Source organism: Proteocatella sphenisci DSM 23131 (assembly GCF_000423525.1).
GTDB lineage: Bacteria > Bacillota > Clostridia > Peptostreptococcales > Filifactoraceae > Proteocatella > Proteocatella sphenisci.
On sequence record NZ_AUID01000002.1, the window covers coordinates 115,344 to 173,014 of the forward strand.

A 57,671-nucleotide genomic window follows, 5' to 3' on the forward strand; every position below is an offset into this window, starting at 1 on the left:
TATAAAGGTCAGATCTGGTCTCCCCATTACGCCCTTCTCTGAAATGAATTCTGCAAGTTCTTCTGAGCTAAGTTGCTTTCCCTTAAGATCAAGGGCTATGACATATTCATTGTCTTTAATTTTGGAAATTATATTCCTGCCTTCTTTTTCTCTTACAATTTCTTCTTCTTTTTGTGATGCGTTTTCACTTGTTTTTTCATCCGGAAGTTCTATGATTTCGAGCTTGCAATATCTTCCAAGCCTTTTAGTGTATTCTGCAATTGCATCTTTTAAGTATTTTTCTTTAAGTTTCCCTACTGTTACAAGTTTTATATTCATATAAATTCCTTTCTCGTACTTATTATATTATTATATCAAAAAAATCCACATTTCTCCCGATAATCACAAGAGAAATATGGATTCAATATTACAATACCACTGTGTTAACAAATATTTTTGTCTACCTCTGAAATATTGCTGAAGTCTGTCTCAAAATAGGATCCTTCTTCCAGAAGTATATGCCCAGATTCATAAAGTTTTCCTTCTACTGTAATTATAGCTCTGTCTGTATCATAATACTGGCCAAATGTATTAGTTATGCTCTGAATAATCATAGCTTCGTACTCTGATCCCGCATTCATTTCGTATCTGAAAGCATCGTTAAAGTCTATATGAAGTATTCCCTCATCATCAAGATCGATTTCTTTTATCTGAGTATTTTCACTCAGTACACTGCCTGTACCTTTTATTACATTTGCCTTGTACTGCTCAACTATTATATCTTTAACTTCTTTTTCGCTTTCTTTTTCAACCGCCACAGTCATAAAGTAGTATTTTCCATCATCAATATTCGGATAGTAAAGGTTGATGCTTTCCTTCACTTTTGGTATATCTTGTGTCTGATCATCTTGTGATGTATTGCATCCTGTAAGAGCTACAAGCATCACCATCAGTATGGCCATAATTTTTTTTATCATACGTTAACCTCCATGTTTTAATGATATATCTATTTATATTTTACCACATATAATAAGAAAGTGCCTCTATAAATATAGAGGCACAACATAATTTGTGATTAATAATAAATAATTAAGGAAGCATAACAGTATCTATAACATGGATTACCCCGTTTGAAGTAACTATGTCTGTCATTGTTATAGTTGCTCCATCGATCATAGCTTTTCCATCTTTTATTTCGATCATAGCATCTTTGCCATTAAGCATTTTTATTTTGTCCATTTTAACAACATCTGCTGCCATCTTATCTCCTGCTACTGCATGATATGTTAAAATATCAATAAGTGCAGCTTTGTTTTCAGGCATAAGAAGGTCTTCTACAGTGCCTTTTGGAAGTTTTGCAAATGCAGCACCTAAACCGACTGTAGGTGCAAATACTGTAAAAGGACCTTCTCCTTTGAGCGTATCTACAAGACCTGCTGCTTTAACTGCTGCTACAAGTGTTTTAAAGTCACCTGCAGCAACTGCTGTGTCAACTATATCCATTTTTGCTTCAGGAAGCATAACAGCGTCTATAACATGGATTACCCCGTTTGAAGTAACTATGTCTGTCATTGTTATAGTTGCTCCATCGATCATAGCTTTTCCATCTTTTATTTCGATCATAGCGTCTTTGCCATTAAGCATTTTTATTTTGTCCATTTTAACAACATCTGCTGCCATCTTATCTCCTGCTACTACATGATATGTTAAAATATCAATAAGTGCAGCTTTGTTTTCAGGCATAAGAAGATTTTCTACAGTGCCTTTTGGAAGTTTTGCAAATGCAGCGTCTGTAGGTGCAAATACTGTAAAAGGACCTTCTCCTTTGAGCGTATCTACAAGACCTGCTGCTTTAACTGCAGCTACAAGTGTATCAAAGCTGCCTGCAGCAACTGCTGTGTCAACTATATCCATTTTAGTCATATTCTTTAAAGTTGCTTTTCCATCAACGTATTCAATTCCTACTTCCCAGATATCCATCAAGGAACTCTCACTGATATACATTTTCCCATTTTTAAGATATGGCATATTTTTCAATGTCATATTCTTGTCATTTACCATAGCCTGATTTTGTCCTGCTTTGAACGTTACTGTCTTTCCCTCCATCATCATCACAGCAGCTTTTTGTGTATTGTCCCATTTTACGTCCGCCTTGATAAGCATTGCTACAGTCCTTAGAGGAAACATTTTTACTCCATTGTATGTTATCGCACCTTCTCCGTCATTGTTTCCTACCGCAAGTGAACTGAAACTAGAAAATATCATCATAAAAGCCATTACAATTCCTAATCTTTTTTTCATAGTTTTTCTCCTTTTCTATAAAAATATTTGGTTAAGTACATTCTACCCTATTTTAACTTGTCATAATCTATGTTGTATTATAAGAGATTATTTATTTTTATGAATTAAATTTGCATTTATGGGTATATTCTTAATAATTGTTTATTTTATAATTGTACTGGAGGATTTTATGAAAATATACACAAAGACAGGCGACAGAGGAGAAACATCTTTATATGATGGCACCAGAGTAAGAAAAGATTCTGTAAGAGTAGAAGCTTATGGAACGGTTGATGAGCTTAATTCTACAATCGGCCATGCCCGTAATTTTATAGAAGACAAAGATATCAGCGAGAGATTATTCAAAATACAGAAAAAATTATTTTTTGTTGCAGGCGAACTTGCTACTTCTGAAAATGGAGAATTTAAACTTTCCGTAACAGAAGAAGATATTTTTGCACTAGAAGGCTGGATTGACGAGATCCTTGCAAAAATAGACAAGGTCAATGCCTTTATTATACCTGGAAGTTCTGCTGCTTCATCTTCTCTTCATGTTGCAAGAACTGTATGCAGGAGAGCCGAAAGAAGAATTCTTGCGCTCGACTCCGAAATCGAAGTGAACCCGATTCTTGTAAAGTTTGTAAACAGACTATCTGACACACTTTATGCTTTTGCAAGATACCTTGAAACTGAACTTGTACTGGTTGACTTTGAAGAAATGTCCAAGGAAAAACTTTAAACTTAAAATAATTAAAAATCCTGAATTATTCAAGACCTGCAAAAATGTAGATCATAGAATAATTCAGGATTTTTTTGCTTCATATACTTTATTTTTTCCTTTATACGCTTATTGGTAATTCCATAGAAAATTCTACACCGTTGTCATGGTTTTTTACAAAAACTTGTCCTGCGTGAATCGAAACTATAGTCCTCACAATAGAAAGTCCTATTCCATGACCGCTCTGATTTCTGCTTCTTGCCTTATCCACCTTATAGAAAACGTCCCATATTTTATCAAGATCTTCGGGTTTAATATGACTTCCAGAGTTATAGACGGATATAGTTACTTTGTCTTGATCTCCAAAAGCCTTCATGATAACCTCGCCACCTTCATCGGCATATTTGACTGCATTGCTTACAAAATTCCCTACGGCTCTTTCAAGAAGTTTATAATCGGCATATATAAGCAGATCTTCCTGACACTGTATTTGAATAGTGATTTTTTTTAATTTTAGGGAGCTTTCAAATCGCTCGGCGATAGAAGTCAACATAACTTCTATTTTAATTTTTTTCATATGGGGTTTAGCGACAGCCTCTTCGAGCATGGAAATTTCAAGAATTTCATTTATCATGTTATTCATACGGTCACATTCCTCGGAAATCACCTTGAAATATTTTTCTCTTTTCTCTTCAGTATCCGCTACCCCAAATTGTAGGGCTTCTGAATAACCTTTGACAACGCCTATCGGGGTTTTCATTTCATGAGAAATGTTTCGCACAAGCTGTTTTCTCTGTTCTATGTCATTTCGGAGTTTGCCGATGCTTTCGCTCAGTTTTTCTGAAATATTATTAATACTGCTTCCAAGGTCTCCTATTTCGTCCTCAGTTCTTATCTCTATTCTTTCATCAAACTTTAAATTTGAAATATTGGTCGCAATACGGCTCATTTCTACTATTGGTGAAGATATTTTTTTGGAAAATACTGTAGTAAATATAAATCCGAGAAAAATCATAAATATCCCCACATAAAGATAAAACTCGTTAGAAATTGCAACACTTAGTTGTATTCCTTTTATCTGTTTTGACATGAGGATAATTTTATCCGGCTGTATCTGACTCGCAAACAACAGCGCAGAAGCTTGATTATCATTTTTTCCCATTACCTTGAATATATAGCCATCACCCCGTCTTATTCCACCGTTTCTGATGACTGATCTCATTTCATTATTAAGCACGTTATCTCGAATCCCCAGATTCCTCGGATATGAGGTACTGAGTACCTCATAGTTATTATTCATTATAATTATGCTTATATTGTCTGCCCTGTCTATGCTTTGAATTAAATCATCTATATCTACGCTACCTTTTTTAAGCTCCTCTTGGATTACTTCAGCGGTTTTTATAAATATGGCCTCATTTTTTTTTATATAGTATTTTTCAAGCAAAAGAGCATTTAAAAGTGAGCCTACGCCAACCACCATTATAATTAGGATTACAAAAACCACAAAAAGTTTCTGCCTTATATTCATCCTCATTTTATCACCTCAAAGCGATACCCACTTCCTCTAACAGTCTGGACGTAGTGCCCACATTCGAGAAGTTTTGCCCGAAGAGTCTTTACATGAGTATCTATGGTCCTTATATCTCCATCAAAATCATAGCCCCAGATGTTATTTAAAATTACATCCCTGCTGAGTACTATATTTTCGTTGTTGATAAAATAAATCAGAAGTTGTAATTCTTTGTTGCTAAGAGATATATCTTCTCCGCATGCTGTGACTCTGTGGGACTGCCTGTCAATCTCAATTTTACCTGCTGATAGACTAGACTCACGTTCTTTCCTGATTTTTCTGACCTGAGAATCCACTCTTGCAAGGAAGACCTGATAACTGAAAGGCTTTGTTATATAATCATCAGCGCCTTTAAGAAGAGAATGTATTTCACTTTCTTCGTCTCCTAGTGCCGTGAGCATTATGACAGGAACGTCAGAGTGCTTTCTTATTTCTGCGAGCACCTCCCAGCCATCGTATAGAGGCATCATCACGTCCAAAATAATAATGTCTATATCCGTGTTGCCAAAGAATAAATCAATTGCTTCCTCGCCATTGCATGCTTCGAGGACAACATATTCCTGTTTTCTCAAAATATCGCCAACTAAATCTCGAAAAATAAAATCGTCATCGGCTATCAATATTTTAATTATAATTTCCACCTCGCCCTCAGAATATTTATTCAAGTATATCATCATCAGGATTTAAAGTAAATTCTGCAATTCGTTATAATCTAAAAGAGAAGAGCCGAAGCTCTTCTCTTTCATAAATCGTTTATTTAAGCCTGTCTGCCAGTTCTTTGAGCTTCTCTTTCTGCTTTCATTGCTGCTTTTTCAGCATCTGTCATATTGGCAAATTTCGCTTTCATTTCAGCTCTTCGAGCTTCTCTTTCTGCTTTCATTGCTGCTTTTTCAGCATCTGTCATATTCGCAAATTTTGACTGCATCTCAGCTCTTTGGGCATCTCTTTCTGCTTTCATTGCTGCTTTTTCAGCATCTGTCATATTCGCAAAGCCTTCTGGTAACTCACGCACCATCCCTGGCCTTCTATCATTCATGCCTTTTTCAGGAGATTCTTGCGCAAAAGCACTTGTCATTCCAACGCTCGTAAGAAGCATTGCTGCCATTAGTGTTGCTCCTAATTTGTTTGCATTCTTTTTCATAATTATTTCCTTTCAATTCTCAGTAAGTTATTTTTCCCGGCAATTTCCATTGCCATAAACCCATTTTAAAATACTTATGTGAAATCTACGTGAAATAATTACTTTTTTCTATTATTATATTAATAGATCGGTTTTTTCTATAAAAAGATCCAGTATTTTCTTAAGTCCCTTTTCGTCTTCTTCATCGAATGTAGCTTTTTCAAAGCTGTCTATATCAAGAACTCCAAGAAGTTTTCCGTCTTTATATAGAGGAAGGACAATTTCTGAGTTGCTGGCGCTGTCACAGGCAATATGCCCTGGAAACTGGTGGACGTCTTCTACTATCTGCGTACTATTTTCAGATGCAGCGGTTCCACACACGCCTCTTCCTATAGCTATTCTGGTGCAGGCAACTTTACCATTGAAAGGGCCAAGCACAAGCTCATTATTTCGATTCAGGTAAAAACCGGCCCAATTTATATTACTTAGATTGTAATATAATAATGAAGATAGATTTCCCATGTTTGCAAGCATGTCTCTCTCGTCAAAAAAAAGTCCTTCTGCCATCTGATAAAGCTGTTCGTAAAGTTTTTCTTTGGGTTGATCTTTGAATATTTCAGAAAAATTAAAGCTCATAAAATTTTCTCCTTTTTCTCTATAATGTGTCAAAGTTAACGTGGCAGTATCCCCCTGGATTCTTGTCCAGATATGCCTGATGATACTCTTCTGCCTCATAAAAACACTTGAGTTTTTCGACTTCTGTAACTATAGGATTTTCATAATCAGCACCTTTACTTTCAACGATTTTATCAATAATTTCTTTTTCGTTTTCATCAAGGTAATATATACCACTTCTGTACTGTGTACCTATGTCATTTGACTGTCTGTTTCTTTGAGTAGGGTCTACTATTTTAAAAAATATCTCAACAATTTTCTCAAGACTGAGAATTGTTTTATCGTATACAATTTTTACTGTCTCTGTATGGCCAGTTGTTCCTGTACATACTTCTTCATAAGTTGGATTTTCTTTTGTTCCATTGGCATACCCGCTGATTGACTCTTTTACGCCGAGTATTCTGGAATAATACGCCTGTATTCCCCAGAAACAGCCTCCTGCTATATATATTTCTCTGAGGTTTTCTTTCTTGAATTCAATCTTCGTATTAGGGTTTTGGGGTAGTAAAGATTTCATGTTTGCCTCCTTAATATTAATTTAAAGAAACCCGCAGCTAAATGCTGCGAGTTAAGTATGTCTTATTTGATTTATCCAAAAAGGGTAAGAAGTACGCCGGCTGCAACTGCTGACCCTATTACTCCAGCCACGTTTGGTCCCATTGCATGCATAAGAAGGAAGTTTGATGGATTATATTCTCTTCCGACTTTGTTTGATACTCTGGCAGCCATAGGTACTGCTGAAACCCCTGCCGATCCTATAAGTGGATTTATCGGGTCTCCCTTTGAAAACTTGTTCATTAATTTTGCAATTATTACTCCTGCAGCTGTTCCGATTCCAAATGCAACAACTCCCAGAACTATTATTTTTATAGTTTCAAGCTTTAAGAACGTTTCAGCATTTGCAGTTGCTCCTACTGATACTCCAAGAAGTATGGTTACTATATTTATAAGTTCATTTGTTGAAGTCTTGCTTAAGCGGTCTGTTACACCACTTTCCTTAAACAAGTTTCCAAGCATAAGCATTCCAACAAGTGTAGCTGCTGGCGGAAGTATAAGTGAAACTATTATAGTTACTGCTATAGGGAAAATTATTTTCTCTTTTTTGCTTACTACGCGAAGCTGTTTCATAGTTATCTTTCGTTCGTCTTCGGTTGTAAGCAGTTTCATTATCGGCGGCTGTATAACTGGAACCAGCGCCATATATGAATACGCGGCAACTGCTATTGGTCCCAGCAGATGTGGCGCAAGTTTTGATGTAAGTAAGATGGCGGTTGGTCCATCGGCCCCCCCTATTATTCCTATTGATGCTGCTTCTTGAGCTGAAAATCCAAGAATTATGGCCCCAAAGAAAGTAAAGAATATTCCAAACTGAGCTGCAGCTCCAAGAAGAAGGCTCTTTGGACTGGCAATAAGTGGAGAAAAATCAGTCATTGCACCTACTCCAAGGAATATCAGTGGAGGGAATATACCAAGTTTTGCACCTTGTGAGAGATAATAAACCAGACCTCCAGGTGTTTGTGTTTTCATGCTTGCAATCATTTTACCCTGCTGTGCCAGCTCCATCTGTCTTGTAGCCTCAGCTATATTTTCAGGCTGATGAAGACTAAGTATAGTATTAGGCAGTCCCATTACGTCTGCTAATGGAAGGTTTGCCAAAAGCATACCAAATGCAATAGGAATGAGCAAGAGTGGCTCAAATCCTTTTGCAATAGCCAGGTAAAGTAATACACAAGCCACTACTATCATTATAGCTTCTCCACCCGTGATATTTGCGATACCAGTGGATGAAATAAAGTCTAATATCAACTGACTCATGTGTTCCTCCTATTTTCTGTTTAGCCTATAACAACTAATACGTCCGAAGTATTAACTGATGCACCCTTTGTAACGTGAACAGATTTTACTGTTCCATCACATGGAGCAGGAAGTTCATTTTCCATTTTCATTGCCTCAAGTATTACACATACCTGACCTGCCTTTACCGCGTCTCCTTCTTTAACCATTATGTCCAAAATAGTTCCTGGCATTGGCGATGTAACAGAGCCAGAGCCAGCTGCAACAGGAGCTGATCCTGTTTTTGGCGCAGACGGTGCAGGTGCCACTGTAGCTGGTGCTGCCGATTGCACTGCTGGTCTTTGAACTGCCGGTCTTGTCGCTTGAGAACCATCTTTTATTTCTTCTACTTCTACTTCATATGAATTTCCATTTACTTTAACATTGAATTTCTTAATCATTATATATTCCTCCAAGTATTTATAATCTACTGTTCAATTGTTCCAGCATTCCTGCGTTTGCCCACGAGCTCTTTTCATTTCTTGCTATGTTTTTGATTACAATCTTAGTTTCTCCAGAAGCGTAATACGAGCTTATAGCTGCAATCACTGCTGCAATCTCTTCATCTTTATTAATTATTGACCCACCAGAAATATCTGCAGGGTTCGCAGTATCTTCATTGTGGGATATTTTAACTTCTGATTCTTTGATTTTTTTAGGTCTGTCTGAAAGTGAAGCTGTCATAAATTTTATTGCAAACATTATTATGACAAGCACTATAACTACTATAGCCATAGAAAACAGCGTCACTATAAGCCCGCCTGTCATTTTCTCTGCGACAGACATCGAAGAAACATCAGAAGCCATCCGAGTTATTAATTCATTCATTATTATAATCTCCTGTTCTTACAGTGGAATATTTCCATGTTTTTTAGAAGGTCTCTGTTCTCTCTTTGTGCTTAGCATTTCCAGCGCATCGATAAGTCTGATTCTTGAGTGTGATGGCTCTATTATGTCATCTACATATCCTCTTTCAGCTGCCTTGTATGGTGTAGCAAACTCATCTTTATAATCCTGTATCATCTTGGCTCTTGTTTCTACAGGATTATCTGAGGCTTCTATTTCTTTACGGAATATTATGTTTGCAGCTCCATCTGGTCCCATTACAGCAATTTCTGCCGTTGGCCACGCGAATACCATATCAGCGCCAAGTTCTTTTGAACACATTGCTATATATGATCCGCCATAGGCTTTTCTAGTTATCAGTGTTATTTTTGGAACGGTAGCTTCACTGTAGGCATAGAGCATTTTTGCTCCATGTCTTATGATTCCGCCATACTCTTGTGATGTACCTGGAAGGAAACCTGGCACGTCTTCTATATTTATAACTGGTATATTGTATGAGTCACATGTTCTTATAAATCTTGCAGCCTTGTCTGAAGCATTTATATCCAGTGATCCGGCCATTACTTTTGGCTGATTTGCTATTATACCTACGCTCTGTCCATTTAATCTGGCATATCCTGTAACGATGTTCATAGCATAAAGTTCCTGATACTCCATAAAGTCGCCATTGTCCACGATTTCTCTGATTATGTTCTTTACATCATATGCCTTGCTTGGACTCTCTGGTATTATTTCATTAAGCAACTCAGAAAATCTGTTTGGATCGTCACTGCATTCGTATACTGGGGCTTTTTCAAGATTATTTGAAGGAAGGAATGAAAGCAGTCTTCTTACTTCCATTATTGCGGCTTCATCATCTGATGCTTTGTAATGCGCTACTCCTGATATAGAGTTATGAGTAAGCGCTCCCCCAAGTGCTTCTGAAGTAACATCTTCTCCTGTTACTGCCTTTATTACCTGTGGTCCCGTTATAAACATCTGGCTTGTCTTTTCAACCATAAAAATAAAGTCAGTTATTGCTGGTGAATACACTGCTCCACCGGCACAAGGCCCCATTATTACTGATATCTGAGGTATTACTCCTGATGATATTGTGTTTCTGTAAAATATTGCACCATATCCTTTGAGGGCGTCTACAGCTTCTTGTATTCTTGCTCCTCCTGAATCGTTCATACCTACACAAGGAGCTCCCATTTTCAGAGCAAGATCCATCACTTTACAGATTTTACCTGCATGCATTTCTCCAAGAGATCCTCCTACTACAGTGAAGTCCTGGGCATACGCATAAACGAGTCTGCCTTCAACTTTGCCGTATCCAGTAACTACGCCTTCTGCAGGGGCATCTGTGCTTGCCATGTCAAAATTAGTACATCTGTGCTTTACAAATGCATCCAGCTCTACAAATGTTTTCTCATCAAACAGCATTGTTATTCTTTCTCTCGCTGTCAGCTTTCCCGATGCGTGCTGTTTTTCAACTCTCTTTTTCCCGCCTGCTTCTTCAATTTTTGCTCTTTTTTCTAACAACTGTGTTAATTTTTCAGACATTTTTCCCTCCCGTTAAACTCTTTCACTTAGTTCTATTAATATTCCGTCTGTTGATTTGGGGTGACAGAATGCTATTTTTGCCCCACCTGCACCATATCGCGGTGTTTCATCTATCATTTTACAGCCTTTTGCTTTCATCTCTTCTATAGCTTCTTCTATATTATCTACTCTAAGGGCTATATGCTGTACGCCGCCTCTTCCGCCATTTTTTTCTATAAATTTGGCTATAGGTCCATCTTCGTGTGTAGACTCAAGAAATTCAAGTTCTGTATCTCCCACAGGGAAAAAAGCTACTCTGACTTTTTGTTCTTCAACTACTTCAGTTCCTTCGCACTTGATATTAAGTACATCTTCATAAAACTTTATAGTTTCATCAAGATTAGTAACTGCAATACCTATGTGATCTACTCTGTTTACGTTCATAATTCTCCCTTCAGCCCTCCATTGGCTATTTAACAAATATATTTTTATTGAGTTGATCTGCTTTTTCATAAGGATTTTCAAGTTCTTCTTGTAGAATACCTTTTTCAAATTCCTTATCAAGGATTTTTTCAAGCTTATTGTGAACAAGCTCTTTTATAAGAAGGACCATTCTTTCTTGTCTTTTGGCTGTTTTGGCATCGGTTTTTTCAAGAAATTCTCTGTGTAACTGGAGATTTTGTATAAGGTCTTCTACCCCTTCGCCAGTTTCTGCCACTGCCATTGAAACCGGAGGCCTGAATTCCCAGTCTTTTCTAAAGTCAATCATAGAATCAATTTCTCTGTAAGTCCTTTTTGCTCCGTCCTTGTCGGCTTTGTTTATTACAAATACATCTCCTATTTCCATAACTCCCGCCTTGATAGCTTGTATATCATCCCCAAGTCCAGGCACCATGACCATAAGTGTAGTATCTGCGGTTTTTACTATATCTACTTCGGACTGACCAACGCCTACAGTTTCTACAAATATGTAGTCGCAACCGTAGGCATCAAGTACAGTGATGGCACCTGAGGTCGCTTTGGAAAGCCCTCCCAGCGAACCTCTTGTACCCATAGATCTTATAAAAACATTAGGATTTACAGACAATTCATTCATTCTGATTCTGTCTCCAAGTATTGCACCTTTTGTAAATGGGCTGGTGGGGTCGATTGCTATGATTCCAACTTTGTAGCCTTTGTCCAGCATATACTTTGCCAGTTTATCTGTCAATGTGGATTTTCCTGCTCCCGGAGGTCCTGTAATTCCTATTATATGAGCTTTTCCGCCATGACGAAAAAGCTCTGTCATAGCCTCTGCATGTCCAGGTTTTTCATTTTCTACGAGAGTGATCATCCTGCTGCAGGCTACTTTGTCTCCACTTAATAATCTGTCTACAAGATCCATTTTACTGCTCCTATAATTCTCTTTTAAGATTTTTAGTTATAAATTCTATAGTTTCTCCTGTTGCAGTTCCTGGTGTAAATACTGCTGCTATCCCACTTTCTTTGAGCTCTGGAATATCTTCTTGGGGGATAACGCCTCCTGCTATTACAAGAGTTTCATCATATATGCCAGCGTTTTTCATAAGTTGAACTATCTTTGGCAAAAGATAGCCATGTGCTCCAGACAGTATGCTCATTGAAACTACATCTACATCTTCTTGTAATGCAGTTGCTACAATTTGCTCTGGAGTTTGTCTCAGTCCTGTATATATAACTTCCATTCCTGCATCTCTAAGCGCCCTTGCTATTACTTTTGCTCCTCTGTCATGTCCGTCTAATCCTGGCTTTGCCACTAAAACACGTATTGGTCTGCTCATTTTTTGTTTCCTCCACACATCTATATTATAACATCACTGATTGCTTATATTCACCAAAAATATCTCTCATTACCTGAGATATCTCTCCAAGTGTAGCGTATGCCTTAACCGCATCAACTATAAATGGCATTAGGTTTTCTTCTCCCTGACATGCTTTTTTTAGATCCGCAAGTGTCTGAGTTACTTTTTGGTTGTCTCTTTCTTCTTTGAGTGCAGCGATTTTACTTTTTTGTAATTCTCCAACGCTCATGTCAACTCTCAGCAATCCGGTTGGTGCAGGTTCTTCTATATTAAACTTGTTAACTCCTACAACTACTTCTTCTCCACTTTCTACCTTTTTCTGATATTCATATGCCGCATCCATAATCTCTTGCTGCATAAATCCTTTATCAATTGCGCTTGGTGATCCACCAAGATCATCTATTCTCTTTATTAATTCCATGGCCTGTTCTTCTATCTGTGAAGTTAAAGCCTCTACATAGAAAGAGCCCGCAAGTGGGTCTATAGTGTCTGCAACCCCTGATTCATGTGCAACTATCTGCTGAGTCCTAAGTGCTGTTCTTACTGCTCCTTCATTTGGGAGCGCAAGTGCCTCATCTTTTGAGTTTGTATGAAGAGACTGAGTTCCCCCAAGTACAGCCGCCATAGTCTGTATAGCAACCCTAACTATGTTGTTCTCAACTTGCTGAGCTGTAAGAGTAGATCCGCCTGTCTGAGTATGGAACTTTAACATCATTGATTTTTCTTTTTTAGCTCCAAATCTATCTTTCATGATTCTTGCCCAAAGCCTTCTTGCCGCTCTGTATTTTGAAACTTCTTCAAAAAGATTGTTGTGAGCGTTAAAAAAGAATGAAAGTCTTGGCGCAAAATCATCTACGTCAAGTCCTGCTTTTATGGCTGCTTCAACATAGGCTATACCGTTTGCCAGTGTAAATGCCACTTCTTGTACTGCTGTAGATCCAGCTTCTCTTATGTGATATCCGGATATACTTATTGTATTCCATAAAGGTACTTCTTTGGAGCAGTATTCAAATATGTTTGTTATTAGTCTCATTGATGGTGCCGTTGGGAATATGTATGTTCCTCTGGCTACGTATTCTTTAAGTATGTCGTTTTGTATGGTTCCTCTGAGCTTATCTGCAGATACTCCCTGCTTTTCTGCTACTGCTATATACATTGCCAGAAGCACTGACGCTGGTGCATTTATTGTCATTGAAGTAGATACTTTGTCAAGTGGAATGCCGTCAAAGAGTATTTCCATGTCTTTAAGTGAGTCAATTGCAACTCCAACCTTGCCAACCTCTCCTTGTGATATTTCATCACTCGAGTCATATCCCATCTGAGTAGGAAGGTCAAATGCTACAGAAAGTCCCGAAGATCCATTTTCTATAAGATATTTATATCTTTTATTTGATTCTTCTGCAGTTGAAAATCCTGCATACATTCTCATTGTCCAGAATTTCCCTCTGTACATTGTGTCTTGTACCCCTCTTGTAAAAGGATACTGTCCTGGCATTCCAAGGTCTTCACCATAATCAATATCTTCGATGTCAGCCGGAGTGTAGATTCTCTTTGCCTCTATTCCCGAGGTAAATTCAAACTTTTCTTTTCTTTCAGGAAATCTTGCAATAGATTTTGCCACTTTTTCTTCTTCCCATTTTTTTGTAGCTTCTTTTACTTCCTCGATCTTTGTTTTTTCAAACATGATAACTCCTCCATTTAGTAGACATTATATTTCTTCTTTTTCAAAGGTCTAATATACAATACATTTTATCAAATTATACTAAAAATTGCAACTTATCCGTCAAGAAAAATCGATTTTGCAAGTTTTTTTGTTCAGCCCTTCAAATATCATAAAAGTCAACTTTATTCGTTTCATATTATACCACGAATACATTGTATAATAAAAGATTCTTTACATTTGTGTTACTTGTATTTAATTGATTTGCTTTCTCTGATATAATGAAGCTTGGATGCAGACTAAAATTGGAAAAGGTGAAAATATGCAAAATAAAAAATCTACAATAAAAGATGTCGCTCAGGCTGCCAATATTTCTATAGGTACTGTAGACAGAGTAATGCACAACCGTGGAGGAGTTTCCAAAAAAACTGAAGAAAAAATAAAGCGTATCGCCGCAGAACTTAACTATAGCCCAAGTACCATTGCTCAGGCACTGGTATCACAGAAGAACAACACTAAAATCGCCGTTATATATCCTGATGCCGAGCCTCATTTCTGGAGTCAGGTCGAAAAGGGCATAAAGGATTTTGAAAAAGCATATTGTTTTTTTGGAGTGGAGCTCGTCATATACAAAACCTCCTGCTATGCAATTGATGAACAGATAAAAATTCTCGAAGAAATTAAGGACAGTGATATAAAAGCTGTGGTTACCATACCATACAATTCTTATAAAATTGATCCTGCCATAAATGCTCTAGTCAAAAAAGGTGTCATCGTAAACACATTCGTAAGTGATGCTCCCAACAGCAGACGCTCATCTTATACGGGACTTGATGATATATCTGCAGGTGTTCAGGCTGCCAACCTTATGGGACTCTTTCTTAAAGGTCAGGGGAAAATTGCTGTAGTCGGTGTTCACAGAGATGTCCTCTGCATTGAAAACCGTATCTTAGGCTTTATTTCAGCCATACACAAAGATTATCCCAGTATTGAACTTTTGAGAATATTCAACACCAGAATGCTCAGTGATGCTCATGAAAATCTTTATATAGATGAGATGATAGAACTTACAAATCATGTTTTAGATACCAATCCTGTGCTTAACGGAATATACGTAACTAACAGCATGACTGAACATGTTGCCAAAATAGTAAAAGAAAGAGGCAAGGGCTCTGATATAGTAATAATAGGCCATGAGCTTTCAAATGATATCAATTCCCTTATTGCTGAAGGCGTAATAGATGCTTCTATCTACCAAAATCAGCGAAAAGTTGTTTTTAATGCCCTAAAGACTACTTATAAACAGATCTCAAAACATCTCGAAGGTTTTGAACAGTATAATTATATTTTTCCAAATATAGTTACTAAAGATAATGTTAAATTTATAAAAGATATATACAATCACAAGGACGAAATTGATTAAAAGAAGGGTAATGACAATGAATAAAAAAATCATATCAATATTAATGGCCATGCTGGTCTTTACAAATGCCTCAGCTATGTCTGTATTTGCTGATGGCAAAAACACCGCGATCTCTTCAAAAGAAAATGCACTTATAACAAAAAAACAAGTTATTTCTATAGTCCCCCTGGATTCAAGGCCCTGTAATACTCAGTATCCTCAGCTTACGGGCGGAATAATGAATCAAGCCATATTGCTTCCCCCATCTGATATGCTCGATAATTATACTTCGCCTTCAGATTCAGAGTCTCTTTGGACCTGGATGCAAGAAAATGCAAAGCTCAGTGATCATATGATAATATTTACGAATCAGCTTTTTAATGGAGGCCTTATATCTTCAAGGAGTTATGTTAATTCTGACTCTATAAGCTATGATGTAAGTCGACTCGAAAAATTTGTACTTGATAATCCAGAGCTGAAAGTAACTGTTGTATCAATACTGCCAAGGCTTCTTCCAAGCCAGTTTGATATGTATTTTAAAAAATATCAGAAATCTCTGGCTTCATGGGGAAAACAACTCGACCTAAACTACACTATGCAAAAATCAGAACCGACGTTTCCCTCTGATGTGCCTGCAGAAATAGCTCAAAGATACAGAGACCTTTATACTTATCACGCCGATCTGACAACTGCCATCTCTGAAATGGCAGAAAAAGATATAATCAAAAACTACTATATAGGTCAAGATGACGGTGAACAATTTGCACCTTCAAACATAATCTATAGAAGTCTTTTGTCAGGATCTCATAAAAATGTCATAGTGCAAAAAGGCGCCGATGAGCTTACCATGATGATATGCGCATTGGAAAATCCTACGCCGCACGAGATAAATCTGGTATATACAAACCCCTCTCTTGTGAATACTTACCTTCCATATGAATCCGCTCCACTTAATGAAATTGTTAAGGAAAAGCTTTCAGTACTAGGAATAACAGTAAACCCAGAGGCAAAAGACACCCTTATAGTTCATAATGACCCGCTTCATCCTGAACAGGTTGCCGCGCTAATTCCTGATGTCAAAAGTGGTTATATAGCAGTTGCCGACGTTTCATATACTAACAGGGGAGATGCCAATCTCAAAGATCTTCTTTTTAAGAAGGATTCGCTCAGCACTATAGATGCATATTCCGGCTGGAATACAGCTGCAAACACAATAGGAACCGTTCTGTCTCAATATATTGCAACCGAATATCTAAAGCTCAACTACGACAAACTTGAGCCATCCACTGTAACAGAATCCTTAGATTCACTTATGAAGTTCAAATATGTAAGGCTTGCAGAGGATATAATATATCAGGGGACAATGGTAAATAACATGAGAACCATATTTACTGCCCGTGACATGAGAATGGCAAACGGAGATCTTTATTCAGATAGAAAATATGAAGCAGAGCAACTCCTCAACGAATACGCCTTTAAGTATGTTTTTGAACTTAATCAAATATTTCGAGGATCTAATTATATACACCTTGGAGAAAGAACAGTAGAAACAAAGTATAATTTTGTAAACTCAACTTTCACATATCCATGGCACAGAACATTTGAAGTACTTGTCAGCACAGTATTCTCAAAATAAATTGATTTTGAAAGGAATAGAAATGAAAAAAGCTAAAGTAATATCCATAATGATTTCAATCTTATTATTTACATCAACATCCTTCGCTTATGCAGAAGACGCTTTATTTAATGTTCCAAAAGATGAAATAATCACAGAGCTTAATACAGATCCCGAAACAGAAGAAACGCCGCCAATCGTGGAACCAGTTCCAGAAACTCCACTTCCAACAGATGGTGTAATGAAATATAAAGTCGTAAAACTGATACTTAGCAGTGACAGCGCATATGTAGATGGTAAGAAAATAAAGTTAGATACTCCGGCAGAATCTATTGATGGCAGGACCTTCCTTCCTCTAAGATTCCTATCTGAGAATCTGCTTGAGGTCAATCCAGCATTTGACAGTGCTAGCAAAACAGTCAAAATAATTAAAGATGGCAAGACCGTATCGCTTACAATTGGAAAAAAAGAAGCCTTTGTGAATGGAGAAAAAGTTCTTCTTGACGGTGCACCCATAGTGAAAAACGGTTCCACACTTCTTCCTCTTAGATTTTTTGTAGATAACTTTGACATGAGTATAAGCTATGACCCTGCAAAAAAAGAAGTCGCTATAAAAAAATCACTTAGGATCAACAATCTTCCAATAGCTGATTTTGAATTTGCAAATTCAACCTATATAGCAGGTCAAAAAATAGAATATACAGATAAAAGCTCAGATCCCGACAAAGATGCTATCGTTGCACATGAGTGGATGACAAGCCTTGATTCTGTAAAAAAATCAGCCGATATAAATGTACTACTTGCAAAAGCACCCGCTGGAGAATATGAAGTTAAATATCGTGTTCAGGATTCTCAGCTTGACTGGAGTAATTGGGTATCTAAAACTCTTGTAATTGAGAAAAATGAGCCCCCTGTAATTAATTCAGTTAGCGTTTCGACAGCTGCTCCAGGCCGTGGCGAGAGCTTTAACCTTACTTTTGATTATTCCAATGAAAAATGGGAGTCAATTGCAAAAGAAGAATGGTCCTACAGACATCAAACTCAAGGCCCTTCACAGGCAAAAAAAGAAAAACCATCGAGAATATTCACTACGGGCGATTACGTTGTAACACTCAAATTAACCGATGCTTATGGAAATGTTAGTGAAGCCTACGAAAAAATGCTGACAGTTTCAGACAAAATTGTTCAGACCCAGTTTGAATATATTTCTACATCTGACCCAGTAAATTCAGAGCTTGAAAATTATAACAACAATGATTATAACAAAGTGTTCCAAACTATGTCAGATGTTAAATATATAGATATTGCAGGAACTCTTATCATGAGTGATTCTCCCGAAAACGTCTACGATTACGGAATTCTATACCAGGAATCCACTGATTTAGATGGAAGAATACTCCTTTACCACGTAAATAAAATGCCATCTCCTCGTAATTCAGGAGCGGGAATACTGATTACAGTTGAAAATACAGATCAGGTTCCTGTAACATTCAGCCTTGAAAAAACTGGAATGAAAGGGCCTTCTACCGATCCACTTGCAGTAGGTACCAAAGTACTTGAAGCGCATTTCTCCCAAAATAACACTTATGGTGCATATGACATAAAACCAGGAGAAAAAGCTGCAGTATATGACTCAAGAGGCGTAATAAACTGGAAGCCAGATCATCTTGTATCTATGCTCAGCGAATACAAGACAACAGGAAAAGTTAAAATAACAATTTACAGCATTGGCCCTGGTACAGGAATGAATCATCTCGACCTTTTGACTTATCTTCCAAGAGACCAGCACCCAAGAGGTACATTTGATATAACTCACAGAAATCTAGCTGTGGATGTACCCGCAAACATAGCAACTTCTATAGTGCTTGGCGGAAAAGAATCAGAATGGATAACAGGAAATGATGGAATCACTAACGAGTCTGTTATAAACAGAGGAAATTACGGTGTAGAATACAGAGTAAGCATGACACCTGAGGAAGATACCCTGGTATTTTTAAACTCGCGAGGAGGCCCTTTTAAGGGTATTGTCGGTTGGATAGATGGAAACCCAAGATACGTCAACTCTTATTACATGACCTCTGCCGCCTATGTTGGCAAAATACAGGCCGGACAGACATCCACAATGCGCTACATGCTCCCTAATGGATCTTCGGCTCCAGTAATAATTGGATTCGTACCGCAGGCCCAGTGGAAAGCATAAAAAATAAAAATTAATTTTGAAATAAAAATATATAGCAAAAGAGTCAGGTGCGAATTTAAATGCACCTGACTCTTTTGGTTTTTCAGTAGCCTTATATAACTAGCGACAATACTGAGTACTCCCTAGTTATCGCAGTTTCCTTTTCCTTATTTAAAATTTTAAGTTTCACCTTACAACCGACTGTAACAGTTTCACTTTTCACCGTTTTTATAATCGCCTCATAAGAAACTTCCACGCCCTTGTTTTCATAGTATTTTGAAGACACGAGATCATTAAAGATTTTTGTGCCGCCTTCGTCCTTTTGGCCATCATAATTTCGCTTGATTTTTTCATCTACAGTTTCATATACTATACTGTGTTCTTGATTTACAAGCGTCAATGTGTCGCCAGAACCACTTACCTTAGTAACCTCGATGCTGTTCGCCATTTTTATGTCATTAATAATCTCTGCAGAAATATTGTCAGCAAACATTCCCATCTCAGATAGATCCTTGGTTTTGTTGATACTATTAAGCGTAGGAAACATAATTACAATTACAGTTATTGAAATTATGGAAAAAATGAGCATACCAACCATTATTTCAACAAGCGATATTCCTTTGTTATCTTGTGCTAATTTTTTTATTCGCATAAGCTCTCCTGTTAATTAGTTAGGTTTAAATGCCACAATTCCATTTTCATTATATACATTGTATTCAATCTCCACTTTTTCGCTTTCTGGAATAATTTCATCTATCTTAAAACTAATCTTACTGTCTTTACCCTTTACGTAGTCGCCTTCAATTACCTTATTAATCTGAGTCCGAAAAGCATTATCCGCCTCATAGGAGGTGCTTATAATATTAAGAGAACTGGTTATCATTGCGTAGGCTCCAGCCAGCAATACAGCCAGCATCAAAAGACTAACAATCCCCTCTATCAAAGTTTCGCCTCTGTTGTTATTTAGTTTTTTCAATTTTAACCAGCCTCCATTCTCCGAATTCGTCTTGGTTATTGATATCGATAATTTCGGCCCTGTCATAAATCTCTATGTTTTCACAGACGTAGGTAGAATTAACACTAATGCGCTTGTTGCCATACTCAACATTTGTGCGAACTACCGCCTCTATATTCATTTGGAGAACAGACGGCACTCTGAGAGCTCCTGGCACTTGTGCACTTTCTTCAGTACCTGCAATTTCTGGTATTTCCGGTATCTCTGGCGTAAAACTAAAGCTAGATACCAGAGATTTACTCTCTGCTGTAGGCAGAATTTTTGCCGTCACGGTGTACGTCGAAGTCTGAGGCAGTCCTGCAATAGTAATTTCCTTAGGCTCATTCCATTCTAAAGGATCAAAGTCCGTAGGATGAGCAGGGTTTTCACCCGTAAAACCTCCGTTAGCCGTGCTAATTACTATCTTTTTACCCAAATCACCCTTAATAGCCGAAGTCACTGTTTTTATTAGAGAGTCTGAATACAGGTCAGCCTTTGCAAGAGTTTGGCTGTCAGTAGATGCACCGGCGGCGGCTGAAGATGCTACCAGCACAGACACGCCTATGGTCATTACAAATAGCAAGGTGCAAAGAACGAATATTATTGAAGCCCCCGAATCTGATTTCAGAGTTTTATTTATGACGTTTTTTTGCATATCCGCCGCCTTTCTTTAATATTTTTTTGATTTTAGATTTTTAAGTTTTCATTTTCTAGTTTTACATTTTAACTATTCTGCAGTCGGGAATGTTTGTGGAGGTCTTATTCCCGTAATGAATGGGTAAGGGTATGGATTTACAGCCGCAGACCATTCATACCAGTTTATTATTTTAAAAGGTATGGAATCACTCGCAAATTCTTCACTAAATAATGAAGTAGATTTTGCTATACCAACAGTATCGGTCCCTGTCACAACGTTGTAGGAATCTCCAGATAAGAAATACGCATCGGTGATACTGTTTTTTATATTTTCTTTGACTTTATTAACTGCAACTATTGGGTATATTTTTGAATCTTCAGAAGGAGCTACGGCCAGATACAATACTTTATCTATTTCACCACTGTTAATCCCAGTTATCCCACCTATATTAGTTTTCTCTCCGCTAGCTTTAATTGGAGATTCCTCATTTATAGAAATAATGTAAACATTTTTTATGCTTCCGCTGTTAGTTCCTGATATTCCTCCTGCATTTTTAGTGATACCCGAAACCAAACCACCATTTATAACCGGTGTTTCCACTGCAACATTTTGGATTGTACCACTGTTTTCTGCTGCAATGGCTCCTATGTTTAGTATTCCATTCGTTCCAGTACCATTATAGATTGGATTTAATATTCTCAGATTTTCTACAGTTGATCCTTTTATAATGCTCTGGAATAAGCCTACATTCGAACTTTCGTTTCCAGTTATATCCAGACCTGAAATTGACCTTTTGTTGCCATCGTAACTCCCTGCAAATTCGCCGCGAACTACAGAATCTGATATTGTTGCGAAAGATTTTGAAGTAGTTACATAATTTGCAAAATCAAGATCAAGCTCTTGTATGAAATCCCTTCCAATTGTCCTGTTTTCAGTACTCCCACCCAATACTACTGCCTGTGTAAGTCTTGAAATATTATCCAGATGTCTTGGAGAACGTATATAATAAGCTTCTTTTACTAATTTGAGTGTTGATTTGTCAATATTTATATCATCGTACTTTATTTCTTTTGGAAACATTGAATCAAAGTAAATGTCTCTACCAGATGTAGCTCCATCATAAGTATTGCATCCAATCAGTCGATTTAGTTTGTTATCTTCTTGGTTTTTCAAATTTTGGGATGAATTTTTTGTATCTTCCGATAACATAGTGTGCACTCTTATTTTATTATAACCCAAGCCACCATTTGCCTCACTAAGCATATCCTCAGTTATATATATACGGCTTATCCCATCATCTCCACTTATAGGCTCAGCATCTAAATAAAATGTTTTGTCATTAATTAGAATTCTATATATTCCTTTCTTACCAATATCGACACAATAACCATCTTCAACCACAAGCTTATCAGTTAAAAGATTATCTTGAGCATTGCCATTAATATCGATGTTATAATAGCCAAGTTTGCCGTCATTATATTTTTCATAATAGATAAGTGTAGCATCATATTCTGAATCAATATATTCCCAAGGCGTTATATGAGGATTCTTGTAATTAACACCCGAATAATTAAACAATGTCAACTGTGGGTAGATGTAAAAACTATCCGGACTCGATGTAAATACTGGGTAATTTTTAGCATCTCCAACTTTATAGACACGGTAACTATCATCCAAAGCAGGGAAAAGGCTAAGATATTTCTCGCTTGTTAATTCTTTATTGTTTCTTAAATTTGCCCTGGACTCCCAAGTCTGGAAATTATCTTCAAGCTCTTTAAGCTTACTATATCCATTTACTTTGGCTTTTACATCCCATAGTTTCCCTACTATAGCAACCGGCCTATATTTATCAGCTGCAAGTGAGTATGAATTTTCAAGAATTGTATTGCTATAAGCCGGCAGTGCCATTATAGCTCCAGCAGCTGAGTTTAAAGCTGAAGTAACATTACCAGAAAGATAACCTACATTATAGCAATTTTTAATAGATGTTCCATCTGTTTCTCCGGCAATCCCTCCTATACGAATTGGCTGAGTACCCGAAAAACTTGTCTGCACTAATTCTCCAGAACTGTTTCTCTCTATATTTATTCTTCCCGTGTTATAACAGCTTATAATCTGAGAACCAGTAGCGGGATAACCTACTATTCCTGCGACCCAACCATTAACAAGTTTTATACTTCCAGAATTATAGCAACCTATTATATGCTCAGTTATATCTCCAGGAGATGGCTTATTGTATCCCTTCAGATATGACACCTGAGGTGTATTATCTCTTAAACCCACAGCCCCCGCAATTCCTCCGACAGCATACGGTGAACCCATATTAGTTTTATCTGCCGAATTGTACCATGCGTCTATTTTTGCAATATTCGTGCACGCTATTATTTTTGATTTCCCATACACAAAACCAACTATTCCGCCAATACGGTTCGTAGCCCATTCGCCATCATAACCTTTATCCTGATGGCATTCAATTGTAGTCTTTTGATCTTCTGTTATGCCTTTTATATTATTTGAATTTGTTCCTACTATACAATTTGTGATTTTAGAATCTGGACCAGCACTCTGCCCTGCAATTCCACCATGGTTGTGTCCATACCCATTAAGTTCATTGTCACTTTCTTTGGTATTTTCCTTTTCCTTCAAACTGTAACAAAATGTAGAACCAGTACTGCCGTTTTCGTCTGCAAATAAGCTATGTTTGTATTCGTTGTATACCTGAACATTATCAATTATCCCAAGGTTGGTATTTGTTACTATTCCTCCACCTCGGCCATTTTTATCATATCTGATCTGCGGATCTACAAATTCAATATTTTTTACAGTAGTTCCTTTTTTTACAGTTCCAAAAGCTCCTCCTGTGTTTAAAGCATATGGAGCAGTGGATCCCTGACTTTTAACATTCATAACAAGGTTATATATACGGTTTCTTTTTGATCTTTCATCTGATCCAGTTACTGGAATCGAATTTGGTTCATCGCCATAATATTTACCATCATTATAATATACTCCTGCGTCATAGTCACTTATGAGCTCTGAAATGATGTTGTTTGGAATTTTGGCTTTATTGTCGTTATAACCAGTTTCCCAGTTATAAATCGGCATGCCATCGATTACAGTTTTTCCGTCTGCTCCACCAAAATTTATATTTATAGTTTGTTTTAAATTATACTTAACTGGTTTTGATTCATATTTAGTAACAGTTGTAATTTTTATTACGTTAGTTCTATATTCTGTTTCGGAAATAAGTTCCCAGTATGAGCTATCTTTTTTAGCAACATTTTTTGATAATTTTTTAATTTCATATCTGTGAATTTCTGTTTCAACCTTAAAGTTTTCAGTAACTTCAGTAACCGTCTCCTTACCATTTGAATCAACTGTTATATCTGTAGATAAGATTTCACTAACGTTATAAGCAGGCACTATTTTATAATCAAAATCTCTTTTTCCATAATACGAAGTACTGTCATTGTAACTATCTTCAAATTTGAAAGTTGAAGGGCCTCTTACTGGACTGTCCTCTGAATTTCCATAAGGAAACTTAGTTGATATTTGATTTAGATAAATCTTATTTTGTCTTGAAGGTTTAACCTTGTAATAATTATTTTCATTATTTTTACTCGTGCTTGTAGATGTTTCATTGCCGGTTTCCTGTTTAACATTGAGTACTTGCCTCGGAGAACGAAGCTCCAGTGTTTTTTGAGGCAAAGGTGTACTTGCTATAAAAATCTGCTTTGCAAATAATGGATTAAAATATATATTTTCGCCAGTATCTATACCAGACAAAATGTTTGCAAAGCCATTAATTCCAGCATCCGAAGATGACGATACCTCTATTTTTACAGGATTTACCCCACCTTCAGTAAACTTTGTCGTATCAATTAATTCTTCTACTTCACTAGGCTTGAGTTTTATTACATTTCTATTATCATAGACTTCAGTGAATTTGTCTATTACCTTATTTTCATCACTATCAAACCTCAAATAATATTTTCCACTTGACATCAGTTCAACAAGATATCCTTCTTCTACAACGGTCAAGTCAGGGTTGTACTCAAGCGAATCTGCTCTTGTATTTTTGTCAATATAATAGAAATAACCAAATTTACCATTTGAATATTTTTCGTAATATTTAAGTGAATTTGTTAGAACTGGCCAGTCGAAATAGTGATTCATTCCTATAAGCTTTGGAAAAGGATATGCCTGCCCCTTTAAAACTACAGTCTCTTTTGTATTAACAATTGTAGCACTCTCCCATATTTCTGGGTCCAATTTCCCAGCCTCAATACCAATAGCCTTGGCTAATTCTCCAGATGTCATACCAACTCCTTGAGAAGCATCGGAAGCGTCATTATACCCATTACCTTTAAGATAATAAATATTAGTTTCATTATTTTTGTTTCCAGTTCCTATTGTTGGTCTAGCGTTTGGGCCCACCGCCGTAGTATAAGCATTACTAATCATGCCTTTGTTGGTTCCTACAATCCCTCCCACGCCATTAGTATTGCTTTTAGCTACAATAATTGGAGATGAATATATTCCTGCTTCACGATAAGTTGAGTTGAAATATACATTTTCAATAGTTCCGTTATTTTCCCCAACAACTCCACCCATTGATTTTCCAGATCCTGTGTCATTATTTTTAATTACAACATTTGAAAGCTGGCAATTTGATATTAAGCCTCCTTCGGAGACTGTACTTGCAATACCTCCTAAATACTGCTTCCCTTCAAAATATGACTCAAGAAGAATTACATTTTGAACCTTTCCGCTTATTTCAGAAAAAAGGCCTATATTTTTTGCTGAATTTTCGCCATAAACTCTGACATTTTTTATATATTTTTTATTTCCATCATAACTACCGCTAAACGGTCCATCAGAAAAATTAGAGCTGTTTCCATTTTTTTGTTTACCTTTAACAATTGACTCATTTTTAGATATTCTTGTCTTTGAATCCAAAACATATTCTTTTTTAACATAATTTACACTCGCTAATTCTCTCGCATATATCTTAGCTTTTTTGTCAATTGTAAGTTCGCTGTCTGATTTTTCATAAATTCCAAAATCTATATTTATCGGTTGCACAAAATTCTTATCATCGGCATTGTCTACATTGTCAAGCTGACGAGGAGAACGAACATTGTATCCTCCTTCAGCAACCGTTGGTGCAAAAAGCGGATTGAATGATGTTTTAAGTATCTCGGTGCTCCCCTTTATAAGCGTTATATCCATAACAGATGCCCCATTTGCTTGACTTTCTAGTATAGAATTATTTAGGAACAATCTCACATAAGGCTTTACTTTACCGTCTATCTCTTTAGTAAATCCCACGGGACTTAAATTTTGAGTGTGATTTATTATGTTGTCATTCCATTTCCAATCGCTACTTGTTAATGTGCGCACACCTACATTAACTTCATATCGGGCATTCGTCTTGAAATATTCCAGACAATAACCATCATTTATTACAGTTATGTCTTTCCCGTCTTTTTCTAATGATTCAGAAGTACGAATTGGCTCCTTAGTACTATTTGAGTATCCCCATGTGTTATCTGAATAAAGTTCATAATATGCTAAGCTTGCAACGCCACCATTTTCGTCTACAACTGGCCAATTTTTTGTAATATCAGAATCCTTGTACGGCAATTCAAAATTATATGGATATGGATATTCTACTAAAAACGATTTGTCTAAAGTATTTGTTATTCCTTTTGTGTTTTCCCAGCCACTCCACAATTCATTCTGATAAATAGTTTTAGTAGACTCCGGTGTTCCGATGTTTGACTCAAGAATATTGTAGGAATTGTCCGACGGAGCAGTTATAGGAGTTGGCCTTATCGCCTCTCCTGAAAGATATACTGCGTCCTTTACAGTCCCTGAATTTACACCTGCAATCGGCGCTATTTTTTCGCTGCCACTTGCTCCAAACTTAGGTGCAACAGCAAGATACATAACTCTATCCATATTAGCAGAGCTTTGACCTGCAATACCACCTGTGTGTGTATGATTTGAAACATCAGATATTGCTACTGCTTCTGATGATGCTGAAAGAACTACTACATCACTTATTTTACCGCTGCTGCTGCCAACAATTCCTCCAACATAATAGCCAGTTCCTTTTACCAGAGTCGCTCTATCCTCATTCTTATTTATTAGATTAAGTTTGGATAATACTCCACTGTTTTCTCCAATTATCCCACCTATACTGCTCCCTGAACCTTGAACCATAGGTTTGTCCGTGGTTATTAGATTGTTATTTTGCACAGTAATCATAGAAACCTGTCCGCTATTTGAACCAGCAAGTACACCTACATTATTGTGCCCTTTAACTGATGGATTCATAATACTGAGTCCTGTTATTACACCCTTTGGCCAGTCAAGTGGGGTTGACCCTTGTACTGCTCCAAATAAACCCACGTTATCAAATGACGCTATTTTGCTCACATCAATGATTAGATTGTTTATAGCGTAAGTTCCTTTATCATTTCTTCCAAAATATTTTCCCTTAAAAGGTGTGTCCTTAGTTCCAATCGGCAAGAAATTAGTAATTTTTGTTTCAGTACTGCTTCCCATATCAATATCATTCAGCTGACGGAAATCTCCACCCAGTTTGTATCTTACGTTATTAAGATGACGTGCTGATTTTATATAATCTGTAGTTTTAATTTCATGTGAAAAATGCGAATGCTGAATAGACAGAGACTTTGCGTCTATGCCCGTGCCCACTATTCCCGCTCTTATATTTTGTGGGTCTATTTTTAGCCCTATGCTACTGCTTTGATCTAGCATGTTGCCATTAACATAGTCCAAAACCCATATGACTTTAGAGTAACTTATTCCATCTTTATTGAATGCATTTTTTGTCAATATGACATTTGGTATTAGAGTGCTTTCAAGTTTTTTTATTGATAATGATTCTGTTTCATAATCCTCAAGTGCCTTAGTTTTTAAAACTTCTCCCTTATCAGAAAGTACTTGAAATTTAAATTCTTCATCTTCTGTCAGCAGTTTATCTGGTATCAACGCCTCGGCATAGAGTACATTTTCATATTCAACAACTTTACCATCAGAACTAATCGTATCAAGCGGAGTATTTTTTCCATCTCTTATATTTATAATTACACTTTCATTACTCGGTGGAAGCATTCCAGTTTCTTCTATTCCGCAATATCCCTGTCTTCTTTCATCAGCAAATGAGTATGGTCTCCCTCCGTTTACACTCATATATTTGGATATATTATCTGCTTCTGGTTTTTCATATGTAAAGTCCAGGCTTTCTTCTTCGCTGTAAAAAACTGACAGCACAAAGCCTGTGGTCTTATTGTATTCTATTAAAATAGCATTGTTTAGGACGCTTTTATCTTGGATAACGCTGTCCAGAAAATCATATACTTTTCCCGAATCAAGGCCCTGGGGCTTACTTATATAAACAATATTTGCTTTTTCACCTTCAGGCATGACTGTAGGTAAAATTGGTACTGAATTAACCTCAGCAGAAACTTTGCTTGCAAATTCCGAAGGTTTTACAAAGGTTGAATCTTTACCAAATTTTACGTCCGCCTCCGCAGAGGTCATCGAAAAATCTTCTAAAGTATTGTTTATCTTTTTTTCTGTTAACTGATCCTGAGCTGAAATATATATTGTTTTTGCTATATTCATTCTCTTGGTCTGGTTACCGCTTTCGATATAACCTATAAAGGTTGGTATTGCAAATGCTGCAAGCATAGCAATAATAGTAGTTGTCACCATTATTTCTATTAAAGTGAATCCCTTATCTTTATTTCTATGTTTACGCATATGTTTACCCCTCGATTAAATAATAAATTGCCCCAATACAAAAGTATTTTTATCTATTGTCTACTGCCTGTCTTTGATTTGATTTTACTATAATCCAAATATTCCCAGATATATCTTTATGATTTCATTGCCATAGAGTAGGGCTGCATAAACGCCTATACATATATAAGGCCCAAACGCTATATGCGCTCCTCGTTTGCTTTTTCCGCTCACAAGGAGATATACTGCATACAATCCTCCAATAAGTATTGCTATAAACATTGCAAGCAATGTGTTGGCCCAGCCGAGCATAAACCCGCATACGGCTATAAGCTTTACATCGCCTCCTCCAAAACTGTCTGCTACCAGCTGATTTAACAGAATCATGGGCAAGCTTGCTGCAAAAAAACCGATTATTCTGGATAAAACACTGATGTCGCTTTGGATGAAAGTCATGCATATAGCTAGAGGTATGAGCGTAATTACGAGTCCGTTTGGTATGGTCATAGTATCAAAGTCAATCATCGTTATAGCAATCAGAATTGCTGATACAATAAATATACACACTGATATCATCGTAAAACCTTTTGCCATAAATATACTCAATGCAATCAGTCCTGTAAATATCTCTACCAGTGGATACCTGATTGATATTTTGGATCTGCAGTTTCTACATTTTGCCCCAAGAACCAGGTAGCTCACTACAGGTATGAGATCGTAATTTTTGATTTGTTTGTTGCATTTAGGGCAATACGACCTACCTTTTGCGATTGATATCTCATTTGGAACTCTGTATATTATAACGTTTAAAAAACTCCCTATGCAGGCTCCGTACACAAATATTATAAAATACAGCAATACATTTATAAAAACCACCATTTTATTCTCCCGTGTTAAAAAATCTATTTAAATTCTGTATTAATCATATTTATCTTTATTTTCACGCTGTGAGTCTGCTCTCCTGGCGCATCACCTGTTGAGCTTGTAAATGAACTTGTAAAACCTTCTACAAGAAGATAAGGAACGCTGTTTATGTTGTCTATGAAACCGAACATGCTCTGCTTGCTTCCCTTAAGCATTAGATTGACCTCTGCTGATCTGGTATAAATTAGTTCTGCCGGTTCTACTGCCGCTGTTTCTACAGCTGTAGCTTCTCCTGCTGCAACTTCACCTTCTGCTGTTGGCGCTCCTGGAATTTTTTCCAAATCAATTTTATCGTATGGCGCACTTTCTATAGCAAGCGCTACAGGTTTTAGTTTATTTTCTATACAAAGTTTGGTAATAAGGTTGTCTACTCCCTCATCATTTAAAAAAGTGCTTATGTTTTTTGGATTTTTACCTATTTGCGCCATAAGTCTTTCAGTTTCAAGTTTTGAAGCTTCAAGGCTTGCTATAGTTGCTCTTACATCAACTTCTTTTATCTGAATTTCTTCGCTTTGAACCTTAAGTTCTGCCATTTTTTCATATGTTGGAATTATGATATATTTTCCACCAACAATTAAAACAAGCATTATAGCGAGCAGATACAGGAGACTTTTTTCTCTATCTGAAAGCTGCGTTTGTATCATTTTGGGTTTCTGTATTTTCTTAGTTTTGCCTTTATCCATTGATTTCACCCGCTTTCAAAGTTGCTACAGCAGTAAAGGAATAGCCCATACCTAAATTTGTCCCCGAGTTTACATCGGTCTGGATTGCTGAGGCGCTGTAGCCCTTATAGGTTACATTGCTGAACAGACCTATTTTGTAAAGATTAGTAACAAACTCAGAGCAATCAAGCTCACTTTTCGTAGTTCCCGTAAGGCTTATAGTCTTTTCTGTAGAATCATATGACATGGTCCCCAGTGAAACTTTGGTGCCTGCAATTGAAAATACGTTATCTATATCTCTTTTGTCTAAAACTTTATAGTTTTCCAGATCTTTTTCCGAAAGCTCTGCCTGTGTAATTATATTGTTCAGATGAACATTTTTTGCCTGAAGCATTTGTGCTTCATTTAATTTATTTACAGTGACAGGATCCTCCAGATAAGCTGTCGCCGTCTCTATCTGATTGTTAAGGTTTTTTATATTGACGCTCATAAAAACATACCCTGTGAGCGTCGCTGCCACAAGAAATGCAATAACAGACAGTTTAACAATCGAACCGCTGGATATTTTTTGCACTTGAGTAGCCTGTTTGTAGGCTTCGACCAGATTTATATCCTGCTTACCTTTGAAAATTCCTGCCAGCGGATGAAATAGAGCAGCATTTGTTTCTGCATCTTGATTTGGTGCAAGCAACATCTCTTCTATCCTCGTACCTGATTCATATCTTTGTGTATATGTTTTCAGTTTTTCAGTTTTTTCTTTTCCCAGCCCAATATAATAACTGGCTTTTATTTCATATGCAGATTTTTGGGACTTACTGAATTGAAGCATTGATGATAATTTTGAAAAAATCTCATTTATATATTCTTCGCTCTGCGGATTGCTCATAAGCCTGTTTCTATTTGAAAGTTTATATTTCCCGTTTTCAAAGAGAAAAGAAATAAGATTTTCTCCTGCTATTATATTTAAAATAAATGAACTGTTGCACAAATCTTTTTGTGAGTTAACAAATTTTGTAATGGCATTTGTGACAATGTCTATTCTTGATATCTTGACATCTATTTCCTTAAACATATTAAGGTAACTCTCAATAAGGCTTTTGGGCACTGCACACCCGAGCACCGAAGCGCCCTCTTTTCCACTTATTACATTTACGTCATAAATATATTCGTCTTTTACATCCTGCACTCCCAGTTCATACTTAAGGACTTCTTGTATCTGTTTCTTGTTAAGCGTTGGAAGTTCAAGCTTTTTTGCGAGTATTCCGCTGCTGTCGATAAGTACGGTCGCATCCTTGAGATATTCCTTGTGCTCTAAAAGATGCCTTTGTATCTCTTCTTTGTTTAATATCGTTCCGTTTATAATGCTTCCTCTGCTGAGTTTTACGTTTATATGGTTTTTTATGTTGAAATTTCCATCGTGCACAGCGCTGACGATTTGTATAGCATCATTGTTTATATAGATTATATTTTGCATATAGCTTCCCCTTATCCTATATTATTGTACATTGTGAGTATTGGTAACATTACAGACAGCATAATGCCCCCTACTATAACTGCCATGGAAACTATCATTATCGGTTCAATCAGTGTAAGCAGCCTTGTTGTTGCGGCATCGGCATCATGGTCAAAGGAATCTGCTATAGAGTTAAGCATCTCATCGAGTTTTCCGGTTTCTTCACCTATATATATTACCGCAGTAAGTTTTGGATCAAAACCTTCTACAGACTCTATGGCAAACGAAAGCGGGTTCCCTGCTTTAATCTTGGAAATCATCTCGGGGAATTGAGCTTCTATATACCTGTTTCCCGTGACTTTTGCACTAAAGTTTACTGCATCTAAAAGTACCAGACCGCTGCTGTAAAGCGAACTTAGCGTCCTTGAAAAGCGCGCCGTATATATTATGGAAAGCAGCTTTCCTATTTTTTTCATTTTTACCTTCTGGTGATCAATTGCCATCCTTACCTTATCGACCTTGTAAAGTCTTACAAACATTACCCCAAGTAAGAAAAATGCAAGTCCTATGAATATACCATAGTCTCGAAGCGCCTGGCTTATACCTATCATTATTCTGGTTATAAGCGGTATTTCTATTCCTTCAAAAAGTTCGAAAAACTGAGGAAGTATAACGGTAAATACTATTATTACTACGATGATTGTAACGACAAAAAGTACCGTAGGGTATGTCATCGCATTTTTTACCTTGGTGTTCAGCTTATGATTGCGCTCATAATAATCCGCCATTTTGAAGGCAGATCTGTCGAGTTTTCCGCTTTCTTCTCCTGATTTAAATATGTTTATAATCATCTCAGGAAAAGCTCCATCGCATCTTTCCATAGCGGTAGAAAGCGTATTACCCTTGTTTATGGTGATGCAGAGTTCCTCGTAGACTTTTTTTACCTTCTTGTTAACTTCACTGTCTCTGAGCATAGACATGGTCTTCATTATGGAAACCCCCGCTCCAAGCATGGTACCGACCTGCCTTGAAAACTCACACAGCTGAGGCGCTTTAAGTTTATATTTATTTTTATTGATTTCTTTAAGTATATTTATATTGTAGGCTGTAATCCCATCTTCTTTAAGCAGTTTGTAGGCTTCATTCTCGGTCTTTGCGCTGAGCTTTCCCTTTACCGCCTTGTTTTTCGAGTTAACTCCCGAATATTTATATTTTGGCATAATGCCTCCATTTGTATTATTACATATTGTATGATTGCTGTTTTTGATATTACAAAAAAAGTGACATGGGCGAATGTCGCTTTTTAGGTTATGCTTTTAGTTTAATTATGCTGTTTTAGCTACAATTGTCTCTCCACCTACATTAATTGTAACCGTATATCCAGATGCAGCTACATATACAAGTTTGTCAATTTTCCCATCTGCAGTAGCTGTATCAGTAATTGTAACTTTTGCTCCATTCAAATCCTTGCCTACCATCTTTTCGAATTTCGTAGCAAGTTTAGATTCCGGAGTTCCTGTTCCAATTGTATATAGAGTTTTTAGCGCTATCGTCTCCGAACCAGCTTTTGTCGCATCACCTGTCGCAGTTTCTTCTGTAACAACGGACTGCGCTGCAACATAAGCCGCTCTAGCATTTGCTATCTCAGACTTGCCTTTTGCATCCTCAACAAATCCTATCATAGTTGGTATCGATGCTGCTGCAAGTACTGCAAGGATTACAAGTACTACGATGATCTCTACAAGCGTGAAACCTTTTTTGTTTTTCTTTAAATTGTTTTTTAAGTTTTTCATTAGTCTATTCCCCTCTTTTTCCGTAAAATTAATAATTTCATTTACAATTCACAAGATAACTCGCCCTTTTATTTTGTGATATAGTCGTAAATACTTACGGCAACTGGCTGTCATGGCTTTCGCTTTAGACCCTATAGCTTTGCGTAACAGGTTTTCACCTGATTTGCGGGTTGCAGGCTCAATTGAGACCTGCTTTATATAATAAGCTTAGCTTACGTATATCGTTTTGATTTTAGCCTAACATCTGAAAGAATTCATTTTTGTCGCTGGCTTTTTTTAGTGCTTCGTCCATAGTTACTTTGTTTTGCTTTACCAGTTTTGCCAGGTCTGCATTTAGAGAACACATTCCTTCTTTGGCTCCTGTCTGGAGCGAAGAATTTATCTGATGGCATTTGTTTTCTCTTATCAGACTCAGTACAGCATCGGTGCCAACCATTATTTCAAATGCCGGGGTTCTACCGCTTCCGTCTGCAAGTGGCAGAAGTTGCTGGGTTACTACTCCCTTTAACACTGAGGAAAGCTGGGTCCTTATCTGGCTCTGGCTATGTGATGGAAACACATCTATTATGCGGTCTATAGTGCTTGCTGCACCTGTCGTATGAAGAGTAGACAGTACAAGATGTCCTGTTTCAGCTGCGGTTATGGCTGCTGATATGGTCTCAAGGTCTCTCATCTCTCCTACTAGTATGACGTCAGGGTCTTCTCTTAGGGCGCTCCTTAGCGCTCCTGCAAATGAATCCACATCAACTCCTACTTCTCTTTGGTGAACTATTGAATTCTTGTGTGTATGCAAATACTCTATCGGATCTTCGGCAGTCAGTATGTGGCATCTGCGGGTGCGATTTATATAGTCTATCATAGCTGCCAGCGTCGTTGATTTCCCGCTTCCTGTAGGGCCGGTCACGAGGATTAGTCCTCTCGGCTCTTCTGAAAGCTTTTGGATTACAGACGGGAGTCCCAGACTTTCAAAGGTTGGAATCTCATCGTTTAATATCCTTATAGCGCTGCACAGCTCCTTATTTTGATGATATACATTTACTCTTTGCCTCATGCCGTTTGGCAGAGTATAGCAAAAATCTATGTCTTGCGTATTATTTACTTTTTCCAATTGCTTTTCATCGAGCATGGATAGTATTATTTCTTCTATTTCAGGTTTTGTAAAGCTCAGGTCACTTACAATTATCTCTCCATTTGTTCTAAATACAGGTGGAAGCTTTGCTGTAAGATGAACGTCTGAGCATCTGCTTTTTCTGGCATACTCGATTATATCATTAATTTTTGACATATTTCCCCCTTTGATATTTAAGTTCTTTGTCTACATTCCCAGGGTAAGTGATGTTTGTCTGAGCAGTTCTTCTACAGTAGTTACGCCTTCAAGTATAAGATCTATTATGTCGTCTTTTATAAATTTAAGCTTGTTGTTGGTTCTTACATATTCATAGATTTCGTCTGACTGACTTTTGTTTGATATCATTTTTCTTATCTCATTGTCAATTTCAAGGATTTCGTGAACCGCTATCCTGCCTTTGTAGCCTGTGTCATTACAGTTGTGGCATCCTCGTCCTTCGTATAATGTTTTGGCTCCAGGAATAATGCTTTTTTCTATTTCTGTCGGCTCTTTTTCATATTTGCAATGCGGACATATTTTCTTCACAAGTCTTTGCGCAACTACTCCTGCAAGAGAGTTTGCTATCATATAACTCTCTATTCCCATGTCTATCAGCCTTACTATGGTGCTTACGGCGTCATTAGTATGGATAGTTGACATTACAAGGTGACCTGTAATTGCAGCACTTACTGCTATGGCCGCTGTCTGCTCATCTCTTGTTTCTCCTACGAGGATTACATCTGGATCCTGCCTTAAGAGTGACCTTAGTCCTGACTCAAAAGTAAGCCCAGCCAGATTGTTTACCTGTATCTGGTTTATTTTAGCCAAGTTTCGCTCAACGGGGTCTTCTATTGTACTTATATTAATAAGCTTGTCCGCCATTTTTTCAATAATCATATACAAGGTAGTGGTTTTCCCGCTCCCAGTAGGTCCTGTTATATATATTATGCCATAAGGTATTGCTAAAATTTTAGATATTTTTTTGTAATTTTCATCATTCATTCCAAACTGCCCTGGATAATCGAGTTTGGCAACTTGAGAAAGAAATCTTAGTACCAATTTTTCGCCATATACAGTTGGAATTGTAGATACCCTTATATTGACATCCTCTCCGCCTATTCTCAGTTTAAAGTGACCGTCTTGCGGAAGTCTTTTTTCTGCTATGTCAAGGTCTGATAGTATCTTGATTCTGGCAGTTATGGACCCAGCTATCCCTGATTCTAAGTCAAGGTAGTCGACAAGTTGTCCATCTACTCTCAGCCTTATAATGAGATGTTTTTCGAAAGGTTCAAAATGTATATCCGAAGCCCCTTCTGCATACCCCTTGAGAATAACCGAGTTTACCAAGTTTATGATAGGCATAAGCTCATCATTTCCGTGTATCTCAAAGTCCTCTACATTTTCTATCTCATTAACTCTGTTTACAACTGAGCTATTGGCAGCCTTGGCTGCCTTTCTTGCATCTATTTCCGAATACTTTCTATGTATATTTTCTATTATATCCGCTTTTTTTGCCATTACTATATTGCACTGATGATTTATTATTGACTTTACGTCTTCTATTGAATAAAAATCCAGTGGATCATTTACCGCAACCGTAACCTCGTAGGCATTTTTGCTTATGGCTATTATCTTGTATTTCAGGCACAGGGCTTTTGGAATAAGTTCTACCGCCTCTATATCAACTGGAAAATTATTAAAATTTATGATGGCAATGTCAAGTCTTTTTGAAAGTGATTTGAGCAGTTGATCTTCTGTAATCATATTTAACTCAAGAAGGATTTCACCAAGTCGTTTTGATTTATCACTTTTTTGTATATCTAATGCCTGCATTACCTGATGCTCTGATATGTAGCCTTGCTCAACCAAAATATCCCCAAGTCTTAATTTATTTTCCATTACAAGATCTCCAATTCTCAGTATATATTTTGTGTTTAATTCGTTAAAAAGTATTTATCTAATATTACTTGTTATAGTGCACAAAGTCAATGGTTTTTGTTTAGCTAAACAAAAAGATTTAGAAATAAAAAAGCCAGATATATAAGTATCTGACTTCTTTATTTCTATTTATTGATTCATCAATCCCAGTTTTTCTATAATATAGAACGAAAGGCTTATAAATACCGCTACCACACTCGCAAGTACCATACCTCTAAGCTGGACTGAGCCAAGGTTTATTGTAAGACCGCTAAGCCCTGCTGTAAATACTACAGATGAGAGTATGAGATTTTTTGACTGACTGTAATCTACTTTTGAATCAACAAGCAGTCTGATTCCCGAAGCTCCTATCATTCCATAAAGAAGAAAGGTTACTCCCCCTATTACGTTTCCAGGGATAGTCTGTATTATAGCTGCAAGTGGCCCAACAAATGCCATACAGATAGATAATATTGCGGCCCCAGCTATAACTCGTACACTGTATACTCCAGTAATTGCCATAACTCCAATGTTTTCTCCATAAGTCGTAGTTGGCACTCCTCCAACAAAGCCTGAAAGCATAGTTGAAAAGTTATCTGCAAATATACTTCTGTGAAGGCCTGGATCTTTTAGAAGATCTCTTCCTATTATATTACTTGTCACAACCTGGTGACTTATGTGTTCTGATGTAATTACAAGTAACACAGGCAGCATGGTAAGTCCTGCGTTAAAACTGAATTTTGGAAACTGAAACAGTGGCATTGTAAACAAGGCTGCTTCTCTTACAGGCGTAAAGTCTACCATTCCAAAAAACATAGCTGTTGCATAACCAGCTACTATAGAAATAAGTATAGGTATAATTGCAAAAAACTTTTTGAACATAACTGATCCAAACACTGCAACTCCAAGAGTCACAAGAAACACAGTCAAATCCTGTGTGCTTGAATTTTCAACCATTATATTAGCTCCTATAGCCCCACCTGCCACGGTAAGTCCAGCAAGTTCCAAACCTATAAGTGCTACTACTGGCCCCATCGCTGCGGGAGGAAGAACTATGTCTATCCACTTTATACCAAACTTATAAATTATATATGCAAGAATACATCCAAGCGCCCCTGTCGTAACAAATGCCCCCTGCGCGTATTCAAATCCCTGGTTTGCAATAATTATACTTGCAGGTCCAATAAATGCGAAACTGGATCCCAGATATGCAGGTGCCTTCCCCTTTGTTACAAATATAAACAGTAATGTACCTAATCCGTTCATCAGCAACACTATTCCCGGGTTTATTCCAAACAGAATTGGAACCAGCACTGATGCCCCAAACATTGCAAAAGTGTGCTGAAGACTCAGTGGCAATAACATACTAAACGGTACTTTTTCTTCAACTTGAATTATTCTTTTCGTTGACATATGTTCCTCCTTTTTTATTTATCTCAAATCATTTTAACGGAAATTAGCTCTAAATACAATACTTATTGTGAAATTTCAGCTATTTCACCTCATATCCCGAACCTTGCTCCAGGCACACTCTTGTTTTTGTTCGATTTTCCCCTTTTCCTTTTTTATAAATTGTAATTTGTAAATTAAAATACATAAATATGTTGACAATTTATATAAATTATATTACGATATTTACAAGAGGTGATATAATGAAAAAAACTATGTACAGTCTCATGCTTTCAAAAAATATAATCGATGAAATAGACAGGCTCGCCTGTATTAAAAATACAAACAGATCTAATCTTATAAATCATATAATCGCAGAGCACCTTTCGCTTTATACGCCAGAGATGCATATTAAAGAAGTCTTTGAGCTTATAACTGCATCCATGAGAGATATGAATCGCTTTGTAATCCAGGAGCTTTCTTCTGATTCTATGCTCTTTATAAAAAGCTCACTTGATTACAAATACAAGCCTACCGTAAAGTACACACTGGAGCTCTATAAAAGCATGGATGTTTGTATGGGCTCTTTGAAGATACAGTTTCGAACTCAAAGTGAAATCCTTACCGGGTATCTGGATACTTTTTTCGGATTCTGGATTGATCTTGAAAAAAAGCATATCCATTCTAAATTTAACAAGGGTATTATCTCGTACAAGGTGGATCAAAACCGCTTTGAAAGAGAGCTTATGATGCCTGAAGGCAAATGTGAAAACGAAGTTGTAAGCGAAGCCATAAGTTATTACATCGGCATGTATGACCACATTTTAAAACTATATATAAGAAATCCCGAAATGACATTGGTTGAACTTGAAGCATTATATCTGGATCAGCTTAATAATTCTATCCTTTTTATTTAGATAAGTAGTTAAAACTAAGGAGGAGTACAAATGAATACACAAAAATTTACACAAAAATCGACGCAAGCTATAATGAATGCCCAGGCTGAAGCCATCCAAAGAAACAACATGCAAGTTGAAGCAGAGCATCTTCTATTTTCTCTGCTGACACAAGAGGGTGGCCTCATCCCACGTCTTATTGAAAAGATGGGTCTCAATCTTGATTTTACGCTTAAGACTGCAGAAAATTTCATTGCAAAAATCCCTTCCGTATCAGGTCCTGGAAGAGAACAAGGAAAGGTGTATGTTTCTTCAACTGTTGAAAAAATTCTCTTAGAAGCAGAAAAACAGTCCAGTGCATTCAAAGATGAATATGTGTCTGTTGAACATATAATGCTGGCTTTTTTTGAGATCAAAAGTCAACAGATAAAAGAAATTTTTGAAAAGACTGGAATTGAAAAAATCAAGTTTCTCGAGGCCCTTAAATCGGTAAGGAGCAGCAGCAAAGTCGTAAGCGACAACCCCGAAGAAACGTATGAAGCGCTTTCCAAATATGGATATGATCTTGTGGAAAGAGCCAGAATGCAAAAACTCGATCCTGTAATTGGACGTGATGATGAAATAAGAAATGTAATAAGGATTCTTTCAAGAAAGACAAAAAATAATCCCGTGCTTATTGGGGAACCTGGAGTAGGAAAAACTGCCATTGTCGAAGGGCTTGCAATCAGAATACTCAAAGGCGACGTGCCTGAGGGACTTAAAGACAAGACTATTTTTTCTCTTGATATGGGATCACTCATTGCAGGGGCAAAATTTAGAGGAGAATTTGAAGAAAGACTCAAAGCCGTATTAAATGAAGTAAAAGAAAGCGAAGGACGCGTTATCCTTTTCATAGATGAGCTCCACAATATAGTAGGCGCTGGAAAAACTGAAGGAGCAATGGATGCAGGAAACCTTCTCAAACCTATGCTGGCAAGGGGAGAGCTTCACTGTATAGGGGCCACTACTCTTGATGAATACAGAAAATATATTGAAAAGGACGCAGCCCTTGAACGAAGATTCCAACCTGTTATTGCCGATGAACCAAGCGTAGAAGACACTATAACCATACTTCGTGGTCTAAAAGAAAGATATGAAGTGTTTCATGGTGTTTCCATCGCCGACAGTGCCCTCATAAGCGCAGCCACCCTTTCTCACAGATATATAAGCGACAGATTCCTTCCTGACAAGGCCATAGACCTTGTAGATGAAGCGTGCGCCATGATAAGAACGGAAATAGATTCCATGCCTACCGAGCTTGATGAGATTTCCAGAAAGATAATGCAGCTTGAAATAGAAGAAGCCGCACTGAAAAAAGAATCTGATAAACTTTCCATCGAACGCCTTGCTCATACTCATAAAGAGCTTGCCGAACTAAGAGAAGATTTTAATGAGATGAAAGCAAGATGGGAAAATGAAAAAGACAGCATAAGCTCAGTACAAAAACTTAAAGAAGAAATAGGAAACATAAATGCCCAGATAGAAGCTGCAGAAAGAGCATATGACCTTGAAAAACTTGCCGAACTTAAATACGGAAAACTCCCTCAGGCAATAAGTGCACTTGAAAAAGCAGAAATCGAAAGTGAAAAATCAACAAAAAACACTCTACTAAGAGACAGAGTTACAGAAGATGAGATTGCAAAGATTATAGCAAGGTGGACAGGTATTCCTGTTACAAAATTACTCGAAGGTGAAAGAACTAAAATACTTCACCTAGATGATATTCTTCATGAGCGCATCATAGGTCAGGACCAGGCCGTGGATAAAGTATGTGAGGCAATAATAAGGTCTCGCGCCGGAATATCAGATCCAGACAAACCAATAGGGTCCTTTCTTTTCCTTGGTCCTACTGGAGTAGGTAAAACAGAACTTGCAAAAGCTCTAGCAGAAAACCTATTTGACGATGAAGACAATATAGTAAGAATAGATATGTCTGAATACACGGAAAAATTCAATGTATCAAGGCTTGTTGGAGCGCCTCCTGGATATGTAGGCTATGAAGAAGGTGGTCAGCTTACCGAGGCCGTAAGAAGAAAGCCTTACAGCGTTGTTTTATTTGACGAGATAGAAAAAGCTCACAGCGATGTATTTAATATCCTTCTTCAAGTCTTAGACGACGGAAGAATAACAGACTCTCAAGGGAAAACTGTAGATTTTAAAAACACCATCATAATACTGACCTCTAATCTAGGTTCAGAGTATTTGCTCGATGGCATAGATTCTAATGGTAATATTACAGAAGAAGCTGAAAACCATGTAATGTCTCTTTTAAAGACTTCTTTCAGGCCTGAATTTTTGAACAGACTAGATGAAATAGTATTCTACAAACCACTTACAAAACCTGAAATTGTAAAAATCGTGGAGATACTGATAAGAAAAATTCAAAAAAGACTCATCGACCAGCAACTTTTACTGACTGTAACGGATGAAGCGAAAAAATTTATTGCCGACAATGGTTATGACCCGGTCTATGGGGCAAGACCACTCAAAAGGTTTATCCAAAGCAGACTGGAGACTATGGTTGCAAGAAGGATAATTGAAGGAAGCATCTCACCTGATGGACAAATCACAGTTGATTCCGACGGCGAAAAATTATTTGTTCGCTGATAAATTTAAACTCGCCAAAATATTTTATACTACCATTATTTTAACTTAAAAAGGCTGCTGCTCAATTTTGAGCAACGGCCTTTTTAAGATTTATTTTTATATCAGTTTTTTCCCAGTTTCGCAGTACTCTTTCATTATCTCTGAAGGTACCATGCTTCCCCCTGTCGCCCATGCAAGGTGAACTACAGAGTCTTCTCTTCCCTCAAGTTTTGCAGATTTAAGGTACTCATGACCTTCTTTGTCTGTGAACATCCTGTATATCCCTGCAACTCCTGCAAGTGCTGATGTCTCAAGATAAATACGTTCTTGCTCGGACATCATATACAAAAGCCTGAAGAGGTTTTCATCCGTTACGGTATAGCATCCACTCACAAGGTTTTCAAGAGTCTTTCCGACAAATCCTGAAGCTCTTCCAACTGCAAGCCCATCTGCACTTGTGATATTATCTATTCCAAAATCCTGAACACTATATTTGTCGTGAGTCGATGTCATACATCCCATTGTCATGCATGGTGAATGAGTCGGCTCTGCAAAGAAGAAGTGAACATTTTCCTTAAATACAGTCTTAAGGCCAAATGCCACCCCACCCGGTCCTCCTCCAACTCCACATGGAAGATATACAAACAGCGGTGTTTCAGCGCTCACATTTATTCCTTTTTCCTTAAGCTGCTTTTCAAGCCTAAGTGCAGCAACGGCATAGCCCATGAATAAATTTACTGAGTTTTCATCATCTACAAAATAACTCATAGGGTCCAGGTCTGATAGTTTTCTTCCTTCTTCTACTGCCTTGCTGTAGTCCGATTCATATTCAACTACTTCCACGCCTTTGCTTCTAAGCAAATCTTTCTTCCACTGCTTTGCATCCGCAGACATGTGCACCGTTACCTTAAATCCCAGCTTTGCACTCATTATCCCTATACTCAGACCCAGATTTCCAGTAGAACCCACCGCTATAGCATATTTTGAAAAGAATTTTTTCATTTTGTCATCTGCAAGTTTTTCGTAGTTGTCATCGTAGCTGAGGAATCCATTTTTTATGGCAAGGTCTTCTGCATGTTTAAGGATTTCATATATGCCCCCTCTGGCTTTTATCGATCCTGATATTTTCAGCTCATTATCGCATTTGAGCATAACTCTTCCTTTTATTTCAGATGAAAAGTACCTGCTCATCTCTTGTTTCATATCTGGTATGTCTCTTAGAGGTGATTCTATTATTCCCCCATCTTTTGCAGTCTCTGGAAATACCTTTGCAAGATATGGCGCAAATCTTTTAAGTCTGTCTGATGCATCTTTTATATCCTCGCTGTCTACAGAAAGACGTCCTGCTTCTTCATCAAAGGTCTTGCAATGGTTGTTTGTCCAAAATATTTCCTTAAGAGCTATCATATCATTCATCTTTGGATATTTTTGAAGTATCGCCTTCATATCATCGTTCATAATTTACCTCTTTCTAATTTGCATATTTCTACAAAGTTATTATTTTGATATTATTTGAATATTGCTATAATTACATTATATATCTGAATCTCATCTATAGCAAATGAATTTACTGCAAAAAAACGCAGTAGGCAATAGAGCGCCTCCTGCATTTTACATGTTATCCTTTACAATTTTTTATCTCTTTATTATGCTTCCATAGTTTTAAGGTCTTTTGAAACAATAAGTGTTGCTTCAGTTGCTGCCTGCACATCTTCTACTGTGTAGCCTTCTGCTATCTCAAGAAGCTCAAGTCCTTTTTCTGTAACTTCCATCACGCCCATCTCAGTTATGATAGTATTTACCTGATGTTTTCCAGTAAGTGGAAGGTTGCATTTTTTAAGGATTTTTGGTGCTCCCTTTGCAGTATGCTCCATAGCTATGATAACTCTTTTTGCTCCTGCTACAAGGTCCATTGCTCCGCCCATTCCTGGAACCATCTTGCCTGGTATCATCCAGTTTGCAAGGTTTCCTTCTTCGTCTACCTGAAGGGCTCCAAGTACTGTAACGTCAACATGTCCACCTCTTATTATAGCAAAGGATGTAGCCGAATCAAAAAACATTCCACCTGGTTTTATTGTAACAGGCTGAGCACCTGCATTAACTATAAACTCGTCTTCACAGCCACACTCTGGCGCTGGTCCTAATCCCAAAAACCCGTTTTCTGACTGGAATGTAACGTCCATATCTTCAGGAATATAGTTTGCAACCAGTGTTGGCATACCTATTCCAAGGTTTACTACGTCTCCGTCTTTCAATTCTTTTGCGACTCTTTTTACAATCAGTTCTCTAGACATTATGCACTCTCCTTATATTTATTAGTATACTTATCCTTGTACTATATAATCTACGCAAACACCCGGTGTCATTACCATATTAGGGTCCAGTTCTCCAACTTCGACTATTTTGTTTGCCTGAACAACTACTGTATCTGCTGCCATAGCCATCATTGTATTAAAGTTTCTAGCAGCTTTTTCGTATACTATATTTCCTTTTTTATCAACTGTGTTTCCAAATATGAATGCTACATCTGCTCTTAGTGCAGTTTCAAGAAGATATTCTTTACCGTCTACTGTAATCTTTTGCTTTCCTTCTTCTACAATAGTTCCCAGTCCTGTCTGAGTAAGTATTCCACCTAATCCTGCTCCGCCTGCTCTTACCTGCTCTGCCAGTGTTCCTTGTGGGACAAGAGTAACTTTCATCTCACCTGAGTTCATCTGGTTGCCTGTCTCTTTGTTAGTTCCTACGTGTGAGGCAATAACATGTTTGATCTGCTTGTTAACAACCCATTTGCCTACACCTTTGTCTACAAATCCAGTATCATTGCAGATTAAAGTAATATCTTTTAATCCTTTTTCAGTAACTGCATCGATTAGCTTTTCAGGAGTTCCACATGCAAGAAATCCCCCTACCATAATTGTCATTCCATCTTTTAAAAGATCCATAACCTGACTGATTTCTACAACTTTTTGTTTCATAAGCTTTTCCTCCATTATATGTTCTCATTTTGTTAACGTTAACGTTATTTTTATAACTATATAATATCATCTAAATCAGCTCTTGTCTACACTTAAAACCCAACGTTTCAAAATAAAAAAAACTTCAGCTTTTGATTTGTTAAATCATAAGCTGAAGCCGCATTTTAGCTAAATTCTTTTATTATATTTTCTACTATTCTCTGTGCAGCTTTTCCATCTCCATATGGATTGTTTGCTTTTGACATAGCTTCATATTCTTCTTTGTTGTCCATCAGAACGCTTACCATATCTATAATAGTATCTGTATCTGTACCGGCTATCTTTACTGTGCCCGCCTCTACTGCTTCTGGGCGCTCAGTCTCAGTCCTCAAAACTATAACTGGCTTGCCAAGACCTGGCGCTTCTTCTTGTATACCGCCAGAATCTGTAAGTATGAGATATGATTTGCTCATAAGTTTTGCAAAGGGCTGGTATTCAAGTGGCTCTGTAAGAATTATGTTGGGAGATTCTCCCATGATTTTTTTTGCTGTATCTCTTACCAGCGGATTTTTGTGCATGGGGAATATAATTTTGCAATCTGAATATTTTGATGCAAGTGTTTTTATTGCAGTAAATATGTTTTCCATAGGTGTTCCCCAGTTTTCTCTTCTGTGGCACGTCAGCAGTATAACTTTTTCATTTTCAAAATCTATATTTCTTAATTCTTCAGATTCAAATTCATAGTCTTTGTCTGTCACGTAATAAAGAGCGTCTATTACTGTATTTCCTGTAATAATTATGTTTTCGTCTTTTACGTTTTCCAAAAGAAGATTGTTTCTATTGAGTGTTGTAGGCGCATAATGCCATGTGGCAAGTCTGCCTGTCAGCATTCTGTTCATTTCTTCTGGATATGGGGAGTATATGTTTCCTGTCCTTAGTCCCGCTTCTACGTGACCTACAGTTACTTTTTGATAAAATGCAGCAAGTGCCGCAGAAAAAGTTGTCGTGGTATCCCCGTGTACGAGTACTATATCTGGTTTGTATTCGCTCAAGACTTCTTCGACGCCTTTGAGCACTCCACTTGTAATGTCTGTTATAGTCTGTCCATGTTTCATAAGGTTTAAATCAAAATCAGGTTTTATTTCAAATATTTCAAGTACCTGATCCAGCATTTCTCTGTGCTGAGCGGTAATTAGTACTTTGCTTTCTATAAGGTCACTTCTTTTTTCAAGTTCTTTAACCAGAGGGGCCATCTTTATAGCTTCTGGTCTTGTCCCAAATATACTTACTACTTTAATTTTTTTCATTTGTCTTAACGTCCTCCAGTATCTTTAGTTTTTTGACTCCAAAAAGTATAAGCAGAGCATCTGCTGTTATCACAAGTGCCGCTGCAAGATAATCAGATCTGAGTATCAAAAGTGAACTTGCTCCAAGCGTTGCTGCTATTGCATAAAGAAATACTACAGTTTTTTTCTGACTCAATCCTTTTGCAAGAAGCCTGTGATGAAGATGGCCCTTGTCTGCTTCCATTATAGGTTTCCCGGCCAGATATCTCCTTACTATGGCAAAGGTAGTATCGAGGATAGGGATTGCCAGTGCAAAAATAGGAATAACAACTGCTAACACGGTTGCTCCTTTGATGGTTCCTTGAACGGCTGCAACAGACAGTATAAATCCTAAAAACAAAGATCCGGTGTCTCCCATGAATATTTTAGCAGGATTGAAGTTATGGGGAAGAAATCCAACTGCCCCTCCTGCAACGCACATAAGAAGCGTCGCTGTGGTGTATTGTTTTGAAAAAAGTGCAACAGCCGTCAGTGTAAGCGCAGCTATGGCCGATATTCCCGCTGCCAGTCCATCGAGTCCATCTATGAGGTTAACTGTGTTGGTTATCCCCACTATCCAGAATATGGTTACTGGAATACTTAGCATGTTTAGAACTACCAGTGTCTCTGCCTGGAAGGGATTGGTAAAGAAATTAATCCTGATGCCTGCCCATGTCACAATGCCTGCACAAAGTATCTGTATTAGAAGTTTTGTCTTGGCCTTTAAAGGGGCAGTGTCGTCAACTATGCCCATGCATACTATTATAAGACTCGAAAGCATTATTGCAAGAAGTGCCTGAGTCGGCTTTATGAATATCATCGCCGATATAGCAAATCCTGTAAATATAGCCAGTCCTCCCAGTCTTGGAACAGGCTTTTTGTGAACTCTTCTATTGTCCTTAGGTACATCTATTGCACCTATCCTATATGCGAGGTTTATAACAAAGGGTGTTATAAAATAGCACACCAGCGCACTCACAATAAAAGCTAAAATTGGTTTTGTCATTTTACACCTCAATAATTTGTAATTATTTAATCATCATTTTTTACATTATTAATATCCCGCATTTACATCTTCTATCAGGCTATCATCATTTTCTATCCAATGTCTTACTTCTATTTCTCTATATTCATCTTTAGTGTCTCTTATGTACACTTTGTCTATACCAGAGTTTATTATCAGTCTTTTGCAAATAGAACAGGAGTTTGCGTTTTCCACATAATTTGAGTCTTTATAGTTTTTTCCAACCATATAGAGGCTGGCTCCCATCATGTCTTTTCTGGGCGCAGAAATAATGGCGTTCATCTCGGCATGAACGGATCTGCACTTTTCATACATCTGGCCTCTTGGAATCTGGAGTGTTTCTCTGTAACAATAGTTCAGGTCTGTACAGTTTTTTCTTCCTCTTGGTGCCCCAGAATATCCAGTTGCAATAATTTCATCATTTTTTACTATTATGCATCCATAATTTCTCCGCAGACAGGTGCCTCTGCTTGCTGCTGCCTCGGCTATGTCAAGATAGTAGTTGTTTTTCTCTCTTCTCACGTCATCCCTCCAAATACTTATTTTACATCAATTTTGAATTTAAAGCTATACTTTATGGCAAAGAATTGGTAATTTATCATTTATATTAGATTTTATCTATATTGGTAGAACATTTGAACGTTTTGTTATATAATAGTTTTGTAGATATAATTTACTTAAGGGAGGTTTTCATGAAATTATCGTTTTTTGAAACTATTGACAGAACAGTTAACATTCTTGAGGAGATGTCACCCCATTATGAATCTGTATCTGATAAATTATCAGCTTTTTTTGAGGCACTAATGCATGAAAAAATGCAGCCTGTTGTAAGTGTCAACAGGAGAGTAAAATCATCCAAGAGCCTTAGAGAAAAGATTCTAAGAAACAAACTTTATCAGAAACACGGGACTTCGGAGGAAATTTTGGATAATCTTCCTGACCTTATCGGAATAATGATATTCTGCCGTTTTGTGCACGAAGAAATTGATATCTTTGAAATTATAAAAAAGTTTTTTTCTGATACTGACGTAGATGGATGGTATTACAACCAAGAGCTTAAAAATATGCCTATATACCTTAATCTATCTGAAATCCAGCCTCAGAAGCAAAAAAACGGGTTTTCCATATATAGAATTGACGGACATTATTATTCTTATGGTGAAAAAATTAATTTTGAACTTCAGATCAAGTCTCTTGTACATTCCTTCTGGTCTGATATAGAGCACGAAGTAATATATAAAAATAACAATTACATGCTTATAGACAGCTTTATGAAGGATATGCTGAGTTCTATACATCAGAATCTCGAGTCCATAGATAAGCAAATTGCACTCATATACAATCAAATGAACAGTCTTTCGTCTTCTCAGAAAAATCCTGATAAGGTTTTAAATGAAGAATTTTCAAAGCTTATATTAGCCAAGTCTATCAATGATATTTTTATTGAGAAAATGCATGAAAATATTGGTTTTACAATAGATTTCAAAAAAGCATGTGATATACTAAGCCAGTATATATTTGTAAAAAATGAAATCGTCTACCAAAATCTTTCAAGTCAGACAATGCTGGAACTCCTTACTCGTATAAATTATATTTCTAAAAGATTTATAGATTTTGAAACTCCAGTATACTTTGAACATAAATTTAAACCAAAGAGCAGGTTTGGAGAGATTCTTGGTAACAAACTTCTTGAAATGATAAATATCGATTTCGAGTGGAATGTTTTCTTTAAAATCCTTTTTGAGATAGAACCTGGAAGCAACATCGATGACTTTGAACGTTTTCTTTCTATAATAAAAGCAAGATATGCTGATGCAGACCTGTACCAACCTATCTTTTCAAAATTCAATTCTTCTGATGCTTCTTATATAAAGGATGATATTATTACCGCTATAGCCCGCTCACTTGCTAATGTCGAAACCATCAACATCATCTATGAGGATAATTTCCTTTCTATATGCTCAAAGATTGCAAATTTTGTTCTTTCTATATCAGAAACTTGTTCTACAGTAGATGAATGGGAAGATTTCAAGAGCACTGAGCTTCATCAGTTTGAAGCACTTGTGTCTGAATCTATAGCTTAATATTAAAATAAAACCTGCCGGAGAAGTATGTCAGTGCAAATACACTGTTTTTACTTATGTTTCTCACGGCAGGTCTTTTTATATTTCCAGACTCAGTTCTTTTATGTCCATCGCTTTGCCACCAACTCTTACGGCTTCTATTACGGTGTTCTTATTAAGTACGCTTAGATTGAGGCTTGCACTTATAAGGGATGCTCTGTCCATTGTGTAGCCTTGCTCAAATTTCATGTTAATAGTTCCATTGAGCCTAATCTTAGATTTAAGATTATTTTCATAAAGATATCCCGCTAAAGCCCCGCTTGAGGTTCCTGTTGCGGATTCTTCGTCTATGCCAAAGAGTGGAGCAAAGTTTCTACACTGGGCAGTATAGTGGTCATTATCAGTCTCAAGTGTAAAGACATGATATCCTGTTATGTCATATTTCTTACTAATCTCTGTGATAAGGTCCATATCCGGACTTATTGATTTAAGGCAAGCTAAACTCTCTACTGGAATAATCAAATCCTTTAACCCCGTGGAAACTACTTGCATCTTCTGGGTAATATTAGGGCCTTCTACGTATTTCATAATCATAGAATTATTTTTTAAATCCGCTACATAATTTTTAATTCCTGTATTTTCAGCTTTTATTCCCAGAGATTTACATACCAAAACGTAGTCTTCATCAAATGGCTCTATCATATCAAAAAATTCTGGTGAGTTTTGGTCCATCATAACGGTGCCGTCTTCCCATACTTCAACAGATAGTATTCCAGCACGGGTTTCTTGTCTGTATTTACCAGGTTTTATTATTCCCTTGTCATACATAGCATAAAAAGCTCCTATGGTCGCATGGCCGCAAAGATCCACCTCAGCTTCGGGAGTAAAAAACCTTAGTCTGAAATCAGCTTTTTCTGAGTCCATGACAAAGGCTGTTTCTGAAAACCCTACTTTTTTTGCTGTTTCAAGCATCTGTTCATCAGTCAGTGATGATGCATCCAAAACTACTCCTGCCGGATTTCCGCCTCCGCTGTTTACTGCAAATGAATTTAATGTAATTACCTTTATATTCATATTCGACCTCTATCCTTTGCTTATTTTAAATCTAAAAATCCGGGACACAATAATTGCATCCCGAACTTATTTTTAATCTTGTTTTTAACTCAGATTATTTTATTATTAAAAGATCTTTTGGATATTTATTAAGTACTTCACATCCATCTTTTGTAACTATTACAAGGTCTTCTATTCTTACTCCAACTTCACCTGAAAGGTATATTCCTGGCTCTATTGAGAATATCATTCCTTCTTCTACTGGCATTGTATTGATTGATGATACATCACCATAATCATGGCACTCTATACCAATTGAATGTCCAGTTCTGTGTGTAAAGTATTTTCCATAACCTTTTTCTGTTATATAGTCTCTTGCTGCTGCATCTATGTCACAGAATCTTACGCCTGGCTTAACTGCTGCTATGGCTCTAAGGTTTGCTTCTTTAACTATTTCAAATACTTCTCTTCCTTTGTCAGAAACCGACTTGTAAAATGCTGTTCTTGTCATATCTGAACAGTATGAGTCTTTTACGCATCCGATATCAAATATTACTGAATCTCCCTCTTTTACAACTGTTTTATCTATATCGTGGTGAGGGTCTGCTGCGTTTGCTCCAAATCCTATGATTGGGTTGAATGAAAATCCATCAGCTCCAAGTTCTTCATATATTCCTGCTAGAAGTTGAGACATCTTTACTTCTGTTATGCCTTCAACAAGCTCTTTTTGAATTTTTCCCATAGCTTTATCATTAAGTTCAGATGCTATTCTCATTTTTTGTTTTTCATCTTCGTCTTTGTTCATTCTTACTCTGTCAAGAATCTCTGAACCATTAATATAGCTTGATGCTCCATTAAGTTCCATCAGTCTAAGAAGGAATTTTGCTGGCCATACCTTGTCTACTCCAAGTGCTTTTGAAGAATCAGTATGCTCAGCTACGAAATTCACGCCGTCTTGTGTATCATTGTACCAGATTTTTTCTGCTCCAAGATCATCTGTAACAGGGAACAATTCATTGATAAATATTTTGTGATCTCCGCCTGCTTTGATTAGAAGACAAAGAAGTCTTTCACCTGGATGAATCCACTTCCCAGTTAAATAAAATATTCCAGCTGGATCTGAAATCAGTATTTGCTCTAAATCCTGTTTTTTCATCAATTCCATTACTTTTGATAGTCTTACTTGATTCATGTTATTTCTCCTTTAAGTATTAATATTTTGTTGCTACTTATATGATACATCAAAAAATAGCTAATGTCCAAATAAAAAAAATCACATGTATTGCGAAGTGTCTTTGGGCTTTCCCTTTGCACAAAGTCTGTTTTCTATGATTTCTTTTACTATGTTGTAGGTAACCGCCATAGTTGGTACCCCAAGTATAACTCCTGTAATTCCAAAAATACCTCCACCTGCAAAAATAGCCAGAAAAACCCAGAAACCAGAAAGTCCAGTAGAGTCTCCTATTATCTTTGGAACCAGTATATTTGCGTCTAACTGCTGAAGTACAAGCACAAGTATGGCAAATCCAATTGCTTTTGGAAAACTTACCATAGATATTATAAATATTGATGGCACCGCTCCTATAAAAGGTCCTATGACCGGTATAATGTTTGTAACAGTTACTATCATGCTTACAAGCAGGGCATATGGCATTCTTAATACGCTCATAGATATAAAGCATATTATACCAAGCACTGCCGCATCGGTAAGCTGCCCTGATATATATTTTGAAAAGATTCTATTTGTCATTTGCGCTTTTTCAAGTATATAGTCTGCTGACTTTTGAGGAATTAGTGCAAATATGGTCTTTTTTATTTGCGCTGCAAACTTTTCTTTTCCAGCAAGAAAATATATGGATACTACTATTCCTATTATTATATCCACCAGCTTTCCTGAAACCGAAAGCAGGATATTTACAGCAGCTGGAAGCAGCTTGGATACAATCTCTGATGTCTTCGAAATCAGTGTCTGAAAGGCAGAAAGAAACTGTTCGACAAGGCTTGAATTGAAATCTATCTTGTTTACTATCCCTTTTGTGAAATTGTCTACATTTTCCATATACAAGGGAAGATTTGATATGAAAATCGATATACTGTCTGAAAGCTGGGGGATTATAATTGAAACAAAGCCCGTCAAAACTACTACTGAAAACAGGAGCGTCGTGCTTATAGATAAGCCCCTTATAAGCTTTTTATATTTTTCTTTTTTGATTAATCTATAATAAAATTTTTCTATATATTTCATTGGATTTTTAAGAAGATAGGCTATTACAAATCCGTATACAAAAGGGGACATCATTCTTGTGAAATTTCCTATTCCCTTAAATATGCCCGATAGATTAAGAATTACAAAATACACAATTATAGCTCCTGAAAATGCGAGCAGGTTTGACAGCGATCTTTCCAGTATGTCTTTTTTTATTACAAGCCTTGCCATTATTTGTCTCCTGTCATAAAAATTAAATATTTATATTATTTTTGTCAATTGTAATTATAATATCACTGACATCAAAATTTAATCTCAGCTTATCTGTTATATGCTTTTTTGTATCTGCTATCTGTTTCTCTGAGTATAAGGATGGTACCACAAGATCAAATATAATTACGCCGTTTTTATCAGGTACAATTCTAAAATCGTGTATATCAAGTTCTTTATCCATTTCTGAAATTATATGTTTTGTTCCGTGATATAATTTCTTTACTTTTATATCGTCATAATTTATCGGATCCATATGAATTATAAGATCAATACATAGTGCCTGGGATATTTCTCGCTCCGCTCTGTCTATAATCTCGTGAGCATCAACAATATTCATCTTATCTGATACTTCAGCGTGGATAGTCGCTATGTTTCGACCTCCTCCATAACAGTGTACCACAAGATCGTGGCTTCCTCTTATACCCTCAAATGACTCTACTTTTTCTATTATGTTTTCAACTAGTTCTTTGTCTGGAGCCGTCCCAATAAGAGGATCTATTGCATCTGTCACTATTTTCCAGCCGTTATAGATAATGAAAAGTGATACTATAAGACCTACATAACCGTCAATTGGAAACGAAATCAGTTTTGAGCTTAGCAGAGATAATACAACGACTGAAGTCGTAAGTATATCACTCTTGCTGTCTGCTGCCGCGGCTTTGAGTGAAGAAGACTTTATCTTTTCTCCTGAAGTCGAGTATAATCTTGCCTGCCATATTTTTATGCCTATTGAAAGAAACAGAATTATAAGTGTTATATAGCTGAAGTTGATTTTTTCTGGATATCTGATGCGGTTTACTGATGTGCTTAGAAACTTAAATCCAACAAAGACAACCATTACAGCTATTATGAGCGCAGATAGATATTCCGCCCTCGCATGTCCAAATGGATGTTTTTCGTCAGCAGGTTTGTCTGAAACAGCAAACCCAACTATAGCCACCACTGAAGAACCTATGTCGGATATGTTATTTACTGCATCTGCTATAACGGCAATACTGTTTATATATAGGCCTATTGCTATTTTTATTAGTGAAAGGATGGTATTACTTATAATCCCCGCTATCCCGCACAGATAACCATAGGATTTAATAACTTTACGGTTATTTACGTCTTCATGATTTTTTATAAATTTCTTTATTATGAATTCTATTATCATATCTACACTTTCTTTTTTATATAATCAGTTTCTGCAGTGCTAACCTGATGTTCTCCAAGATGTGATGTGTCTACTTCGCTTATTATTTCTATCTCATCTTTCTTAAGATCAAAAATACTTATGCTGCAGTTTGTTATAAATGGTTTTTCCCAGAATTTGCTTATCTCTAAATTCCTTATCATTACAAAAAGTGCCTTGATGAATACTCCATGCGATACTGCCAGTATTACATCATCGTCTTCATGTTCATTTCGGAGTCTGTCAATAAAAAGCTCTGCTCTTTTTATAACATCGTCAAAACCTTCCCCGCCTTCTACCGGAACAAAATTTTCTGGTTTTTTAAAATAGTTGAGATAATCCTGTTCCGATTCAGGAGTGCTGCATATTTCTTCCATTGTTTTCCCCTGCCACTCACCATAAGACATTTCCGCTATATCAGGTTCTATAATGTATGTTGTGTCAGCCCTTCCTTCAAGGATAATATCTGCCGTTGCCATTGCTCTTTTTTGATGGCTTGTATATACTCTTGTAAATTCAATATCTTTAAGTGATTCTCTTATCTTTACTGCTCCTCCAACTCCTTTTTCTGTAAGAGGAGAATCAAGCTGCCCCTGAAGAATATGTTCTTTGTTCCACTGTGTCTCTCCGTGCCTTACTAAATATAATTTCATTATGTCTTTTATCTCCTTATCCATATTAGTTTGTATTACATTATACTATGTTTTTATCAGTAAGTCACTCGTGTTCCTTCTTTAAGTTTTTCATTGTCTGGTTCTGCCACTACAATGTCTCCTGTATCTATTCCTTCTAATATTTCTGTCATAGTAGCTGTCTCAATTCCTGATTTGATCTTCTGGATTTTTATTTTGCCATTTTCCACCTTTAGGATGTGGTCTTCTCCATCTTTTTCAAATATACTCATTTTAGGTATAGACAGTGTATCAGGCTTGTCAATTGTGGTAAATTTTATATCCAGGCTGTATCCTACAGGGATATATGTTTCACCTTCAAATGATGTTTCTACTATCATCTTCTGTTCTTCCAGCCCCAGACTCGACGTCCTGGTAAGGGCAAAATCTGATATTTTAACTATCTCCCCTTTAAATTCCTTTGTTGTATTTTTTGTTTCATATATTATATCTACTGTATCGCCTTCTTTTAATTCCGCTGCCACGTCTGCCCCTATCTCCGAAATTACAGTTTTGTCATCAGAAGAACTTATCTCCGCCACCGCGCGCTGTGGGCTTACAAAATCTCCATCTGAGAAGTTTAACGATGTTATTATCCCATCAAAAGGAGAAAAAATCTGCGCTTTTGATTTTTTTGAAAGCAGGGCATTTTTCTGACTCTGAAGGCTTTGGATCTGTCCATTGAAGTAGGTATTCATAGCCGATGAGTTTTTTTGCATTATTCCAAGATTCTTTTCTTGTATTTTTAATTCCGCTTCCATATTTTTTAATGCATTTTCCATAGACTTGATTTCACTTTCAGACAAGCCCCCCAACTCAAAAAGTTCCTGAGATATGTCCATATCTGTTTTTGCTTTTTCCAGATTGCTTTTTATATTCTCAATCTGTATTTTTTGAGCTTCGATTTCTCTGCTTTGTGGGTTTGTCATTCCTGTTGCATTTTTCTGACCTGTGATTGAACTTATCTGTGCATTTATCTGAGAAACTGCATTTTCTATATTTTCAGGATCTATTTCAGCTATAAGCTGGCCTTTTTTTACCCTGTCACCGAGCTCTGCAAATATATCTACCTCTCCATCAAAGGAAGAAGACAGCGAAATCGTTCTTCCCGACTTTACTATACCAGTTTCTCTTACGGTCTCTTTTAAGTTTTTCTTCTCTCCTATTTCAATAACCGTAATTTTTTCTTCCTTATATACAATACTTATTACAGCGGCCAAAGCCACCAGTAATATTAAGGCGCCTGCAATAATCTTATATTTTTTCTTCATTATAAGGTCTCCTTATTCATTGGATTTAAGTGCGTCTACCAGATTTAGTTTTTTTATCTTCCTAAAAGCCGCCACCTGACCAAATACAACGGCTGAAATTGTAATCAAGATAGCCAGCATATAGAACTTTACATCAAACTTTGCTGGAATATAATACATATCAGTATCGAGAAAGCCTATCATCAGAGTGAGAAGGAATTGTGTGAGCGGGGCCCCAAGCAGCATTCCAAATATGGACAGTACCCACTGTTCAAAGCTTATTATATCAAAAACTTCTTTTTCACTCATGCCAAGTACCATCATCGATGTCATTTCTCTTTCTCTTTCCGATATGACTGTAATAGTTGAATTGTATGTTATGGCAAATCCTGTAACTACAGCTATAATGCCAAGGTAGAGTATTTCGATTATAACCAGTCCCATCATCTTTTCCATGGTCTTTATAACTGAATCAGATATGTTTATCCCGCTTACATAGGGGCTTTCTATATACTTTTCTTTTAAATCTATCTGTGACTCCTCATCTGATGATATTATTATTTTATTTGCTCTGCCTGGATATCCTATTATCTGCGATAAAGTGTCCAGATTCATATAACCGTTGGAACCCATCAGTTGTTCTTGTATATTAGAAATCATTATCACAGTTTCTTCTTCCGGGTATTTTGACATAGGAGAACTCATATAAATATAGTCTCCTTTTGATGCATTTATGCTCTTGGCTATATTAGGTGTTATAGAAAGCTGGCCTGGCTTGAGTCTTATCTGTTTTTTTTCAGAATCCACTGGCGTATACAAGATTCCACTTGCATCTAAGCCTACCAGAATACTGTCTTTTTTCAAATTATCTTTTCTGAAGGTCACAGGGACTTCTATGAGTGCTTCTGATTTTTTTATGTTATTTTGTTCTATCTCGGCAAGTGTATTTTCAATGTCTCTGAATCCACTGAGCTGGACCTTTATGTCATATTTTTCAACGTAGTCATATCTGTCATATACCATAGGAAGCATCTGCCCCATAAGTGTCCATGGAACGGCGCATATGCCTACAGTAAATGAAACCCCAAGGATAATAAATATGCCTCTTGACTTATTTCTCCCAAGATTTCTGAGTCCTATTCTTCCTGTCATCTCAAGCGCATCCATTACAAATTTGGATTTTTCTATTCCAAGTTTTTTACTGAATTTTACAGGACTCTTTGGTCTCATGGCTTCAGAGGGTGAAAGTTTTACTGATTCACGTCCCCCAAGATATCCTGTAATCACACTGAAAATCAAAGCCGCTATGATTGATATCAATATATATTTGTAACTTACATCAGCGGATACAAATGGCATATTAAAAAATTGTTTATACGTGCCCATAAGCGCACTTGAGAGCATAGTCCCTAATATTGCTCCTGTGATTGCACCTGATATTCCCATTATCGAAACATATACTATATAATGAAACAATATCTGGCCATCAGAAAATCCAAATGCCTTAAGCAGTCCAATCTGGCCTCTTTGAAGCTCTACAAGCCTCTTTAGCATAATGTAGACTATGGCCCCTGCTATGAGTAAAAACATAACTGGCATTGAGGTTGAAATCGCTGCTATGGCTTCGAGTTCTATTTTCATGATCGAATTACTCTGCTGGTCTTCGGCTTTATATATTCTCATAAGTCCGTAGGGTTTAAGTATTGCGCTTATCTCTTCTTTTACATCCGAATAAAGGTATCCATCCTCAAGCTCAAATATTATATTATTAAAACTTTCATCTCCAATCAGATTTCCTGCCAAATTTATGTCTGTATATCCTATGCCAAACAGGCTGCTGTCAGGAAGCATCTCCGAAGCATCCCTGGTTGTAAATATATTTTCTGCACTTCGCCCGATGCCAGTGATTAAAAGGCTAGACACTTTACCATTATAAATTATATCTATATTATCTCCTGCTTTGTATCCATTTGCCTCTGCAAATATTGGATCTATTACTATCTCATTGTTATACAAAGGACGTCTTCCTTTTTCAACAATATATTTACACAAAGATGTCCCTCCTGCAAAAAACCTGATATACTTGCTTTCTACCAGTTTTTGAGACTCTTTGTCTTTTACTATAAAATCTACTACTACTCTTGCGTCTACAGTTTTAACCCCTTCTATAGTTCTCAGAGTACGGATTTTTTCTCTTGGAAATGAACTGATTTCAGAAAATACGTCAGCGAAGTTTGAATCTTCATAAAAAACATCTTTTGACAGATTTAATACCTCATT

Annotated in this window: 48 protein-coding genes and 1 riboswitch (2 of these 49 cut by a window edge); of the genes, 7 read left to right on the forward strand and 41 right to left on the reverse strand. The window is 36.9% G+C overall.

What is annotated here, in order from left to right; translation table 11 throughout:
• The 3 genes from rlmH to G558_RS12035 all read right to left on the reverse strand — a co-directional run.
• Positions 1 to 318 carry the 5' portion of a 23S rRNA (pseudouridine(1915)-N(3))-methyltransferase RlmH gene (rlmH, locus tag G558_RS0101520; RefSeq protein ID WP_028828587.1) on the reverse strand. The gene continues 162 nt to the left of window position 1, outside the view, so only the first 318 of its 480 coding nucleotides appear in the window; the start codon lies at positions 316 to 318; the stop codon falls past the left edge of the window.
• Between the two features lie 104 nt (positions 319 to 422).
• Complete coding sequence (locus tag G558_RS0101525) at positions 423 to 956, reverse strand: GerMN domain-containing protein (RefSeq protein WP_028828588.1); 534 nt, start codon at positions 954 to 956, stop codon at positions 423 to 425.
• A gap of 112 nt (positions 957 to 1,068) precedes the next feature.
• Entirely contained in the window at positions 1,069 to 2,280 is a 1,212-nt protein-coding gene (locus G558_RS12035; protein WP_156888482.1) for a fasciclin domain-containing protein, read from the reverse strand.
• A gap of 169 nt (positions 2,281 to 2,449) precedes the next feature.
• Here G558_RS12035 and G558_RS0101535 point away from each other — a divergent pair, with 169 nt between their 5' ends.
• Positions 2,450 to 2,998, forward strand: coding sequence for a cob(I)yrinic acid a,c-diamide adenosyltransferase (locus tag G558_RS0101535; protein ID WP_028828589.1), 549 nt, complete (start codon positions 2,450 to 2,452; stop codon positions 2,996 to 2,998).
• 100 nt (positions 2,999 to 3,098) lie between these two features.
• Here G558_RS0101535 and G558_RS0101540 read toward each other — a convergent pair whose 3' ends face one another.
• The 13 genes from G558_RS0101540 to G558_RS0101600 form a co-directional block, all read right to left on the reverse strand.
• On the reverse strand, positions 3,099 to 4,514 hold the full coding sequence (locus G558_RS0101540) for a sensor histidine kinase (protein WP_028828590.1): 1,416 nt from the start codon (positions 4,512 to 4,514) through the stop codon (positions 3,099 to 3,101).
• Positions 4,511 to 5,227: a response regulator transcription factor gene (locus tag G558_RS0101545; RefSeq protein WP_330363763.1), complete on the reverse strand. Its 717-nt coding sequence runs from the start codon at positions 5,225 to 5,227 to the stop codon at positions 4,511 to 4,513. Before G558_RS0101545 ends, G558_RS0101540 begins: the two co-directional genes overlap by 4 nt.
• A gap of 80 nt (positions 5,228 to 5,307) precedes the next feature.
• Positions 5,308 to 5,691: a hypothetical protein gene (locus G558_RS0101550; RefSeq protein ID WP_028828592.1), complete on the reverse strand. Its 384-nt coding sequence runs from the start codon at positions 5,689 to 5,691 to the stop codon at positions 5,308 to 5,310.
• Between the two features lie 114 nt (positions 5,692 to 5,805).
• A complete protein-coding gene (locus G558_RS0101555; protein WP_156888483.1) occupies positions 5,806 to 6,306 on the reverse strand; it encodes a GAF domain-containing protein in 501 nt (166 codons plus the stop codon).
• A 19-nt stretch (positions 6,307 to 6,325) separates the two neighbouring features.
• Positions 6,326 to 6,862: a peptide-methionine (S)-S-oxide reductase MsrA gene (gene msrA / locus G558_RS0101560; RefSeq protein ID WP_051188392.1), complete on the reverse strand. Its 537-nt coding sequence runs from the start codon at positions 6,860 to 6,862 to the stop codon at positions 6,326 to 6,328.
• Positions 6,863 to 6,933: 71 nt separating this feature from the next.
• A complete protein-coding gene (locus tag G558_RS0101565) occupies positions 6,934 to 8,160 on the reverse strand; it encodes a sodium ion-translocating decarboxylase subunit beta (RefSeq protein ID WP_028828595.1) in 1,227 nt (408 codons plus the stop codon).
• Positions 8,161 to 8,180: 20 nt separating this feature from the next.
• A complete protein-coding gene (locus G558_RS0101570; protein WP_330363764.1) occupies positions 8,181 to 8,579 on the reverse strand; it encodes a biotin/lipoyl-containing protein in 399 nt (132 codons plus the stop codon).
• A 19-nt stretch (positions 8,580 to 8,598) separates the two neighbouring features.
• Positions 8,599 to 9,006 carry an OadG family transporter subunit gene (locus G558_RS0101575; RefSeq protein ID WP_028828597.1) on the reverse strand — a complete coding sequence of 136 codons (408 nt, stop codon included), beginning with the start codon at positions 9,004 to 9,006 and terminating at the stop codon, positions 8,599 to 8,601.
• 18 nt (positions 9,007 to 9,024) lie between these two features.
• Complete coding sequence (locus G558_RS0101580) at positions 9,025 to 10,569, reverse strand: acyl-CoA carboxylase subunit beta (protein ID WP_028828598.1); 1,545 nt, start codon at positions 10,567 to 10,569, stop codon at positions 9,025 to 9,027.
• A gap of 12 nt (positions 10,570 to 10,581) precedes the next feature.
• The gene (gene mce / locus G558_RS0101585) at positions 10,582 to 10,992 is read right to left on the reverse strand and encodes a methylmalonyl-CoA epimerase (protein ID WP_028828599.1); all 411 of its coding nucleotides are present in this window, start codon (positions 10,990 to 10,992) and stop codon (positions 10,582 to 10,584) included.
• A gap of 25 nt (positions 10,993 to 11,017) precedes the next feature.
• Entirely contained in the window at positions 11,018 to 11,932 is a 915-nt protein-coding gene (gene meaB / locus G558_RS0101590; RefSeq protein ID WP_028828600.1) for a methylmalonyl Co-A mutase-associated GTPase MeaB, read from the reverse strand.
• A gap of 10 nt (positions 11,933 to 11,942) precedes the next feature.
• Entirely contained in the window at positions 11,943 to 12,347 is a 405-nt protein-coding gene (locus G558_RS0101595; protein ID WP_028828601.1) for a cobalamin B12-binding domain-containing protein, read from the reverse strand.
• A gap of 25 nt (positions 12,348 to 12,372) precedes the next feature.
• Complete coding sequence (locus G558_RS0101600; RefSeq protein ID WP_028828602.1) at positions 12,373 to 14,052, reverse strand: acyl-CoA mutase large subunit family protein; 1,680 nt, start codon at positions 14,050 to 14,052, stop codon at positions 12,373 to 12,375.
• Between the two features lie 298 nt (positions 14,053 to 14,350).
• Here G558_RS0101600 and G558_RS0101605 point away from each other — a divergent pair, with 298 nt between their 5' ends.
• From G558_RS0101605 to G558_RS0101615, 3 genes are read left to right on the forward strand one after another with little or no spacing between them, the layout of a single operon-like run.
• The gene (locus G558_RS0101605; protein ID WP_169337704.1) at positions 14,351 to 15,451 is read left to right on the forward strand and encodes a LacI family DNA-binding transcriptional regulator; all 1,101 of its coding nucleotides are present in this window, start codon (positions 14,351 to 14,353) and stop codon (positions 15,449 to 15,451) included.
• 16 nt (positions 15,452 to 15,467) lie between these two features.
• Complete coding sequence (locus tag G558_RS0101610) at positions 15,468 to 17,066, forward strand: DUF4127 family protein (protein ID WP_028828604.1); 1,599 nt, start codon at positions 15,468 to 15,470, stop codon at positions 17,064 to 17,066.
• Positions 17,067 to 17,088: 22 nt separating this feature from the next.
• Positions 17,089 to 19,245, forward strand: a complete 2,157-nt coding sequence (locus tag G558_RS0101615; protein WP_028828605.1) for a copper amine oxidase N-terminal domain-containing protein — start codon at positions 17,089 to 17,091, stop codon at positions 19,243 to 19,245.
• Positions 19,246 to 19,336: 91 nt separating this feature from the next.
• Here G558_RS0101615 and G558_RS0101620 read toward each other — a convergent pair whose 3' ends face one another.
• From G558_RS0101620 to uraA, 12 genes are all read right to left on the reverse strand, one after another.
• On the reverse strand, positions 19,337 to 19,876 hold the full coding sequence (locus tag G558_RS0101620) for a type IV pilus modification PilV family protein (protein WP_028828606.1): 540 nt from the start codon (positions 19,874 to 19,876) through the stop codon (positions 19,337 to 19,339).
• A gap of 15 nt (positions 19,877 to 19,891) precedes the next feature.
• On the reverse strand, positions 19,892 to 20,200 hold the full coding sequence (locus G558_RS0101625) for a prepilin-type N-terminal cleavage/methylation domain-containing protein (protein WP_028828607.1): 309 nt from the start codon (positions 20,198 to 20,200) through the stop codon (positions 19,892 to 19,894).
• A complete protein-coding gene (locus tag G558_RS0101630) occupies positions 20,184 to 20,873 on the reverse strand; it encodes a hypothetical protein (RefSeq protein ID WP_028828608.1) in 690 nt (229 codons plus the stop codon). The genes G558_RS0101625 and G558_RS0101630 overlap by 17 nt, the downstream gene beginning before the upstream one ends.
• 72 nt (positions 20,874 to 20,945) lie before the next feature.
• A complete protein-coding gene (locus tag G558_RS0101635; RefSeq protein WP_028828609.1) occupies positions 20,946 to 28,652 on the reverse strand; it encodes a type IV pilin protein in 7,707 nt (2,568 codons plus the stop codon).
• Positions 28,653 to 28,739: 87 nt separating this feature from the next.
• The gene (locus tag G558_RS0101640) at positions 28,740 to 29,510 is read right to left on the reverse strand and encodes a prepilin peptidase (protein WP_028828610.1); all 771 of its coding nucleotides are present in this window, start codon (positions 29,508 to 29,510) and stop codon (positions 28,740 to 28,742) included.
• A gap of 23 nt (positions 29,511 to 29,533) precedes the next feature.
• A complete protein-coding gene (locus G558_RS0101645; RefSeq protein ID WP_028828611.1) occupies positions 29,534 to 30,238 on the reverse strand; it encodes a hypothetical protein in 705 nt (234 codons plus the stop codon).
• Positions 30,231 to 31,691 (reverse strand): hypothetical protein, encoded by a 1,461-nt coding sequence (locus G558_RS0101650; protein ID WP_028828612.1) that lies wholly within the window; start codon positions 31,689 to 31,691, stop codon positions 30,231 to 30,233. The genes G558_RS0101645 and G558_RS0101650 overlap by 8 nt, the downstream gene beginning before the upstream one ends.
• Before the next feature lie 11 nt (positions 31,692 to 31,702).
• Complete coding sequence (locus G558_RS0101655) at positions 31,703 to 32,890, reverse strand: type II secretion system F family protein (protein WP_028828613.1); 1,188 nt, start codon at positions 32,888 to 32,890, stop codon at positions 31,703 to 31,705.
• Between the two features lie 105 nt (positions 32,891 to 32,995).
• The gene (locus G558_RS0101660; protein ID WP_028828614.1) at positions 32,996 to 33,463 is read right to left on the reverse strand and encodes a prepilin-type N-terminal cleavage/methylation domain-containing protein; all 468 of its coding nucleotides are present in this window, start codon (positions 33,461 to 33,463) and stop codon (positions 32,996 to 32,998) included.
• A 95-nt stretch (positions 33,464 to 33,558) separates the two neighbouring features.
• A riboswitch (cyclic di-GMP riboswitch) is annotated at positions 33,559 to 33,641 on the reverse strand.
• A gap of 54 nt (positions 33,642 to 33,695) precedes the next feature.
• The gene (locus tag G558_RS0101665; protein ID WP_028828615.1) at positions 33,696 to 34,748 is read right to left on the reverse strand and encodes a type IV pilus twitching motility protein PilT; all 1,053 of its coding nucleotides are present in this window, start codon (positions 34,746 to 34,748) and stop codon (positions 33,696 to 33,698) included.
• A gap of 30 nt (positions 34,749 to 34,778) precedes the next feature.
• A complete protein-coding gene (locus G558_RS0101670) occupies positions 34,779 to 36,470 on the reverse strand; it encodes a GspE/PulE family protein (RefSeq protein ID WP_028828616.1) in 1,692 nt (563 codons plus the stop codon).
• A 168-nt stretch (positions 36,471 to 36,638) separates the two neighbouring features.
• A complete protein-coding gene (uraA, locus tag G558_RS0101675) occupies positions 36,639 to 37,901 on the reverse strand; it encodes a uracil permease (RefSeq protein WP_028828617.1) in 1,263 nt (420 codons plus the stop codon).
• Between the two features lie 239 nt (positions 37,902 to 38,140).
• Here uraA and G558_RS0101680 point away from each other — a divergent pair, with 239 nt between their 5' ends.
• Both G558_RS0101680 and clpB read left to right on the forward strand, forming a co-directional pair.
• Positions 38,141 to 38,794, forward strand: a complete 654-nt coding sequence (locus tag G558_RS0101680; protein WP_028828618.1) for a hypothetical protein — start codon at positions 38,141 to 38,143, stop codon at positions 38,792 to 38,794.
• A gap of 30 nt (positions 38,795 to 38,824) precedes the next feature.
• Positions 38,825 to 41,419 carry an ATP-dependent chaperone ClpB gene (gene clpB, locus G558_RS0101685; RefSeq protein WP_028828619.1) on the forward strand — a complete coding sequence of 865 codons (2,595 nt, stop codon included), beginning with the start codon at positions 38,825 to 38,827 and terminating at the stop codon, positions 41,417 to 41,419.
• A 96-nt stretch (positions 41,420 to 41,515) separates the two neighbouring features.
• Here the strand turns inward: clpB and G558_RS0101690 are convergent, their stop codons facing one another.
• From G558_RS0101690 to G558_RS0101715, 6 genes are all read right to left on the reverse strand, one after another.
• Positions 41,516 to 42,856, reverse strand: a complete 1,341-nt coding sequence (locus G558_RS0101690; protein ID WP_036931367.1) for a D-serine ammonia-lyase — start codon at positions 42,854 to 42,856, stop codon at positions 41,516 to 41,518.
• 188 nt (positions 42,857 to 43,044) lie between these two features.
• Positions 43,045 to 43,692, reverse strand: a complete 648-nt coding sequence (locus tag G558_RS0101695) for a CoA transferase subunit B (RefSeq protein ID WP_028828621.1) — start codon at positions 43,690 to 43,692, stop codon at positions 43,045 to 43,047.
• A 30-nt stretch (positions 43,693 to 43,722) separates the two neighbouring features.
• Positions 43,723 to 44,373: a 3-oxoacid CoA-transferase subunit A gene (locus G558_RS0101700; RefSeq protein ID WP_028828622.1), complete on the reverse strand. Its 651-nt coding sequence runs from the start codon at positions 44,371 to 44,373 to the stop codon at positions 43,723 to 43,725.
• Positions 44,374 to 44,537: 164 nt separating this feature from the next.
• Positions 44,538 to 45,659, reverse strand: a complete 1,122-nt coding sequence (gene wecB / locus G558_RS0101705) for a non-hydrolyzing UDP-N-acetylglucosamine 2-epimerase (RefSeq protein WP_028828623.1) — start codon at positions 45,657 to 45,659, stop codon at positions 44,538 to 44,540.
• Positions 45,646 to 46,683, reverse strand: a complete 1,038-nt coding sequence (locus G558_RS0101710; RefSeq protein WP_028828624.1) for a glycosyltransferase family 4 protein — start codon at positions 46,681 to 46,683, stop codon at positions 45,646 to 45,648. Before G558_RS0101710 ends, wecB begins: the two co-directional genes overlap by 14 nt.
• Positions 46,684 to 46,731: 48 nt before the next feature.
• Positions 46,732 to 47,223: a deoxycytidylate deaminase gene (locus tag G558_RS0101715; RefSeq protein ID WP_028828625.1), complete on the reverse strand. Its 492-nt coding sequence runs from the start codon at positions 47,221 to 47,223 to the stop codon at positions 46,732 to 46,734.
• Between the two features lie 170 nt (positions 47,224 to 47,393).
• Between G558_RS0101715 and G558_RS0101720 the strand changes: the two genes are divergently transcribed.
• Positions 47,394 to 48,785 carry a GTP pyrophosphokinase gene (locus G558_RS0101720; RefSeq protein WP_028828626.1) on the forward strand — a complete coding sequence of 464 codons (1,392 nt, stop codon included), beginning with the start codon at positions 47,394 to 47,396 and terminating at the stop codon, positions 48,783 to 48,785.
• Positions 48,786 to 48,863: 78 nt separating this feature from the next.
• Here G558_RS0101720 and G558_RS0101725 read toward each other — a convergent pair whose 3' ends face one another.
• From G558_RS0101725 to G558_RS0101755, 7 genes are all read right to left on the reverse strand, one after another.
• Complete coding sequence (locus G558_RS0101725) at positions 48,864 to 49,838, reverse strand: PhzF family phenazine biosynthesis protein (protein ID WP_028828627.1); 975 nt, start codon at positions 49,836 to 49,838, stop codon at positions 48,864 to 48,866.
• 94 nt (positions 49,839 to 49,932) lie between these two features.
• Positions 49,933 to 51,009: a M24 family metallopeptidase gene (locus G558_RS0101730; RefSeq protein WP_028828628.1), complete on the reverse strand. Its 1,077-nt coding sequence runs from the start codon at positions 51,007 to 51,009 to the stop codon at positions 49,933 to 49,935.
• 81 nt (positions 51,010 to 51,090) lie between these two features.
• Positions 51,091 to 52,254: an AI-2E family transporter gene (locus G558_RS0101735; protein ID WP_028828629.1), complete on the reverse strand. Its 1,164-nt coding sequence runs from the start codon at positions 52,252 to 52,254 to the stop codon at positions 51,091 to 51,093.
• Between the two features lie 22 nt (positions 52,255 to 52,276).
• Entirely contained in the window at positions 52,277 to 53,452 is a 1,176-nt protein-coding gene (locus G558_RS0101740; protein WP_028828630.1) for a cation diffusion facilitator family transporter, read from the reverse strand.
• A gap of 2 nt (positions 53,453 to 53,454) precedes the next feature.
• Entirely contained in the window at positions 53,455 to 54,123 is a 669-nt protein-coding gene (locus G558_RS0101745) for a histidine phosphatase family protein (RefSeq protein WP_028828631.1), read from the reverse strand.
• 56 nt (positions 54,124 to 54,179) lie between these two features.
• Positions 54,180 to 55,412, reverse strand: coding sequence for an efflux RND transporter periplasmic adaptor subunit (locus G558_RS0101750; protein WP_028828632.1), 1,233 nt, complete (start codon positions 55,410 to 55,412; stop codon positions 54,180 to 54,182).
• 12 nt (positions 55,413 to 55,424) lie between these two features.
• Positions 55,425 to 57,671, reverse strand: partial view of an ABC transporter permease gene (locus G558_RS0101755; RefSeq protein ID WP_028828633.1) — the 3' portion only. Its footprint extends 114 nt past the window's final position; only the last 2,247 of its 2,361 coding nucleotides appear in the window; its start codon lies off the right edge, out of view; its stop codon occupies positions 55,425 to 55,427.

Bases quoted from the DNA above. Each gene is read 5' to 3' on its own strand.
- G558_RS0101680 (WP_028828618.1), top strand. From the start codon at position 38,141: ATGAAAAAAACTATGTACAGTCTCATGCTTTCAAAAAATATAATCGAT.
- G558_RS0101615 (WP_028828605.1), top strand. From the start codon at position 17,089: ATGAAAAAAGCTAAAGTAATATCCATAATGATTTCAATCTTATTATTT.
- mce (WP_028828599.1), bottom strand. From the start codon at position 10,992: ATGAACGTAAACAGAGTAGATCACATAGGTATTGCAGTTACTAATCTT.
- G558_RS0101670 (WP_028828616.1), bottom strand. From the start codon at position 36,470: ATGGAAAATAAATTAAGACTTGGGGATATTTTGGTTGAGCAAGGCTAC.
- G558_RS0101660 (WP_028828614.1), bottom strand. From the start codon at position 33,463: ATGAAAAACTTAAAAAACAATTTAAAGAAAAACAAAAAAGGTTTCACG.
- msrA (WP_051188392.1), bottom strand. From the start codon at position 6,862: ATGAAATCTTTACTACCCCAAAACCCTAATACGAAGATTGAATTCAAG.
- wecB (WP_028828623.1), bottom strand. From the start codon at position 45,659: ATGAAAAAAATTAAAGTAGTAAGTATATTTGGGACAAGACCAGAAGCT.
- G558_RS0101580 (WP_028828598.1), bottom strand. From the start codon at position 10,569: ATGTCTGAAAAATTAACACAGTTGTTAGAAAAAAGAGCAAAAATTGAA.
- G558_RS0101550 (WP_028828592.1), bottom strand. From the start codon at position 5,691: ATGAAAAAGAATGCAAACAAATTAGGAGCAACACTAATGGCAGCAATG.
- G558_RS0101565 (WP_028828595.1), bottom strand. From the start codon at position 8,160: ATGAGTCAGTTGATATTAGACTTTATTTCATCCACTGGTATCGCAAAT.
- G558_RS0101620 (WP_028828606.1), bottom strand. From the start codon at position 19,876: ATGCGAATAAAAAAATTAGCACAAGATAACAAAGGAATATCGCTTGTT.
- G558_RS0101555 (WP_156888483.1), bottom strand. From the start codon at position 6,306: ATGAGCTTTAATTTTTCTGAAATATTCAAAGATCAACCCAAAGAAAAA.
- G558_RS0101700 (WP_028828622.1), bottom strand. From the start codon at position 44,373: ATGAAACAAAAAGTTGTAGAAATCAGTCAGGTTATGGATCTTTTAAAA.
- G558_RS0101535 (WP_028828589.1), top strand. From the start codon at position 2,450: ATGAAAATATACACAAAGACAGGCGACAGAGGAGAAACATCTTTATAT.
- G558_RS0101740 (WP_028828630.1), bottom strand. From the start codon at position 53,452: ATGATAATAGAATTCATAATAAAGAAATTTATAAAAAATCATGAAGAC.
- G558_RS0101720 (WP_028828626.1), top strand. From the start codon at position 47,394: ATGAAATTATCGTTTTTTGAAACTATTGACAGAACAGTTAACATTCTT.
- G558_RS0101600 (WP_028828602.1), bottom strand. From the start codon at position 14,052: ATGTTTGAAAAAACAAAGATCGAGGAAGTAAAAGAAGCTACAAAAAAA.
- G558_RS0101595 (WP_028828601.1), bottom strand. From the start codon at position 12,347: ATGAGCAGACCAATACGTGTTTTAGTGGCAAAGCCAGGATTAGACGGA.
- G558_RS0101735 (WP_028828629.1), bottom strand. From the start codon at position 52,254: ATGGCAAGGCTTGTAATAAAAAAAGACATACTGGAAAGATCGCTGTCA.
- uraA (WP_028828617.1), bottom strand. From the start codon at position 37,901: ATGTCAACGAAAAGAATAATTCAAGTTGAAGAAAAAGTACCGTTTAGT.
- meaB (WP_028828600.1), bottom strand. From the start codon at position 11,932: ATGGATCTTGTAGACAGATTATTAAGTGGAGACAAAGTAGCCTGCAGC.
- G558_RS0101725 (WP_028828627.1), bottom strand. From the start codon at position 49,838: ATGAATATAAAGGTAATTACATTAAATTCATTTGCAGTAAACAGCGGA.
- G558_RS0101730 (WP_028828628.1), bottom strand. From the start codon at position 51,009: ATGAATCAAGTAAGACTATCAAAAGTAATGGAATTGATGAAAAAACAG.
- G558_RS0101690 (WP_036931367.1), bottom strand. From the start codon at position 42,856: ATGAACGATGATATGAAGGCGATACTTCAAAAATATCCAAAGATGAAT.
- clpB (WP_028828619.1), top strand. From the start codon at position 38,825: ATGAATACACAAAAATTTACACAAAAATCGACGCAAGCTATAATGAAT.
- G558_RS0101570 (WP_330363764.1), bottom strand. From the start codon at position 8,579: ATGATTAAGAAATTCAATGTTAAAGTAAATGGAAATTCATATGAAGTA.
- G558_RS0101635 (WP_028828609.1), bottom strand. From the start codon at position 28,652: ATGCGTAAACATAGAAATAAAGATAAGGGATTCACTTTAATAGAAATA.
- G558_RS0101645 (WP_028828611.1), bottom strand. From the start codon at position 30,238: ATGGATAAAGGCAAAACTAAGAAAATACAGAAACCCAAAATGATACAA.
- G558_RS0101545 (WP_330363763.1), bottom strand. From the start codon at position 5,227: ATGATGATATACTTGAATAAATATTCTGAGGGCGAGGTGGAAATTATA.
- G558_RS0101710 (WP_028828624.1), bottom strand. From the start codon at position 46,683: ATGACAAAACCAATTTTAGCTTTTATTGTGAGTGCGCTGGTGTGCTAT.
- G558_RS0101695 (WP_028828621.1), bottom strand. From the start codon at position 43,692: ATGTCTAGAGAACTGATTGTAAAAAGAGTCGCAAAAGAATTGAAAGAC.
- G558_RS0101605 (WP_169337704.1), top strand. From the start codon at position 14,351: ATGCAAAATAAAAAATCTACAATAAAAGATGTCGCTCAGGCTGCCAAT.
- G558_RS0101655 (WP_028828613.1), bottom strand. From the start codon at position 32,890: ATGCCAAAATATAAATATTCGGGAGTTAACTCGAAAAACAAGGCGGTA.
- G558_RS0101650 (WP_028828612.1), bottom strand. From the start codon at position 31,691: ATGCAAAATATAATCTATATAAACAATGATGCTATACAAATCGTCAGC.
- G558_RS0101630 (WP_028828608.1), bottom strand. From the start codon at position 20,873: ATGCAAAAAAACGTCATAAATAAAACTCTGAAATCAGATTCGGGGGCT.
- G558_RS0101745 (WP_028828631.1), bottom strand. From the start codon at position 54,123: ATGAAATTATATTTAGTAAGGCACGGAGAGACACAGTGGAACAAAGAA.
- G558_RS0101610 (WP_028828604.1), top strand. From the start codon at position 15,468: ATGAATAAAAAAATCATATCAATATTAATGGCCATGCTGGTCTTTACA.
- G558_RS0101750 (WP_028828632.1), bottom strand. From the start codon at position 55,412: ATGAAGAAAAAATATAAGATTATTGCAGGCGCCTTAATATTACTGGTG.
- G558_RS0101575 (WP_028828597.1), bottom strand. From the start codon at position 9,006: ATGAATGAATTAATAACTCGGATGGCTTCTGATGTTTCTTCGATGTCT.
- G558_RS0101640 (WP_028828610.1), bottom strand. From the start codon at position 29,510: ATGGTGGTTTTTATAAATGTATTGCTGTATTTTATAATATTTGTGTAC.
- G558_RS0101525 (WP_028828588.1), bottom strand. From the start codon at position 956: ATGATAAAAAAAATTATGGCCATACTGATGGTGATGCTTGTAGCTCTT.
- G558_RS12035 (WP_156888482.1), bottom strand. From the start codon at position 2,280: ATGAAAAAAAGATTAGGAATTGTAATGGCTTTTATGATGATATTTTCT.
- G558_RS0101665 (WP_028828615.1), bottom strand. From the start codon at position 34,748: ATGTCAAAAATTAATGATATAATCGAGTATGCCAGAAAAAGCAGATGC.
- G558_RS0101540 (WP_028828590.1), bottom strand. From the start codon at position 4,514: ATGAGGATGAATATAAGGCAGAAACTTTTTGTGGTTTTTGTAATCCTA.